Source organism: Rhodococcus quanlei (assembly GCF_055231015.1).
This window is the reverse complement of the sequence record NZ_JBUYWD010000002.1, coordinates 1-57671: the sequence shown is the minus strand read 5'-3', so window position 1 is coordinate 57671 and position 57671 is coordinate 1. Positions and strand designations below refer to the sequence as shown.

The 57671-nt window shown below is 64.4% G+C and carries 53 protein-coding genes (1 of these 53 running past the window's edge); 26 read left to right on the top strand and 27 right to left on the bottom strand.

Features of this window, described 5'->3' with window-relative positions:
• The 7 genes from ACZI8Q_RS01040 to ACZI8Q_RS01010 all read left to right on the top strand — a co-directional run.
• Positions 1-637, top strand: the 3' portion of a protein-coding gene (locus tag ACZI8Q_RS01040; RefSeq protein WP_463371648.1) for a helix-turn-helix transcriptional regulator. 146 nt of this gene lie to the left of the window's left edge; 637 of the gene's 783 nt are visible here — the last part of the coding sequence; its start codon lies beyond the left edge, outside the window; its stop codon occupies positions 635-637.
• Between the two features lie 63 nt (positions 638-700).
• Entirely contained in the window at positions 701-2158 is a 1458-nt protein-coding gene (gene sufB, locus ACZI8Q_RS01035; protein ID WP_463371647.1) for a Fe-S cluster assembly protein SufB, read from the top strand.
• Positions 2158-3381, top strand: coding sequence for a Fe-S cluster assembly protein SufD (gene sufD / locus ACZI8Q_RS01030; protein ID WP_463371646.1), 1224 nt, complete (start codon positions 2158-2160; stop codon positions 3379-3381). The genes sufB and sufD overlap by 1 nt, the downstream gene beginning before the upstream one ends.
• A gap of 41 nt (positions 3382-3422) precedes the next feature.
• On the top strand, positions 3423-4232 hold the full coding sequence (gene sufC / locus ACZI8Q_RS01025) for a Fe-S cluster assembly ATPase SufC (RefSeq protein ID WP_463371645.1): 810 nt from the start codon (positions 3423-3425) through the stop codon (positions 4230-4232).
• 6 nt (positions 4233-4238) lie between these two features.
• Complete coding sequence (locus ACZI8Q_RS01020) at positions 4239-5495, top strand: cysteine desulfurase (protein ID WP_463371644.1); 1257 nt, start codon at positions 4239-4241, stop codon at positions 5493-5495.
• A complete protein-coding gene (sufU, locus tag ACZI8Q_RS01015) occupies positions 5495-5980 on the top strand; it encodes a Fe-S cluster assembly sulfur transfer protein SufU (protein WP_463371643.1) in 486 nt (161 codons plus the stop codon). The genes ACZI8Q_RS01020 and sufU overlap by 1 nt, the downstream gene beginning before the upstream one ends.
• The gene (locus ACZI8Q_RS01010) at positions 5977-6366 is read left to right on the top strand and encodes a metal-sulfur cluster assembly factor (RefSeq protein WP_463371642.1); all 390 of its coding nucleotides are present in this window, start codon (positions 5977-5979) and stop codon (positions 6364-6366) included. Before sufU ends, ACZI8Q_RS01010 begins: the two co-directional genes overlap by 4 nt.
• A 15-nt stretch (positions 6367-6381) precedes the next feature.
• On the opposite strand, the gene ku is transcribed toward ACZI8Q_RS01010, so the two are convergent.
• Together ku and ACZI8Q_RS01000 are read right to left on the bottom strand one after the other, a co-directional pair.
• On the bottom strand, positions 6382-7254 hold the full coding sequence (gene ku / locus ACZI8Q_RS01005; RefSeq protein ID WP_463371641.1) for a non-homologous end joining protein Ku: 873 nt from the start codon (positions 7252-7254) through the stop codon (positions 6382-6384).
• A gap of 39 nt (positions 7255-7293) precedes the next feature.
• Positions 7294-8427, bottom strand: coding sequence for a lycopene cyclase family protein (locus tag ACZI8Q_RS01000; RefSeq protein WP_463371640.1), 1134 nt, complete (start codon positions 8425-8427; stop codon positions 7294-7296).
• 333 nt (positions 8428-8760) lie between these two features.
• On the opposite strand from ACZI8Q_RS01000, the gene ACZI8Q_RS00995 reads away from it, so the two are divergent.
• Entirely contained in the window at positions 8761-10392 is a 1632-nt protein-coding gene (locus ACZI8Q_RS00995) for an ABC-F family ATP-binding cassette domain-containing protein (RefSeq protein WP_463371639.1), read from the top strand.
• Position 10393: 1 nt separating this feature from the next.
• On the opposite strand, the gene ACZI8Q_RS00990 is transcribed toward ACZI8Q_RS00995, so the two are convergent.
• A complete protein-coding gene (locus ACZI8Q_RS00990) occupies positions 10394-10960 on the bottom strand; it encodes a TetR/AcrR family transcriptional regulator (protein WP_463371638.1) in 567 nt (188 codons plus the stop codon).
• An 88-nt stretch (positions 10961-11048) separates the two neighbouring features.
• Positions 11049-13853: an aconitate hydratase AcnA gene (acnA, locus tag ACZI8Q_RS00985; RefSeq protein WP_463371637.1), complete on the bottom strand. Its 2805-nt coding sequence runs from the start codon at positions 13851-13853 to the stop codon at positions 11049-11051.
• A 308-nt stretch (positions 13854-14161) separates the two neighbouring features.
• Between acnA and ACZI8Q_RS00980 the strand changes: the two genes are divergently transcribed.
• From ACZI8Q_RS00980 to ACZI8Q_RS00945, 8 genes are all read left to right on the top strand, one after another.
• Positions 14162-14824, top strand: a complete 663-nt coding sequence (locus ACZI8Q_RS00980) for an Rv1476 family membrane protein (RefSeq protein ID WP_463371636.1) — start codon at positions 14162-14164, stop codon at positions 14822-14824.
• A 414-nt stretch (positions 14825-15238) separates the two neighbouring features.
• Positions 15239-16747 carry an NlpC/P60 family protein gene (locus tag ACZI8Q_RS00975; RefSeq protein ID WP_463371635.1) on the top strand — a complete coding sequence of 503 codons (1509 nt, stop codon included), beginning with the start codon at positions 15239-15241 and terminating at the stop codon, positions 16745-16747.
• A 181-nt stretch (positions 16748-16928) separates the two neighbouring features.
• The gene (locus tag ACZI8Q_RS00970) at positions 16929-18116 is read left to right on the top strand and encodes an AAA family ATPase (protein WP_463371634.1); all 1188 of its coding nucleotides are present in this window, start codon (positions 16929-16931) and stop codon (positions 18114-18116) included.
• On the top strand, positions 18113-19126 hold the full coding sequence (locus tag ACZI8Q_RS00965) for a DUF58 domain-containing protein (protein WP_463371633.1): 1014 nt from the start codon (positions 18113-18115) through the stop codon (positions 19124-19126). The genes ACZI8Q_RS00970 and ACZI8Q_RS00965 overlap by 4 nt, the downstream gene beginning before the upstream one ends.
• Positions 19123-20103, top strand: coding sequence for a VWA domain-containing protein (locus ACZI8Q_RS00960; RefSeq protein WP_463371632.1), 981 nt, complete (start codon positions 19123-19125; stop codon positions 20101-20103). Before ACZI8Q_RS00965 ends, ACZI8Q_RS00960 begins: the two co-directional genes overlap by 4 nt.
• A gap of 77 nt (positions 20104-20180) precedes the next feature.
• Positions 20181-20927, top strand: a complete 747-nt coding sequence (gene fabG1 / locus ACZI8Q_RS00955; protein WP_463371631.1) for a 3-oxoacyl-ACP reductase FabG1 — start codon at positions 20181-20183, stop codon at positions 20925-20927.
• Between the two features lie 67 nt (positions 20928-20994).
• The gene (inhA, locus tag ACZI8Q_RS00950) at positions 20995-21792 is read left to right on the top strand and encodes an NADH-dependent enoyl-ACP reductase InhA (protein ID WP_463371630.1); all 798 of its coding nucleotides are present in this window, start codon (positions 20995-20997) and stop codon (positions 21790-21792) included.
• 67 nt (positions 21793-21859) lie between these two features.
• Positions 21860-22969 carry a ferrochelatase gene (locus tag ACZI8Q_RS00945; protein WP_463371629.1) on the top strand — a complete coding sequence of 370 codons (1110 nt, stop codon included), beginning with the start codon at positions 21860-21862 and terminating at the stop codon, positions 22967-22969.
• Here the strand turns inward: ACZI8Q_RS00945 and ACZI8Q_RS00940 are convergent.
• Positions 22935-23735 (bottom strand): hypothetical protein, encoded by an 801-nt coding sequence (locus ACZI8Q_RS00940; protein ID WP_463371628.1) that lies wholly within the window; start codon positions 23733-23735, stop codon positions 22935-22937. The two genes, ACZI8Q_RS00945 and ACZI8Q_RS00940, sit on opposite strands and share 35 nt — an antisense overlap.
• A gap of 66 nt (positions 23736-23801) precedes the next feature.
• Between ACZI8Q_RS00940 and ACZI8Q_RS00935 the strand changes: the two genes are divergently transcribed.
• From ACZI8Q_RS00935 to ACZI8Q_RS00925, 3 genes are read left to right on the top strand one after another with little or no spacing between them, the layout of a single operon-like run.
• The gene (locus ACZI8Q_RS00935) at positions 23802-24641 is read left to right on the top strand and encodes a DUF3097 domain-containing protein (protein WP_463371627.1); all 840 of its coding nucleotides are present in this window, start codon (positions 23802-23804) and stop codon (positions 24639-24641) included.
• 8 nt (positions 24642-24649) lie between these two features.
• The gene (locus ACZI8Q_RS00930; RefSeq protein WP_463371626.1) at positions 24650-25081 is read left to right on the top strand and encodes an NfeD family protein; all 432 of its coding nucleotides are present in this window, start codon (positions 24650-24652) and stop codon (positions 25079-25081) included.
• Positions 25082-26320 (top strand): SPFH domain-containing protein, encoded by a 1239-nt coding sequence (locus ACZI8Q_RS00925; protein WP_463371625.1) that lies wholly within the window; start codon positions 25082-25084, stop codon positions 26318-26320. It abuts the gene before it with no gap.
• A gap of 42 nt (positions 26321-26362) precedes the next feature.
• On the opposite strand, the gene ACZI8Q_RS00920 is transcribed toward ACZI8Q_RS00925, so the two are convergent.
• The 3 genes from ACZI8Q_RS00920 to ACZI8Q_RS00910 form a co-directional block, all read right to left on the bottom strand.
• On the bottom strand, positions 26363-26902 hold the full coding sequence (locus ACZI8Q_RS00920; protein WP_463371624.1) for a hypothetical protein: 540 nt from the start codon (positions 26900-26902) through the stop codon (positions 26363-26365).
• Positions 26899-27510, bottom strand: coding sequence for a hypothetical protein (locus ACZI8Q_RS00915; RefSeq protein WP_463371623.1), 612 nt, complete (start codon positions 27508-27510; stop codon positions 26899-26901). Before ACZI8Q_RS00915 ends, ACZI8Q_RS00920 begins: the two co-directional genes overlap by 4 nt.
• 66 nt (positions 27511-27576) lie before the next feature.
• Positions 27577-28269: a TVP38/TMEM64 family protein gene (locus ACZI8Q_RS00910; protein ID WP_463371622.1), complete on the bottom strand. Its 693-nt coding sequence runs from the start codon at positions 28267-28269 to the stop codon at positions 27577-27579.
• Positions 28270-28524: 255 nt separating this feature from the next.
• On the opposite strand from ACZI8Q_RS00910, the gene ACZI8Q_RS00905 reads away from it, so the two are divergent.
• From ACZI8Q_RS00905 to meaB, 3 genes are read left to right on the top strand one after another with little or no spacing between them, the layout of a single operon-like run.
• Entirely contained in the window at positions 28525-30444 is a 1920-nt protein-coding gene (locus ACZI8Q_RS00905; RefSeq protein ID WP_463371777.1) for a methylmalonyl-CoA mutase family protein, read from the top strand.
• Positions 30441-32705: a methylmalonyl-CoA mutase gene (scpA, locus tag ACZI8Q_RS00900; RefSeq protein ID WP_463371621.1), complete on the top strand. Its 2265-nt coding sequence runs from the start codon at positions 30441-30443 to the stop codon at positions 32703-32705. The genes ACZI8Q_RS00905 and scpA overlap by 4 nt, the downstream gene beginning before the upstream one ends.
• Before the next feature lie 2 nt (positions 32706-32707).
• Entirely contained in the window at positions 32708-33709 is a 1002-nt protein-coding gene (gene meaB / locus ACZI8Q_RS00895) for a methylmalonyl Co-A mutase-associated GTPase MeaB (protein ID WP_463371620.1), read from the top strand.
• Here meaB and ACZI8Q_RS00890 read toward each other — a convergent pair.
• From ACZI8Q_RS00890 to ACZI8Q_RS00880, 3 genes are all read right to left on the bottom strand, one after another.
• Positions 33698-34738 (bottom strand): nucleoside hydrolase, encoded by a 1041-nt coding sequence (locus ACZI8Q_RS00890; protein WP_463371619.1) that lies wholly within the window; start codon positions 34736-34738, stop codon positions 33698-33700. The two genes, meaB and ACZI8Q_RS00890, sit on opposite strands and share 12 nt — an antisense overlap.
• Positions 34739-34774: 36 nt before the next feature.
• On the bottom strand, positions 34775-35227 hold the full coding sequence (locus ACZI8Q_RS00885; RefSeq protein ID WP_463371618.1) for an SRPBCC family protein: 453 nt from the start codon (positions 35225-35227) through the stop codon (positions 34775-34777).
• Positions 35228-35379: 152 nt separating this feature from the next.
• Positions 35380-35949 (bottom strand): TetR/AcrR family transcriptional regulator, encoded by a 570-nt coding sequence (locus ACZI8Q_RS00880; protein WP_463371617.1) that lies wholly within the window; start codon positions 35947-35949, stop codon positions 35380-35382.
• Between the two features lie 134 nt (positions 35950-36083).
• Between ACZI8Q_RS00880 and ACZI8Q_RS00875 the strand changes: the two genes are divergently transcribed.
• Positions 36084-37274 (top strand): GDSL-type esterase/lipase family protein, encoded by a 1191-nt coding sequence (locus ACZI8Q_RS00875; protein ID WP_463371616.1) that lies wholly within the window; start codon positions 36084-36086, stop codon positions 37272-37274.
• 157 nt (positions 37275-37431) lie between these two features.
• On the opposite strand, the gene ACZI8Q_RS00870 is transcribed toward ACZI8Q_RS00875, so the two are convergent.
• Complete coding sequence (locus ACZI8Q_RS00870) at positions 37432-38091, bottom strand: TetR/AcrR family transcriptional regulator (protein ID WP_463371615.1); 660 nt, start codon at positions 38089-38091, stop codon at positions 37432-37434.
• Between the two features lie 73 nt (positions 38092-38164).
• Between ACZI8Q_RS00870 and ACZI8Q_RS00865 the strand changes: the two genes are divergently transcribed.
• A complete protein-coding gene (locus ACZI8Q_RS00865) occupies positions 38165-39046 on the top strand; it encodes an alpha/beta fold hydrolase (RefSeq protein ID WP_463371614.1) in 882 nt (293 codons plus the stop codon).
• 29 nt (positions 39047-39075) lie between these two features.
• Here the strand turns inward: ACZI8Q_RS00865 and ACZI8Q_RS00860 are convergent, their stop codons facing one another.
• The 8 genes from ACZI8Q_RS00860 to ACZI8Q_RS00825 form a co-directional block, all read right to left on the bottom strand.
• Positions 39076-39963: a 3-methyladenine DNA glycosylase gene (locus tag ACZI8Q_RS00860; protein WP_463371613.1), complete on the bottom strand. Its 888-nt coding sequence runs from the start codon at positions 39961-39963 to the stop codon at positions 39076-39078.
• Positions 39963-41054: a hemolysin family protein gene (locus tag ACZI8Q_RS00855; RefSeq protein ID WP_463371612.1), complete on the bottom strand. Its 1092-nt coding sequence runs from the start codon at positions 41052-41054 to the stop codon at positions 39963-39965. The genes ACZI8Q_RS00860 and ACZI8Q_RS00855 overlap by 1 nt, the downstream gene beginning before the upstream one ends.
• Positions 41047-42411: a hemolysin family protein gene (locus tag ACZI8Q_RS00850; protein ID WP_463371611.1), complete on the bottom strand. Its 1365-nt coding sequence runs from the start codon at positions 42409-42411 to the stop codon at positions 41047-41049. The genes ACZI8Q_RS00855 and ACZI8Q_RS00850 overlap by 8 nt, the downstream gene beginning before the upstream one ends.
• Positions 42408-42638 carry a hypothetical protein gene (locus ACZI8Q_RS00845; protein WP_463371610.1) on the bottom strand — a complete coding sequence of 77 codons (231 nt, stop codon included), beginning with the start codon at positions 42636-42638 and terminating at the stop codon, positions 42408-42410. The genes ACZI8Q_RS00850 and ACZI8Q_RS00845 overlap by 4 nt, the downstream gene beginning before the upstream one ends.
• 177 nt (positions 42639-42815) lie before the next feature.
• Positions 42816-44252: a GMP reductase gene (guaB1, locus tag ACZI8Q_RS00840; protein ID WP_463371609.1), complete on the bottom strand. Its 1437-nt coding sequence runs from the start codon at positions 44250-44252 to the stop codon at positions 42816-42818.
• Between the two features lie 3 nt (positions 44253-44255).
• Positions 44256-45134: a DMT family transporter gene (locus ACZI8Q_RS00835; protein WP_463371608.1), complete on the bottom strand. Its 879-nt coding sequence runs from the start codon at positions 45132-45134 to the stop codon at positions 44256-44258.
• Between the two features lie 59 nt (positions 45135-45193).
• Entirely contained in the window at positions 45194-46534 is a 1341-nt protein-coding gene (locus tag ACZI8Q_RS00830; protein WP_463371607.1) for a DEAD/DEAH box helicase, read from the bottom strand.
• Positions 46535-46590: 56 nt separating this feature from the next.
• Positions 46591-46929 (bottom strand): winged helix-turn-helix transcriptional regulator, encoded by a 339-nt coding sequence (locus tag ACZI8Q_RS00825; RefSeq protein ID WP_463371606.1) that lies wholly within the window; start codon positions 46927-46929, stop codon positions 46591-46593.
• A gap of 136 nt (positions 46930-47065) precedes the next feature.
• On the opposite strand from ACZI8Q_RS00825, the gene ACZI8Q_RS00820 reads away from it, so the two are divergent.
• The gene (locus ACZI8Q_RS00820) at positions 47066-47947 is read left to right on the top strand and encodes an NAD(P)-dependent oxidoreductase (protein ID WP_463371605.1); all 882 of its coding nucleotides are present in this window, start codon (positions 47066-47068) and stop codon (positions 47945-47947) included.
• Positions 47948-48018: 71 nt separating this feature from the next.
• Here ACZI8Q_RS00820 and gndA read toward each other — a convergent pair whose 3' ends face one another.
• The 7 genes from gndA to ACZI8Q_RS00785 all read right to left on the bottom strand — a co-directional run bounded on the left by gndA (position 48019) and on the right by ACZI8Q_RS00785 (position 56526).
• The gene (gndA, locus tag ACZI8Q_RS00815; RefSeq protein ID WP_463371604.1) at positions 48019-49470 is read right to left on the bottom strand and encodes an NADP-dependent phosphogluconate dehydrogenase; all 1452 of its coding nucleotides are present in this window, start codon (positions 49468-49470) and stop codon (positions 48019-48021) included.
• Positions 49471-49591: 121 nt separating this feature from the next.
• Positions 49592-51340: a DEAD/DEAH box helicase gene (locus ACZI8Q_RS00810; protein ID WP_463371603.1), complete on the bottom strand. Its 1749-nt coding sequence runs from the start codon at positions 51338-51340 to the stop codon at positions 49592-49594.
• Between the two features lie 267 nt (positions 51341-51607).
• Positions 51608-52564, bottom strand: a complete 957-nt coding sequence (locus tag ACZI8Q_RS00805) for a M56 family metallopeptidase (RefSeq protein WP_463371602.1) — start codon at positions 52562-52564, stop codon at positions 51608-51610.
• Positions 52565-52590: 26 nt separating this feature from the next.
• Complete coding sequence (locus tag ACZI8Q_RS00800) at positions 52591-53004, bottom strand: BlaI/MecI/CopY family transcriptional regulator (protein WP_463371601.1); 414 nt, start codon at positions 53002-53004, stop codon at positions 52591-52593.
• Positions 53005-53087: 83 nt separating this feature from the next.
• Entirely contained in the window at positions 53088-53933 is an 846-nt protein-coding gene (locus ACZI8Q_RS00795; RefSeq protein ID WP_463371600.1) for an ABC transporter ATP-binding protein, read from the bottom strand.
• Entirely contained in the window at positions 53930-54925 is a 996-nt protein-coding gene (locus ACZI8Q_RS00790) for a FecCD family ABC transporter permease (RefSeq protein ID WP_463371776.1), read from the bottom strand. The genes ACZI8Q_RS00795 and ACZI8Q_RS00790 overlap by 4 nt, the downstream gene beginning before the upstream one ends.
• 92 nt (positions 54926-55017) lie before the next feature.
• Positions 55018-56526, bottom strand: coding sequence for an iron chelate uptake ABC transporter family permease subunit (locus tag ACZI8Q_RS00785; RefSeq protein WP_463371775.1), 1509 nt, complete (start codon positions 56524-56526; stop codon positions 55018-55020).
• Between the two features lie 194 nt (positions 56527-56720).
• Here ACZI8Q_RS00785 and ACZI8Q_RS00780 point away from each other — a divergent pair, with 194 nt between their 5' ends.
• Positions 56721-57512, top strand: a complete 792-nt coding sequence (locus ACZI8Q_RS00780; RefSeq protein WP_463371599.1) for a hypothetical protein — start codon at positions 56721-56723, stop codon at positions 57510-57512.
• Positions 57513-57671: the final 159 nt, after the last annotated feature.

Sequence of the window (57671 nt, the reverse complement as noted above, 5' to 3'; positions counted from 1 at the left end):
GGTGGTGAAGCTTCTCCTCGAAGAAGGGCCCGTCACCGCCTCGGATATCGGGCGTCGTCTCGGACTCAGCGCGGCGGGTGTCCGACGTCACTTGGACGCGCTTCTCGAATCCGGAGAAGCGCGTGAGGCCGCAACGGTCGCGGTACGGCATCGCGGTCGGGGCCGACCCGCCAAACACTTCCAGATCACTGCGCGTGGCCGCGGCCGCCTGGGGCACGCGTACGACGACCTTGCCGGCGCCGCGATGCGCCAACTGCGGGAGATCGGAGGTAACGCCGCCATCACCGAATTCGCTCGCCGCCGGGTCGACGCGATCGTCGGACGGGTACCTCCCACGGACGGCGATGACGGCGGGAATGTGGAAGAGACTGCGGGGGCCATCGCAGATGCCTTCACCGACGCCGGGTTCGCGGCGTCCGTCAGGCCGGTCGGCAACGGTGTTCAGATCTGCCAGCATCACTGTCCGGTGTCGCACGTGGCAGAGGAGTTTCCCGAATTGTGCGACGCCGAGCGCGACGCGTTCTCCGCGCTGCTCGGCACCCACGTCCAGAGGCTCGCCACCATCGCAAACGGTGACTGCGCCTGCACGACGCACATCCCACTCGGGCCGGGCCCGCCCGACCCTCCCTCGCAATAGCCCCGATGTCCCCCGGCGAACAGCCCTCGCCGGTTTCGTATCAAGACTCCGGAAGGAGCTCGCATGACCGTCGCATCAGATCAGGTCACTGCCCCGCAATCAGGCGCAGAGCCGCTGACTCAGGAAGAGACCATCGCGTCGCTCGGCCACTACGGCTACGGGTGGTCCGATTCGGACGAGGCCGGTGAAGCCGCCAAGCGTGGTCTGTCCGAGGCCGTCGTGCGCGACATCTCCGAAAAGAAGAGCGAGCCCGACTGGATGCTCGAAAGCCGGTTGCGCGCGCTCAAGACCTTCGACAAGAAGCCCATGCCGAACTGGGGCTCGAACCTCGAGGGAATCGACTTCGACAACATCAAGTACTTCGTGCGTTCGAGCGAGAAGCAAGCAGCGAACTGGGAAGATCTGCCCGAGGACATCAAGAACACCTACGACAAGCTCGGCATCCCGGAAGCCGAGAAGCAGCGGCTGGTCGCCGGTGTGGCCGCCCAGTACGAGTCGGAGGTCGTCTACCATTCGATCCGCGAGGACCTCGAGTCACAGGGGGTCATCTTCCTCGACACGGACTCGGGTCTGCGGGAACATCCCGAACTGTTCAAGGAGTACTTCGGAACGGTCATTCCGGCCGGAGACAACAAGTTCTCCGCGCTGAACACCGCGGTGTGGTCGGGTGGATCGTTCATCTACGTGCCGCCGGGAGTGCACGTCGACATTCCGCTGCAGGCCTACTTCCGCATCAACACCGAGAACATGGGCCAGTTCGAGCGGACGCTGATCATCGTGGACGAGGATGCCTCGGTGCACTACGTCGAGGGGTGCACGGCGCCCATCTACGACTCGGACTCGCTGCACTCGGCGGTCGTCGAGATCATCGTGAAGAAGGGTGGCCACTGCCGCTACACGACCATTCAGAACTGGTCGAACAACGTCTACAACCTGGTGACCAAGCGCACCAAGGTCGAGGAAGGCGGTTCGATGGAGTGGGTCGACGGCAATATCGGCTCGAAGGTCACCATGAAGTATCCGGCGGTGTGGATGATGGGCGAGCACGCCCGTGGCGAAGTTCTCTCCGTCGCCTTTGCCGGTGAGGGGCAGCACCAGGACACCGGCGCGAAGATGTTGCACCTGGCGCCGCACACGTCGTCGACCATCATCAGCAAGTCGGTGGCTCGCAGCGGTGGTCGCTCTTCCTACCGCGGCCTGGTTCAGGTCAACAAAGGTGCCAACGGGTCGAAGTCCACGGTCAAGTGTGACGCTCTGCTCGTCGACCAGATCAGTCGGTCGGACACCTACCCGTACGTGGACATCCGCGAGGACGACGTCACGATGGGGCACGAGGCGACCGTTTCGAAGGTCAGCGACGACCAATTGTTCTACCTCATGAGCCGCGGACTCACCGAAGACGAGGCCATGGCAACGGTGGTCCGTGGCTTCGTGGAGCCGATCGCCAAGGAACTCCCCATGGAGTACGCCCTGGAACTGAACCGCCTCATCGAACTGCAAATGGAAGGGGCGGTGGGTTAGTGACCACGCCAGAATCTGGTGTCCAGGATCGCGGCGTCATCGGCGCTGTAGCGGGGGAGAACCCCAGGGGGGCGGCAACGGGATCACCCATCGTGAACAAGGGTGAGGTGTTCACCTCGTTCGACGTGAACGCCTTCGAGATCCCAGGTGGACGTGACGAGGTGTGGCGCTTCACGCCCCTGCGGCGCCTGCGGGGCCTGCACGACGGAACGGCCGTCGCGTCAGGAGCGGCGACCGTCGAGGTCACCGAAACCGACGCCGTGACGGTGGAGACGGTGGCGCGGTCCGACGAGCGCCTCGGCCAAGCCGGGGTTCCCGCCGACCGTATCGCGGCACAGGCATACTCCTCGTTCGACTCGGCGACTGTGGTGACGGTGGGTCGTGAGGTCGAGGTGCCCGAGACCGTGAACATCGCCGTGACGGGTCCGGGGGAGAGCAAGGTCGCGTTCGGCCATCTTCAGATCCGTCTCGAACAGTTCGCGAACGCCACCGTGGTCCTCGATCACCGAGGAAGCGGAACATACGCAGAGAACGTCGAGTTCGTGCTCGGCGACAGCGCCAAGCTCACGGTTGTCGCTGTACAGGATTGGGCCGATGACGCCGTCCACGTCACCGCCCATCATGCTCGGCTCGGTCGCGATGCCGTGTTGCGTCATACCAACGTCAGCTTGGGCGGCGATCTGGTCCGCCTGACCGGGACGGTCAAGTACAGCGGCCCCGGTGGGGACGCCGAGATGCTCGGACTCTATTTCGCGGACGCCGGCCAGCATTTCGAGCAGCGGCTTCTGGTCGACCACGCGCAGCCCCACTGCAAGTCCAACGTCGTGTACAAGGGCGCTCTGCAGGGTGACCCGGAGTCGGGCAAGCCGGATGCGCACACCGTGTGGATCGGTGATGTTCTGATCCGTGCGGAGGCCGAAGGAACCGACACCTTCGAACTCAATCGCAACCTGGTTCTGACGGATGGTGCGCGCGCGGACTCGGTACCGAACCTCGAGATCGAGACAGGCGAGATTCTCGGTGCAGGTCACGCCAGCGCAACTGGTCGTTTCGACGACGAACAACTCTTCTACCTGCGTGCTCGTGGAATTCCCGAGGAGCAGGCGCGACGACTCGTCGTGCGCGGTTTCTTCCACGAGATCATCAACAAGATCGCGGTTCCCGAACTGCGAGAGCGTCTCGAAGCAGCAGTCGAAACCGAACTCGCCGCCGTGGGCGTCTGACGCATCAGCTACCGCTAACCCTCATATTTCGAAGGAACACCATGACTACCCCTGACAGCACCACTCCCGAGAACTGGGTTCTCGAAGTCCGTGACCTGCACGTCGATGTGGCGAACACCGACGCAACCGCAGATCCGATCCACATCCTCAAGGGTGTGAACCTCACGGTTCGTTCCGGCGAAACCCACGCGATCATGGGCCCGAACGGGTCCGGCAAGTCGACGTTGTCGTATGCCATCGCCGGACACCCCAAGTACCAGGTCGTCTCGGGTTCGATCACGCTCAACGGTGAGGACGTGCTCGAGATGAGCGTCGACGAGCGGGCACGCGCAGGCCTGTTCCTGGCCATGCAGTACCCCGTCGAGGTTCCGGGCGTGTCCATGTCCAACTTCCTGCGAACCGCTGCCACCGCGGTTCGCGGTGAGGCTCCGAAGCTCCGTCACTGGGTGAAGGAGGTCAAGGAGTCGATGAGCGAACTCGACATCGATCCCGCGTTCGGTGAGCGCAGCGTCAACGAAGGCTTCTCCGGTGGCGAGAAGAAGCGCCACGAGATCCTTCAGCTCGGACTCCTCAAGCCGAGGATCGCCATCCTCGACGAAACCGACTCCGGTCTCGACGTGGACGCACTCCGGGTCGTATCCGAAGGTGTCAATCGGTACAAGGAACGCGAGCACGGCGGCATCCTCCTCATCACGCACTACACGCGGATTCTGCGCTACATCACGCCGGACTTCGTCCACGTGTTCGTCGACGGCCAGGTCGTCGAGTCGGGTGGACCCGAACTGGCAGACGAGCTCGAGGCCAACGGGTACGAGCGTTTCACCCGGGCAGCGGCAGGTCAGGGGGCGTAAAAACAGATGACCACCACGGTGCGCGCACTGGACGTGACCAGGATCCGGGAGGACTTCCCGATCCTGGGGCGGACTGTGCGCGACGGAAAGCGACTCGTCTACCTCGATTCCGGGGCAACGTCACAGCGGCCCAATCAGGTACTCGACGCGGAGCGCGAGTTCCTGACCACGTGTAACGCGGCGGTTCACCGTGGTGCTCATCAGCTCGCCGAGGAGGCCACGGACGCATACGAGGGCGCCCGCGAACTCATCGCGGACTTCGTGGGCGCGGATTCGGACGAGTTGGTGTTCAGCAAGAACGCCACCGAATCTCTCAACCTGGTCACGTACGTGCTCGGCGACGAGCGGTTCGAGCAGTCGGTCGGCCCTGGTGACGAGATCGTGATCACCGAACTCGAGCATCACGCGAATCTGATTCCGTGGCAGGAACTGGCGCGTAAGACGGGGGCGACACTGCGTTGGTACGGCGTTACCGACGATGGCCGAATCGACCTCGATTCGCTGGAACTGACCGACGCGGTGAAGGTCGTCTCCTTCACCCACCAGTCGAACGTGACCGGTGCAGTGGCACCGGTCGAGGAGGTGGTCCGACGGGCCAAGGCGGTGGGTGCACTCGTGGTGCTCGATGCCTGCCAGTCGGTCCCGCATGCCGCGGTGGACTTTCATGCGCTCGGCGTGGATTTCGCAGCCTTCTCCGGACACAAGATGCTGGGGCCGTCGGGGGTGGGTGTTCTCTACGGTCGTCGCGAGTTGCTGACCGCAATGCCGCCGTTCATCACGGGCGGTTCGATGATCGAAACGGTCACCATGGAGGCAACCACGTACGCTGCGCCACCTCAGCGGTTCGAGGCGGGCGTTCCCATGACGTCGCAGGTGGTCGGTCTCGGTGCAGCAGTGCAGTATCTGAGCGATATCGGTATGGACGCGGTCGCCGCGCACGAGCACACCCTCACCGCTGCAGCACTGGAAACGCTCAGTGCGATTCCCGGCGTGCGAATCATCGGACCTGCCACGCCGTACAATCGTGGGGGAGCGGTGGCCTTCGTCGTCGATGGGATTCATGCCCACGACCTCGGCCAGATCCTGGACGACGAGGGTGTCGCAATCCGCGTGGGCCATCACTGCGCGTGGCCCCTGCATCGCCGGTTCGGCGTGGCGGCGACCGCACGCGCTTCTTTTGCGCTGTACAACACGCTCGACGAGGTTGCCGCTCTCGGCGCTGCCGTACGTCGAGCCCGTGAGTTCTTCGGGGTGGACGACTGATGCGAATGGAACAGATGTACCAGGAAGTGATCCTGGACCACTACAAGCATCCGCACGCGCGCGGGTTGCGTGAGCCGTTCGGCGCGGAAGTTCATCACGTCAACCCGACCTGCGGCGACGAAGTGACGCTCCGCGTGCAGATCGCCGATGACGGCACTGTGGCCGATGTTTCCTACGACGGTCAAGGTTGTTCGATCAGTCAGGCAGCTACATCGGTGCTCACCGATCAAGTGACCGGTAAGCCTGTCGGTGAGGCGCTCGAGATCGTCTCTGCATTCGGCGAGATGGTCGGAAGCCGCGGCACCGTCGAAGGTGACGAGGATGTGCTCGGCGATGGGATCGCCTTCGCCGGAGTTTCGAAGTATCCGGCACGCGTGAAATGTGCGTTGCTGGGATGGATGGCATTCAAGGATGCGGTTGTTCGTATCCGTGCATACGAACCCGCTGACGACGAACCCGCTCGAATCGGAGGACCAACATCATGAGTGAGACTCAGACGCCGGATGCCGGCCCGGAGGCCGAAGGAACCGAGACCACCTCGTCGGGAACGGTGCCTCCCGTCGAACGTCTCGAGGATCTCGAGGAGGCCATGCGCGACGTGGTCGACCCGGAACTTGGCATCAACGTCGTGGACCTGGGTCTCGTCTACGGGATCACCGAGGATGACGGCGTCGTCACGATCGATATGACGTTGACTTCCGCGGCCTGCCCACTCACCGATGTGATCGAGGACCAGGCACGTGGAGCACTCGTTCGTAGCGGTGTGTGTGACGAGATGAAGATCAATTGGGTCTGGCTGCCACCGTGGGGTCCCGACAAGATCACCGACGACGGACGCGAGCAGCTCCGCGCTCTCGGATTCACCGTCTAGAAATCCTCCCGTAGCTCAGCCGGTCTTGCGGGCTGAGCTACGACCGACCGCCTTCTTGGTGGGTTTGGGCGGCCTCTTGGCGTCCGACTTACCCGAGGAGGCGGCCATTCCTGCGGCTTCCACGCTGCGTTGCAAGGCCGCGACGAGATCCACCACTTCGGCATCTTCGTCTGATTTTTCGGCTGACGAGACCTTGACCACCTTCTTGCCACCCGAGCTGATCATTTCGTCCAGGAGTTCGCGCAGTTGCACCTGGTATTCGTCGGTGTAGGCGGCCGGCTCGAAGTCGTCGGCCATGCTCTCGACCAGGGTTTCGGCCATCGTCAGTTCCTTGGGCTTGGGTTTATCGACATTGTCGAGGGTGGGGAACTCGGCGGCCCGGACCTCGTCCGGCCACAACAGTGTCTGTATGACGAGCACGCCATTCCGAGATCGCATTGCGGCAAGGCGCGTGCGCTGGCGAAGGGTGAAGTGCACGAGTGCCGTGCGGTCGCTTTCGGCGAGTGTGGTGGCCAGAAGCACGTACGCCTTGGGTGAGCTCGCATCCGGCTCGAGGAAATAGCTCTTCTCGAACAGGATCGGATCGATCTGGTCGGTCGGAACGAACTGCAGAACCGGAATCTCGTGCTTTTCTGCTGCGGGGAGCTTGTCGAAGTCGTCGTTGTCCAAAATGACGCGAACCCCGTCATCGGATTCGTAGGCCTTGTCGATGTCTGCGTACTGGATGACATTTCCGCACTCGGAGCACACGCGGTTGTACTTGATTCGCCCGCCATCCTTGGCGTGGACCTGATGAAAGCGAATGTCGTGGTCTTCTGTCGCCGAGTAGACCTTGACCGGCACATTGACTAGGCCGAACGCTATCGAGCCTTTCCATATGGAACGCATGCTGTCCATCATGGGCGCTATCGCAGGCGGGCGCGAGGCTCACCGCCGAAATACGGTGCGAAGAATGTCGAGGCGCACGCCTGGTGGCGCCGTGAGGAACAGCTGACACATGGCGGTGAGTGTCCCTTTCACATCTGTTCGTGACGACAGATAGGCGCGCTGCGACGTGATCGGGACGGCAAAGAATGCGTCGAAGAAGTCGCATGCGTGGGCCGAATCCAAGCCCAGGAGAACCTGCAGTCCGACGTGCCGCAATCTGGCAACCAGCCGTGCAGAAAGGGGCCACAGCACGGATTCCGGTGTCGAGTGGCCGGCAAGTGCCTGCGCGAGCGGATCGGCATGAGTGAGCGCGGCGGCCACGCTGTAGCCCGTTCCCGGGTGAATCAGACCTCCGCGTGCCCCGAATGTGAGCGGCGCGTCCCTGCGTCGGGGCACGACGGGTGGCTCGACCGTAAAGGAGACTCGCTCGATGGCGGCATCACTCGGTACTGCGACTCCGCGTCGGTTCAGGCGCATTTCCAGTCGTCGGCCGAGTTCGCCGACAGCCAGCGGTGGGTGGCCGACGAGGCACGTCTCTTCGAGCAGCACACGATTGTGGTCCAGTGGGATCGCGTAGAGAAACGACGGCGCGTCGTGTTCCGCCGCACCGTTGTCACGCTTCCAATCCATGAACCATGCGCCGCGTCCTTCGAGGGCAGGGGCTGCGGTAATCGAATCGACGATCACTCCGAAGGCGGTCTGTCGTGCGAGTAGGGGATCGTTTCCGACACCTCTGACATCGACCACGCGTCGAGCGTGAACGACGGTCCCGTCTGTCATGGTTACCGTCGATCGTCCTACATATGCTGCTCTACCTGCGATTATCTCTACATCACCGATGTCGAGTATTGATTGCAGTAATGCAGTATCGAATACGCAGTAGGTGCGATCGAGGTGATGTGTACTACGGGTGCGTACGGCCGGCGCACTGACCCGACTGGCAATCGCGCCGACCGGAAGCCAGGTCGGCAGTTCGTCCTCCCACGCTCCGTACGTCGCCGACCAGGCTCTGTCAGGGGAGGGGTCGACGGCGACGACAGAAAGTCCCCACGTCGAGCATCGGTAGGAGAGCGCCCGTCCTGCGGGGCCCAGGCCGACTACCGCTACATCGGGGAGCGGTGGGTTCGTCGGCATGAACTGAACGGTAGTCGGGGGCAGGCGTCGGCGGTTTCAGGGCACTCTCCCAACTTCCCCGCAGCAGATTCTAGACTCGGTCTGCGACGGAATGTCGTTATAACCCGAATATCGGGGTCGCGACATGAGCCGCTCACACCCCGCACACCTTCTCGAAAATCCGCACGTTCCAGCGCACTCGAGGTCTCAGCAACGAGGGAGGGGCGGAGAGTTAGCGGAGTCACCGTGTCCATGGGTGGGGAAGTGGCGTCCTGAGCGGTAAAATCGATGGTTCTTGTGTCCGCGAAGCGGGCATAGTGCAGTCGACCGGTCAGCCGACCATGAGGAGTTTCGTTGATTACCGCCACCGACCTGGAAGTTCGTGCCGGTGTGCGGACGCTTCTCACTGCGCCGGGCCCAGCTCTGCGGATTCAGCCGGGGGATCGCATCGGACTGGTCGGGCGCAACGGTGCGGGGAAGACCACCACACTGCGCATTCTCGCCGGCGAGGGCGAACCGTACGCGGGTGCCGTCGTGCGGTCCGGCGACCTCGGGTATCTGCCGCAGGACCCCAAAGAGGGTGATCTGAACGTGCTGGCAAAGGACCGGGTCCTGTCTGCACGCGGTCTCGATGCGCTGTTGCGAGACATGGAGAAACAGCAGATCCTGATGGCCGAAGTGGTCGACGACGCGCAGCGCGACAAGGCGGTCCAGAAGTACGGGAACCTCGAGGACCGTTTTTCCGCCTTGGGTGGATATGTGGCCGAAAGCGAGGCCGCGCGCATTTGCAACAGCCTCGGACTCGCCGATCGCATTCTCGGTCAGCCGTTGCACACCCTGTCGGGGGGTCAGCGCCGACGTGTGGAGTTGGCTCGGATCCTGTTCGCAGCTTCGGACGGTAGTGGCGGTCGTTCGGACACCACGCTGCTGCTCGACGAGCCCACCAACCACCTCGATGCGGACTCGATCACCTGGCTTCGCGGATTCCTGCAGAACCACGAGGGCGGTCTCGTGGTCATCAGTCACGACGTCGACCTGTTGAACGACGTCGTGAACCGTGTCTGGTTCCTCGACGCGGTACGTGGCGAGGCCGACGTCTACAACATGGGCTGGAAGAAGTACCTCGATGCGCGGGCCACCGACGAGCAGCGTCGTCGCCGCGAGCGGGCGAACGCCGAGAAGAAGGCGGGTGCGCTGCGGGCTCAGGCTGCGAAGCTCGGCGCGAAGGCCACGAAGGCCGTTGCCGCCCAGAACATGGCCAAGCGCGCCGACAAGCTGATTGCCGACCTCGACGAAGAGCGGGTGTCGGACAAGGTGGCGCATATCCGGTTCCCGCAACCTGCCGCGTGCGGCAAGACACCTCTGATGGCGAAGAACCTGACCAAGGTCTACGGTTCGCTCGAGATCTTCACCGGCGTCGATCTCGCCATCGACCGCGGGTCCAGGGTGGTCGTTCTCGGCCTCAACGGCGCCGGAAAGACGACTTTGCTTCGCATCCTCGGCGGCACCGAAGAGGCCGATGCCGGCGAACTCGAGCCGGGGCATGGTCTGAAGATCGGGTACTTCGCTCAGGAGCACGACACTCTGGACGACGACGCAACCGTGTGGGAGAACATCCGGCACGCTGCGCCCGACACAGGGGAGCAGGAACTGCGTTCCCTGCTGGGCGCGTTCATGTTCACCGGTCCCCAACTCGAACAGCCCGCAGGGACGTTGTCCGGCGGCGAGAAGACCCGACTCGCTCTGGCCGGCCTGGTGTCGTCGGCCGCGAATGTCCTTCTGCTCGACGAGCCCACCAACAACCTGGATCCGACCTCACGTGAGCAGGTGCTGGATGCACTGCGCAGCTATACCGGTGCTGTCGTTCTGGTGACGCACGATCCGGGCGCGGCGCAGGCTCTCGACCCGGAACGGGTGATCTTGCTGCCGGACGGTACGGAGGACCACTGGTCACAGGAGTACCTGGAGCTCATCCAGCTGGCGTGAGTCAGCCGTTTCGGCGGACGGATTCCTCCACCAGATCGAGAACGCTGGACAGATTGTCGCCTGCGTGGCCCGAGGCTATGCGGGCCACCAGCCCGTCCATGACCAGGTCGAGGTAGCCGATCAGTACGTCGGTGGGGACGTCGTCGCGCAAACGGCCCGCTGACTTCTGTCGTGTCAGACGTGCCGCGGTTGCCTCGGTCAGTTCGGCCGACCGCAGTGACCAACTCTTGCGAAACTCCGGGTCGGTGCGCAGACGTCGGGCAATCTCGAGTCGGGTACCCAACCAATCGAAGTCTTCCGGCTTCTCGAGCATGTCGCGCATGACCTGCACGAGGCCTTCCTCGGCGACGACGTCGGCCATACGGGAGGCATCCTCGTGTGCGAGGGCCAGGAACAGCCCGTCCTTGTCTTTGAAATGGTGGAATATCGCACCGCGCGACATTCCGGTCACTTCTTCCAGACGGCGCACGGTTGCGCCGTCGTAACCGTATTCCGCGAAGCACCGGCGCGCGCCGGCCAAGATCTGGCTGCGCCGTGCTGCGAGCTGGTCTTCGCTGACCTTGGGCACTCTTCTCGTCCTCGTCTCGCGTTCCGAAAGCACGCGGCGGACTCAGCCCTCGAGCTGAGTCCGCCGCGTGGTCGGTATGGCTGGTGAACTAGCCCTTGATCATGTTGCGGAGCACGAACTGCAAGATGCCGCCGTTGCGGTAGTAGTCCGCCTCACCTGGGGTGTCGATTCGGACGACGGCGTCGAACTCGACCTTGGTGCCGTCGGTCTTGGTCGCGGTGACCGACATGGTCTCCGGTGTCACACCCTCGTTCAGCTTCTCGATGCCGACGATGTCGAACGTTTCGGTGCCATCGAGCTTCAGCGACTTCGCGCTCTCGCCCTCCGGGAACTGAAGCGGGACAACGCCCATGCCGATGAGGTTGGAGCGGTGAATACGCTCGAACGACTCGGTGATGACGGCCTCGACGCCGAGGAGTGACGTGCCCTTTGCGGCCCAGTCACGCGAGGAACCGGATCCGTACTCCTTACCGCCCAGCACGACCAGCGGGATGCCGGCCTTCTGGTAGTTCTGCGACGCGTCGTAGATGAAGGACTGCGGTCCGCCTTCCTGGGTGAAGTCGCGGGTGTAGCCGCCCGAGACATCGTCGAGGAGCTGGTTGCGCAGACGAATGTTCGCGAACGTACCGCGAATCATGACCTCGTGGTTACCGCGCCGCGAGCCCAAGGAGTTGAAGTCCTTGCGCTCGACGCCGTTGGCCTCGAGGTACTGGGCAGCGGGGGTTCCTGCCTTGATCGGACCTGCCGGGCTGATGTGGTCGGTGGTGACCGAGTCGCCGAGCAGTGCGAGCACACGAGCGCCCTTGATGTCCTTGACCGGTTCCGCCTCTTTGGTCATGCCGTCGAAGTACGGTGGCTTCCGGACGTAGGTGGACTTCTCGTCCCACTCGAACGTGTCGCCCTCGGGGGTGGACAGGTTCTGCCAACGGCTGTCACCGGCGAAGATGGTCTCGTAGGACTTGCGGAACATGTCCTGGTTGATCGAAGACTGGATCGTCTCCTCGATCTCTCGCGATGACGGCCAGATGTCCTTCAGGAACACGTCGTTGCCTTCGGCGTCCTTGCCGAGGGAGTCGTGTTCGAAGTCGAAGTCCATCGTGCCGGCGATACCGTAGGCGATGACCAGCGGTGGGGACGCCAGGTAGTTCATCTTCACGTCGGGGGAGATGCGTCCCTCGAAGTTGCGGTTACCGGAAAGAACGGCGGTCGCGGTCAGGTCGTTGTCGTTGATCGCTGCCGAGATCTCTTCCGGAAGCGGTCCGGTGTTACCGATGCACGTGGTGCAGCCGTAGCCACCGAGGTAGTAGCCGAGCTTCTCGAGGTACGGCCACAGTCCGGCCTTCTCGTAGTAGTCGGTGACGACCTGCGAGCCGGGCGCCATGTTGGTCTTGACCCAGGGCTTGGTCGACAGCCCCTTCTCCACCGCATTGCGGGCGAGGAGGGCCGCACCGAGCATCACGGACGGGTTCGACGTGTTGGTGCAGGAAGTGATACCAGCGACCACGACGGCACCGTGATCGAGAACGAACTCACCCCGGGTGTCCGAGACCACCTTGACCGGCTTGGACGGACGTCCCTCGGAGCCGTTGGCGGCCGAGTGCACGTCGACTGCGCAGTCGTCCGCGAAAGACAGCGTCGCGGGATCGCTCGCGGGGAACGACTCCTCGACAGCCTCGTCGAGCTGGGTGTGCTCGGTGGGGTGGTGCTCCTCCACGTAGTTGTGGATGTCCTTGCGGAATGCGGTCTTGGCGTCGGTGAGCAGGATGCGGTCCTGCGGACGCTTCGGGCCGGCGATGGACGGAACGACCGTGTTGAGATCGAGCTCGATGTACTCCGAGTACTCCGGCTCGTTCTCGGGATCGTGCCACATGCCCTGTTCCTTGGCGTACGCCTCGACGAGCGCGAGCTGCTCGTCGCTGCGGCCGGTCAGGCGCAGGTAGTTGATCGTTTCCTCGTCGATCGGGAAAATCGCGGCGGTGGAACCGAACTCGGGGCTCATGTTGCCGAGGGTCGCGCGGTTCGCGAGCGGAACCTCGGCGACACCCTTGCCGTAGAACTCGACGAACTTGCCGACCACGCCGTGCTGGCGAAGCATGTCGGTGGCGGTAAGGACAACGTCGGTAGCCGTCACGCCGGGCTGGATCTCTCCGGTGAGCTTGAATCCGACGACACGGGGAATGAGCATCGACACGGGCTGGCCGAGCATGGCTGCCTCGGCTTCGATGCCGCCGACGCCCCAGCCGAGCACACCGAGGCCGTTCACCATCGTGGTGTGCGAGTCGGTACCGACGCAGGTGTCCGGGTACGCCTGTCCGTTACGGGTCATGACGGTGGGGGCGAGATATTCGATGTTCACCTGGTGGACGATGCCCATGCCGGGGGGGACGACCTTGAAGTCGTCGAACGCTCCCTGGCCCCAGCGCAGGAACTGGTACCGCTCGCCGTTGCGCTGGTACTCGAGGTCCACATTGCGCTCGAGAGCGTCTTCGCTGCCGAACACGTCGAGGATGACCGAGTGGTCGATCACCATGTCGGCGGGGGAGAGCGGGTTCACCTTGTTGGGGTCGCCGCCGAGCGTCGTGACAGCCTCACGCATGGTGGCGAGGTCCACGATGCAGGGAACGCCGGTGAAGTCCTGCATGATCACGCGCGCCGGCGTGAACTGGATCTCCACGTTGGGCTGCGCGGAGGGTTCCCATCCGGCAATCGCGCGGATGTGATCGGCGGTGATGTTCGCACCGTCTTCGGTGCGGAGAAGATTCTCGGCGAGAACCTTCAGTGCGTAGGGCAATTTCTCGGTGCCGGGCACAGCCGAGAGGCGGAAGATCTCGTAGGAGTTCTCACCGACCTCGAGGGTGCCCTTGGCGCCGAATGAATCAATACTGGTGCTCACGTCAGCTCCACTCGTCTATGAGGGGTGGCCGCCGACTGGGCTGTGTCGGCGGCTGAATGAGGCGATGCGGGTTCGTGCCGCCGCGCGCCTCGATCCCAAGTCTAACAGTACGCTTGTCCTGTGAGAACTCGGGTCACGGCAGGCGTACTCAGTTTTCACCGAGATGACTCTCGTCCGCAACGAAACGGCGACACGAGTCGCGGGCGAGGGGCGGCGGCGCCCTACCGGACAGTTGCCTCACGTAGTCTCTCCGGCAAGTCCTCCTCGGGGAGGTCCACCCGACGTTCCTACAGCCGCCCGGATGAGAGATGTCTGACCCAATTGCCACTGTGATTCATACGAGTGCCGTGATTCATGCGCAGACCGGGCCCGCGATTGTGGCGCTTCCGGCGCATGCCGTCGTGCGGCCGATGGCGGCCGATGTTCCACCGAAGGTGGATCTCCCGGAGATCTTGCAGGATGTCGCCGACGATTCCGTCTCCGCGCCGAACGAGTTGGTCGACGAACTGGTTGATGTCGTAGACCGCGCCCAAGGGCACGGTATCGACCTCAGTATCGTGGTGTTGTCGAAAGACCCCGGGCGCGATTCCCAATTACGTGATCTCGCAACGGAAGTAGGCACCGAAGAAGGCGGCACGGTATTGGTGCTCAGTCCGAGCTGGGTCGGCACCTTCAGTGATTCGTTGAGCCGTGTCGAGCTCGAGAGCGGGCAGGACCGGACGTATACGCCCAGTTCCGTCGACGCGGCCAACAATTTTCTCGACGAGGTGCTCGATCCGGGGCCGCCGTGGATGCTCATGACTCTTGCGCTGATCTTCGTGGTGGTTGCTGCTGCGGCTCTGTCGCTTATCGCGAAACTTCGGCGGGCGGCCACCGGGCCCGATGCGGGTGAGGGCCCAACGCGGTCCGAGTCTTCGGCGGCGAACGAATCACGTGCAGACGATCCGCCGGAGCGAAACGCCCAGGCCTGACGGAGCCGAAAATGCAGTACTGCCACCCGGAGAACGTCGGGTGGCCATTTTCATTTCTCGGCAGTTGTGCACGCACTGCGTAATTCGCTTTTCATGCACCCTCGACGAATTACTCGTGTGTTATTTGTGGCCAAAGTTTCCAAAGCATTCGAAAGTGTCGTACGGTGCATCTGGCGCTTTTGGGGAAGAAGTGTCGCGGTCTGATGGCTGTTGCCCAGTGTGGTGGCAGTTGGGTTTGGTGAATCCACCCGCCGGTGGAGCGGGCTGCGATGCGGGCCCCTGCTCCGAATGCGATTCGCATCGCATTCGGTGTCGGAACCGAGGGAGAGATTTGTGAAGCGACAATCGCCGAGCAGCAGGTATCGCTGGAGTCGCTCTCGCCCGGGAAGTCGCGGTGCCCGGCTGGTGATCGGTATGGGCATCGTCGCAGCTCTCGTCGGGAGTACACCCGGCCTGGCCGGTGCAGTGCCTCCTCCGCCTCCCAATCCGAGCGACGAACAGATCCAGCAGGCAGACACTCGTGTCGACTCCGGTGTCGATCTGGTCAGCGAGCTGATCAACCGTGTCGCACAGGCAGACGCACAGCTGGCGGAACTCGACAATGCTGTGGCGATCAAGCGTGAAGATGTCAACCGCGCACTCGTAGATCTCCAGAACGCGCGGGGAGTCGTCGACGCGGCGGTCCGCGCGGTCGAAATCTCCCAGCGAGCTCTGCGAGATGCCGGCGCGATGATCGAGTTCGCTCAGAAAGACTTCGACGAATTCGCGGTGTCGAGCTACACGCAAGGCACCAACGTTTCGTTGTTTTCGACGTTGCTCGGCGCGGACGGTCCACGAGATCTGCTCGACAGGGCCCAGATACTCAAGTTGCTCGCGGCAAACCAGAAAGCAGTTCTCGACGGGTTGCAGCGAGCACGCACCGAGCAAGCCAACCGGGACTCCGCGAACCGCGCCGCGCAGGAAGAAGCCGAAGCTGCTGCTGCCGCGGCCGCGGCCAGGAAGGCCGATGCGGAGCAGGCGATCGCGGTGGCGCGCAACGCGCTGTCCGAGCAGACCGCGAAGAAGGAACAGATCGAAGCCGACCGTGCTGTCGCGCAGGCGCAACTCGATGCTGCACGAGCCGAGGCTGCAGGGTTACAAGGACAACGTCAGGCGTACGAGACGTGGGATCAGAAGCGGCAAGCGGAGGAAGCCCGACAGGCCGCGCTAGCTGCGGCAGCGAAGGAAGCCGCCGAAGCAGCCAGGGCACGCCTCGCGGAGAACCAGGCGGCTCGTGACCGGGCCGCAGCGCTCGCCGCCGAACAGCGGCCACACACGGCACTCGAAGACACCATAGGTGTGGACGACGCCGCCGAAGGTGACAGCGACTCCTCGGCGCAGAGCTATTCGTACGAGGAGTATTCGAACGAGACCTATCCGGGAGGTCAGGACTCGTCGGGGGGTGAGTCGTCGATGGGGGACTCCACCGACTCTTCCTTGGACGTGTCGGCGCTCTCCGCGAGCGAGGCGATCGAGATCGTCATCGATCGCGGTCTGTCCCAGATCGGCGTGACCTACGCCTGGGGTGGTGGTGACGAGAACGGTCCGACGAAGGGCATCCGAGATGGTGGCGTGGCCGACAGTTACGGCGATTTCAACAAGGTCGGCTTCGATTGTTCGGGGCTGATGGTCTATGCCTTCGCCGGAATCGGTATTTCGCTCCCACACTATTCCGGCTATCAGTACACCGCCGGCGAGCAGGTTCCCAGTTCGCAGATGCAGCGGGGCGACATGCTGTTCTGGGGGCCCAATGCGAGTCAGCACGTTGCCCTGTATCTCGGAGACGGCAAAATGCTCGAAGCGCCTCAATCCGGGTCGTTCGTGAAGATCTCTCCGGTGCGTTGGGATGGCATGACCCCGTACGCTGTCCGTATGGTGTCGTAGATCATGATGGACACGTCGTGGCGGCACCGTCGGGACACTTTCGGAGCGACCTCGCTCGACATGTGAACGTAGTGGTCCACGGCGCGCCCGTCCTGGTTGCGGCGGGCTCGCTTGCGGTTGGCACAGTCGAGCAGGTACGTGATACGGGCGGAACGATCTAGGTGAAAGCGGTGGATTCTTGGTGACCTCACGTGACGACGCGCGAGCAGCAGGTTCGGGGCAGAAGACGCCCGGTTCGACGGGCAAGCCCGCAACCTCCGAAGCGACGAACGGCTCCGCGGCACAGCCCGCTCCGGTAGTGCCGTCGCAGAGTCTCGCGAACGACGTGCAGACGCTCGAGCGCGCGATTTACGAGGTCAAGCGTGTCATCGTCGGTCAGGACCGGTTGGTGGAACGCATTCTGGTCGGTCTGCTGGCCAAGGGGCATGTTCTGCTCGAGGGAGTACCAGGCGTAGCCAAGACCCTCGCCGTGGAAACGTTCGCGAAAGTTGTCGGCGGCACGTTCTCGCGCGTTCAATTCACCCCGGACCTCGTGCCGACCGACCTCATCGGTACGCGAATCTATCGCCAGGGCCGCGAAGAATTCGACACCGAACTCGGCCCGGTGGTCGCGAACTTCGTGCTGGCCGACGAGATCAACCGTGCGCCTGCAAAGGTGCAGTCCGCGTTGCTCGAAGTCATGGCAGAGCGTCACGTCACGATCGGTGGCAAGAGGTTCGACATGCCCGACCCGTTCCTCGTGATGGCGACCCAGAACCCGATCGAGAACGAAGGGGTCTACCCCCTGCCCGAGGCACAGCGTGACCGGTTCCTGTTCAAGATCCTGGTCGACTACCCGTCTGTCGAGGAAGAACGCGAAATCGTCTACCGGATGGGTGTGGCCGCGCCCGAGCCGCACCAGATTCTCGGGCCCGACGAATTGGTCCGCCTCCAAAAGGTGGCCAGCCAGGTGTTCGTTCACCACGCTCTCGTCGACTACGTGGTGAGGATGATCTCGGCGACGCGCACTCCCGTCGAATTCGGGCTGCAGGACGTGGACGGGTGGATCGCGTACGGCGCATCGCCTCGTGCCACCCTCGGCATCATCGCCTCGGCGCGTGCGCTGGCGCTTCTGCGTGGACGCGACTACGTCGTACCCCAGGACGTTCTCGAGGTCGTCCCCGACGTCCTACGTCATCGTCTCGTGCTGTCCTACGACGCGCTTGCCGACGAAGTGTCACCAGACGACGTGATTCAGCGTGTCCTGCAGACAGTCGGTCTCCCGCAGATCGCCGCACAACCGACTCCGAACCCCGCCGGCGCGCCCGCGGCCCCCGGCGGTCAAGCGGTGCCCAACGCAGAATCCGCGGCGCTGAGCCAGCAGCGGTGAGTGCGCGCGCGACCGGAACGGGCAGCAAAGGGTCGCAACCTCCGTCGTTTCGTTCCGGGGACCTTCGTGACCCGCAGTTGTCGGCTGCGCTGCGAACCCTCGAACTGACGGTCAGGCGCAGGTTGGACGGCGTTCTGCACGGTGATCACCTCGGGCTCATCCCAGGTCCTGGGTCGGAGCCGGGCGATGCCCGTGAGTATCAGCCCGGAGACGACGTCCGCCAAATGGACTGGTCTGTCACCGCTCGAACCACGCATCCGCACGTGCGGCAGTCGGTCGCGGACAGGGAGCTGGAAACCTGGCTGGTCGTGGACCTGTCCGGCAGCCTCGACTTCGGCACGACAGGATGCCAGAAGCGTGATCTCGCTGTTGCGGCTGCGGCGGCGATCACTCATCTCACCAGTGCAGGCGGGAATCGTATCGGCGCGATCGTGTCCACCGGTGCGCAGTCGGTTCGGATCCCGGCGCGCGGAGGGCGCATGAATGCGCAGGCCATGCTGAGACAGATCGCCACCACACCCCATGCGCCGGACGGCGTGCGGGGTGATCTGCGGGGCGCGATCGAATCCTTGCGCCGTCCTCAGCGCCGACGTGGGCTGGCGGTCGTGATCAGCGACTTTCTCGGGCCGATCGACTGGGAGCGGTCGCTACGCGCCATCTCCGGCCGCCACGACGTGCTCGGGGTGCAAGTTCTCGATCCGCGTGATCTGGAACTTCCGAATGTCGGTGACGTGGTGCTCCACGATCCCGAGTCCGGCAGAACACGCGAGTTCACCACCACTGCGCAGTTGCGTGCCGACTTCGCAGCGGCAGCGGCGCAGCACAATGCGGATGTCGCTCAGGCGCTGCGTCGTTGTGGGGCGCCGCTGCTGTCGCTCGAGACGGACCGTGACTGGATCGCGGACGTGGTCCGGTTCGTCGCGGCCCGTAAGCACAGTCTCGGCACAGCCATGAGTCAGGGTTCGCACGGGAGTCAGGGTTCGCAGACACGTCAGGGGTCGCGCAGATGAGTCTTTCGCAGTTCGCGAACCCATGGTGGCTGCTGTTCCTCCTGGTTGTCGCAGCGCTTGTCGTCGCCTATCTGTGGGTACAGCGCCAACGCCACAAGCACACGCTGCGCTTCACCAACTTCGCGCTGCTCGAGAAGGTTGCACCGTCGCGGCCGGGCCGGTGGCGGCACATTCCAGCTCTGCTGCTGGTGATGTCGTTGGTCTTCTTCACAGTGGCCCTGGCAGGTCCGACGGACGACAAGCGGGTCCCCCGCAATCGGGCGACGGTGATCCTGGTGATCGACGTGTCGTTGTCGATGCAGGCAAAGGATGTCGACCCGAACCGTCTGGCCGCTGCACAAGATGCGGCGAAGTCGTTCGCCGAAGGCCTCACACCGGGTATCAATCTCGGCCTGGTCGCCTTCGCGGGCACCGCTTCCGTGCTGGTGTCGCCGACCACCAACCGGGACGCGACCAAGGCGGCGATCGACAACCTGCAACTCAGTGAGCGTACGGCGACCGGCGAAGCGATCTTCACGTCGCTTCAGTCCATCGACACGCTTTCGGCGGTCCTCGGCGGTGGCGACGACGTGCCACCCGCGCGCATCGTGTTGCTCTCGGACGGCAAGCAAACCGTTCCGGAATACCCGGACGATCCGCGTGGTGGATTCACCGCTGCTCGGAAAGCCGCGGACAAGGGTGTCCCGATCTCGACCATCTCATTCGGCACCAGGAACGGCTATGTCGTCATCGAGGGGCAACGAATCGGTGTTCCGGTCGACGACCCGTCGCTCCGCAAGATCGCGGAGCTGTCCGGTGGCAGCTTCTTCACGGCGTCGAGCCTCGAGGAACTGCGGGACGTGTACGACACTCTCGAGGAGCAGATCGGTTTCGAAACCATCAGGGGTGACGCCAGCCGTCCGTGGATCGTTCTCGGGGTTCTGTTCGCCACCGCCGGGCTGGCTCTCGGGCTCGTTTTTCGTCAACGCGTACCCTGATCAGCCGTTCCGCCTCGGTAGTTCTCACAGCACTTGTCCGCAGCACAGTCCGGAAATTGACCAGATAGGTTTATCGCATGTCTCAAGCAGAAACGAACGGCGCCGCACGAGTCGTGGCCAATCCACGCTCGGTTCTCGTCACCGGTGGTAACCGCGGGATCGGCCTGGCCGTCGCGCAAAGGTTGGCAGCGGACGGGCACAAGGTTGCCGTGACGCACCGTGGGTCCGGTGCCCCGGACGGATTGTTCGGCGTGCAGTGCGATGTCACCGATACAGAGTCGATCGATCGCGCCTTCAAGGAAATCGAGGAGCACCAGGGTGCGGTCGAGGTCGTGGTGGCCAATGCCGGCATCACCGACGACACACTGCTCATGCGCATGACGGAGGAGCAGTTCACTCGTGTTCTCGATGCCAACCTCACCGGCGCATTCCGCGTCGCGAAGCGCGCCAACCGCTCGATGCTGCGCGCTCGCTGGGGCCGGATGATCTTCCTGGGTTCGGTCGTCGGTTTCGGTGGTGGTCCGGGGCAGATCAACTACGCGGCCTCGAAGGCAGGTGTCGTCGGTATGGCGCGCTCGATCACACGAGAACTCGGCTCACGTTCGATCACGGCCAACGTCGTCGCACCGGGGTTCATCGAAACCGACATGACCGCCGAACTCGACGACAAGTACCGCGATATGGCACGCGACTTCATCCCGCTGCAGCGCCTCGGCCAACCGGAAGACGTCGCGGCAGTGATCAGCTTCCTTGCCTCGGACGATTCAGCGTACGTCTCGGGTGCCGTCATTCCCGTCGACGGCGGAATGGGTATGGGTCACTGACCCGTCGGCTCGGCCGCGACGTACACACCAGCAATTGACCGACTTCATCTCATCACAGGAGGACCTCATGGGCGGACTGCTCGAGGGAAAGACCATTCTCGTCACCGGCATCATCACGGACTCGTCGATCGCGTTTCACACGGCACGGGTCGCGCAGGAGCAGGGCGCCAATGTGATCATCACCGGATTCGATCGGCTCCGGCTCATCGACCGGATCGCGCAGCGCCTTCCGCAACCGGTCAAGCCTGCCATTTCGCTCAACGTCCAGGACGAGGACGATCTCGCCGCGCTCGCCGAGCGTGTTCGTGAAGTCGCCCCGCAGGGGATCGACGGCGTCGTGCACTCCATTGCATTCGCGCCGCGTTCGTGCCTGGGCAACCCGTTCCTCGACGCCCCCTGGACCGATGTCGCCCAGGCGCTGGAGGTATCGGCATACTCTTACGCCGCATTGGCGAAGGCACTGCTTCCGGTCCTCAACGACAACGCGTCGATCGTCGGCATGGACTTCGACCCGGCGCGCGCGGTCCCGTTCTACAACTGGATGGGCGTATCGAAGGCCACCCTCGAATCGGTCAACCGTTTCGTGGCGAAGGAGGTCGGCGGCCGCGGCATCCGATCCAACCTGGTCGCTGCGGGCCCGATCAAGACTCTGGCGGCAAAGGCGATCGCCGGGACTGCGACGGGACCGGCCGACGAGATGAACAAGCTCAACGCGGCATGGGACGAGCGCGCCCCCATCGGCTGGAACGTGGACGACCCGGAACCCGTGGCCAAGACCGTCTGCACGGTGCTCTCGGACTGGCTGCCCGCCACCACCGCCTCGATCGTCTACGTGGACGGTGGCGCCCACGCCATGGCGGGCTGAGCGAGGCTCGAGCATCTCGGACCCGAACTCTCACCCCCGCAGCGACAGCACTCAGGAGATGGACGGCATGAACGCCACGCCCGCACCGGGTCGAGTCGACAAGCACGGACTCGGTGTCGACGCACTCCTGGTGTTGTCGTTCGGGGGGCCCGAGAAGCCCGAGGACGTGCGGCCCTTCCTGGAGAATGTCACCCGGGGTAGGGGGGTGCCACCCGAACGACTCGACGCCGTGGTCGAGCACTACATGCATTTCGGGGGAGTTTCGCCGATCAACCGGTTGAACCGCGACATCATCGAACGCATCGAGTCAGAGTTCGCCGGTGCTGCAACGAATGTGCCGGTCTACTTCGGCAACCGGAACTGGCACCCCATGGTCGAGGACACCGTGGCACGAATGCGCTCGGACGGGGTCCGATCGGCCCTGGTGTTTCCCACCTCGGCATGGGGCGGATACTCGGGATGCCGTCAGTATCACGAGGACATCGTCCGTGCTCGGGAAGCGGTGGGCGAAGGCGCACCCGAGTTGACGAAGCTGCGGCAGTACTACGATCATCCACTGCTCATCGCAGCGTTCGCCGACGCAGTTCGCGCCGCCCGTCGGGGCTTGTCGTCCGACGTCCGTGACGGAGCGCGGCTGGTCTTCACCGCACATTCGGTGCCCGTCTCGGCCGACGTGGCGGCCGGCCCGATCGACTCGGGAGGGCGGCTGTACAGCCGACAGGTGTCGGAGGCTGCTGCTCTCGTCGCTGATGCGGTCGGAATCGCCGACTTCGATCTGGTGTGGCAGTCCCGGTCCGGCCCGCCACACATTCCGTGGCTCGAACCGGACATCTGCGATCATCTCGACGTGCTCGCGGAGCAGAACACGGCGGCCGTGATCGTGTGCCCGGTCGGATTCGTGTCGGATCACCTCGAAGTGGTGTGGGACCTCGACACCGAGGCCGCGGACAAGGCGGGCGACCTCGGCATGGAACTCGCGCGGGTCGCCACCCCAGGAACCGACGAGCGATTCGCGCGCATGGTTCGCGAGCTGGTCGACGAGCACCGTGCCGGAGGTCCGCCGCGGCGCCTGGGCCGGGAACCGCTGCTCGGCGCAACCGCCAACGGCTTGCCGTGCGGGAGCGGCTGCTGCGCGCCGCCCCTCAGAACGACTGGACGGCCTTCGTCGTCGAATTGACGGCGGCGGCGCGCGCCCGGAGCACCGAGGACCGTAACGGACGCAACACCTCGGTGAGCGTGCCCGCTCCGGTGCTGAGCGGGTCGACCGGCGACAAGCGCTCTGCGGCGACCAGAATCGCCTGCACACGATCCGCCGAATCGAGAACTCGAAGAGCACGCGACGAGGTGGAGTCAGGGTAGCGGTGCCGGGTGACGTGGGCCAGCGCCTCGGCGATCGTGTCGCGTGGGTCTGCAGTGGCCTTCGCGACAGCCTGCAGCCGAGTGATCGCCTCGGCGGCTTCCCTGGTCGCTTCCCGCATCAGGTACTCGGCCTCACCGAGCGGGAGCTCGTGCGTATCGAGCGGAATGTCGGAGACGGTGAACGCGGTCCACCGCAGCACGTCCGGCCCTTCTCGGGTGGGGACCAGTCCGGTGCCGGTCGTGCCCGGCTTGCCGACGAGGATGCCTTCGCCCGCGGCGACGGCCGCCGTCGCGAACGGTGTTCCTCCGGGCAACCCCCGGACGTCCCCTGGCTCGGGTAGCACGAGACGAAGACCGGAGTCCGCGCCGTGGTCGCGACGAAGAGTGTGCAGCAGCGCCGCGGCACCCGAATTCTGAGGATCCGGCCAGGGTAGCCCCGTACGGCCGGCGGTCACGGCATCACCCGCGCGCACCAGATGCATCGGCGCCCATTCGTGCAGGGCGTCGATGACGTCGTCTGGTGCCGTTCTGCCGTGAAGCCAGGAACCGGCCCACACAGTCAGAGTTGCGCTCGGGGAGGTCACGATCATCGAGCATATGTCGGCGTGGCGGCGTGTGGCGAACATCGAGCTGACATAGCGTGGTCGGCCATGACCCGAGGCGACAGATACGGCGACATCTTCGCGGGGCACCCGCGCAAACGGAAGGCCCCTGCTCCCACGGTGGCCGCGGAACGCGACCTCGTGGTGGAGGATGCTGCCACGGGCTTCTGCGGTGCCGTCGTCGGCTTCGAGAAAACGTACGACGGTGACTTCGTGCGCCTCGAGGATGCTGGACGTCGTACCCGAATCTTCGCCATGCGTGAAGCGGCCTTTCTCATCGACGGCACACCGGTGACGCTGACGAAGCCGGCAGCTCGGCCGGCCGCCGCGCGTTCCACCCGTTCCGCGTCGGGTTCCACCCGAGTGGAGGGAATGCGGGCACGTACTGCGCGAGCCAGTCGCATCTGGGTGGAGGGAGTCCACGATGCTGCGCTCGTCGAGCGAGTGTGGGGGCACGATCTACGGGTCGAAGGGGTCGTCGTCGAGCATCTCGAGGGACTGGACAACCTGGCCGAGCGTCTGGCGGAGTTTCGTCCAGGACCCGGTCGACGCGTCGGCGTGTTGGTCGATCATCTGGTAACCGGGTCGAAGGAATCGGCACTGACGACGGGACTGGGACCGAATGTGCTCGTGACCGGACACCCCTTCATCGACGTGTGGGAAGCAGTTCGCCCGTCGGCAGTCGGAATCGACGAATGGCCGAAGATTCCGCGAGGAATCGACTGGAAAACAGGCGTGTGCGACCATCTGGGCTGGGGAAATCCCCGGGATGGGTGGCGCCGCGTGTACTCGGCGGTGAACACGTTCCGGGACCTCGAGGCACCCCTGATCGGTGCTGTGGAGCAGCTCGTGGACTTCGTCACCGTCGATTCTGGTGATTCTGGTTAGATGGTGTTGTGGCTGCATTGATTTGGTTGGTAGCGGGGGTGTTTCTCGCCGCAGCGGAAGTGTTGACCGGAGATTTCTTTCTTCTGATGCTCGCGGGCGGCGCGCTCTCGGCGGCAGGCGTGAGTGCAGTCACCGATTTCCCGGTATGGGGGGATGCGATCGTCTTCGCGATCGTGTCCATCGGACTTCTGGTGGTGGTACGTCCGATGCTGCTGCGTCGGTTTGCGAACCCGCCGGCGCTCCCGACGGGTATCGACGCACTGGAGGGAAAGCAGGCGTTGGTTCTCGAAGAGGTGGGGATGCACGAAGGCCAGGTGAAGTTGGACGGTGAGGTATGGACCGCACGACCCCTGGACACCACCGAGGTCTACCCGCGGGGATCGACCGTGACCGTTATGGAAATTGACGGCGCAACAGCCGTCGTATGGAGGGGACCTTAGATGGAAGCACTCATAGTGCTTGTCGTGCTCGTGTTGTTCGTTGCCGTAGTGGTGGCGAAGTCGGTGGCTCTGGTGCCGCAGGCGGAAGCGGCAGTGATCGAGCGACTGGGCCGGTACGCCCGGACCGCGTCCGGGCAGCTGACCTTTCTCATTCCGTTCGTGGATCGCATCCGCGCCAAGGTGGACCTGCGTGAGCGTGTCGTGTCGTTCGCGCCGCAGGCCGTGATCACCCAGGACAACCTGACGTTGTCGATCGACACCGTGGTGTACTTCCGGGTCACCAACCCGCAGGCAGCGGTCTACGAGATCAGCAACTACATCGCGGCGGTGGAACAGTTGACCACGACGACGCTGCGCAACGTGGTCGGCGGGATGACCCTGGAGGAAACGCTCACATCGCGTGATTCGATCAACGGTCAGCTTCGGGTCGTCCTCGACGAGGCGACAGGCCGCTGGGGCCTTCGCGTTGCGCGTGTGGAGCTCAAGAGCATCGATCCGCCGCCGTCCATTCAGGATTCGATGGAAAAGCAGATGAAGGCAGATCGCGAGAAGCGCGCAATGATCTTGACCGCCGAGGGGCATCGCGAATCGGCGATCAAGACGGCCGAGGGTGACAAGCAGAGCCGCATCCTCGAGGCAGAGGGCGCCAAGCAGGCGTCGATTCTGGACGCAGAAGGTGAACGGCAATCGCAGATTCTGCGGGCTCAGGGTGATCGAGCGGCGAAATACCTGCAAGCGCAGGGTGAAGCCAAGGCTATCGAGAAGGTCTTTGCCGCAATCAAGTCCGGGAAGCCCACACCCGAACTGCTTGCCTACCAGTACCTCCAGACCCTGCCCGAGATGGCACAGGGCGATGCGAACAAGGTCTGGCTGGTACCGAGCGATTTCGGTGACGCTCTCAAGGGATTCGCCAAGACCCTCGGTGCACCCGGCGACGATGGGGTGTTTCGGTACGAGCCGTCGACGTCGAACGACGATGCACCGAAGCCGGAAGACGATTCCGAAGAAGTGGCGGAGTGGTTCGAGACCAAGTCCGACCCGGCGATCGCACAGGCCGTCCGCGCTGCGGAAGATGTTGCGCGCCAGCCGGTTACCGACCCGTTGAAGCGGCGTTCGTCGACTCGGGCTTCGGCTGCCACCGAACAGCCCGGGCAGGGGCAGCTGCCGCCTCGGCAAGATCAGCCCCAGTTCGGAGTTCAGGCGCCTCCCGAGCATCACGAGAATCCGACGCAGCAGTAGGCGAGTCGGCGGAGCAGCTCGTACGACAGGGCCCTGATCGCGCTACGTGATCAGGGCCCTGCCTGTTCCGCACACGGCAAGGGCCCAGAGGACACTGGTGAACGTGCCGATGATGAACTGCTCCGAGGCGTGAAGTTCGCGAAGTTCCGGGTACCGGGCGAGGCCTTTGACCGCCAGAACCACGGCAATGCCCTCGGGCCAAGCCGCGAGAACAGAGACCGCTACGGCTATGCGTTCGAGCAGTCCGATGATGCGACCACCGCGCAGGCGGGGAACGCTCGCGGGTTCGGTGGTCATGAGTCCGGTGATGGGTGTCGGGTTTCCTGTGTCCGACTGCCGACGGGCGAGCTTGAAGGCGGCCAGTACCAGCGGCCCTCCACCGGTAGCGGCGGCGGTGACACACAGGACGAGAGTGGCGGCGAGTGCGACTCCCGTGACAGGTTCGACTGCGGTTGCCGCCAGGGCGGAGGTTGCGAGTGCGGCAGTGGCCACGACGGGGGAGACCCATGCCGGTGCCCGTGCAGTGAGGGCGAATGGCGACAACGCTGCGATGCCCAGTGCGGCGAGCGAGAGAACAATCATGAGTCCGCCTTGTTCAGGAGTCGTTCGGCCAGCCGTCGGCCCGCGACCTCGAGTTGCCAGCCTGCTGTGGACAGGCGTTGCGATACCGCCTGTTTGCTGATGTCGAGCGCCCGCGCGGTCTCGGTCTGGGTAAGGCCGCGGCGTACGCGACCGACCGCCTCGCGGCCCTCGTTCGATCTGCGTGCCACCAGCACGGAAACGAATGTGAGCGCAGTGTCGGCGTCTGCGGCGGCATCGGGGTCGTCGCTTTCGACGGCAATGCGCCCCGGCGTGCCCTTGGCGCGTTCGACAGCGAGACGGGCTGCTTCGAACGCCGGTCCGCGTCCTGCGCGCGTTTCTTCGGGGAGGGGGTGCTGGACGGATCCCACCCCGATTCCGACACTCCAGTTCTGGCGTTCCACCAGATCCACCGCGATATCCACCACACTGCGTGCGTCTGCGACCACGGCTTGAACCTCGTCGCCGGCTGTGCGCTGAAAGGGTCGGAGGAGTCCTGCACCGCCTTCATGACCGGCATCCGGGTACGTGGAGTTCATGGCGTCCACAAGATCCTGAACTCGGTCGACGTCGCGGCGACTGCCTCGTTGGTCGACAGTGAGAACGAACATGAGTAAAGGCTACAAACTAGATCTTGCAGAGTCAATGCTCTTGACTTGACTATTGGTAATCAAGTTTCAAACCTTGACTGAACTGATGCTCGGTGGGGTGGGAACCTCCACAGCGGCAGTCCTCACCGGACGTTTGGTATCGATCACCAATCCGAGAATCCCCACCGCAATGCACACAGCCGACACCGCCAGCATGGCCGGATTCGTATCTCCCGTCAGTGCATCGCCGAGTACCACCATTCCGATCGTGCCCGGCAAAGTGCCGATCACGGTGGCGACGACGTAGGGAACCAACCGGATGGAGGAGACGCCACAGCAGTAGTTGAGCACCGAAAACGGCACGAACGCGATGAGTCGCAACGAGCCGACCGCAAGCCAGCCGCGTTGCGCGATACGTTCGTCCACTCGCCGCACGGAGGGGCTCGAGATGCGCTGCCAAACCGCGTCGCGACCGACGGCCCGAACGATGTACAAGGCGACGATCGCGCTCACGGCAGAGGCGCCCACCGCCAACGTGACGCCCCACCATGCACCGAACAGGAGTCCGGCACTCAGCGTGAAGACTGTTCGTGGGAAGGGAAGCACCGTCACCAGCGCATGAATCACGAAGAAGACGGTGGGGAACATCGGCCCCACCGAGTCGGCCCACTCCCGAATCTGTAGCACAGAGGGGAGTGGCACGAATACGACCACGAGGAAGAGGGCGGCCACGAGGACTACGCTGCCGATCAGCCTGCGGTCACCGAGGCGTTTGGTCACGGTAGAACAGATTACCTGCTGGGTCTATCCGCGACTTCGACGACGAAACACCCTTCGATGACGAGGTGGGTAGCACGGTTCCAGAAGGGGGATCTACCACGCCGAATGCAACATGAGCAGATCCTCATGATGGCGCCGAATGTGATGCGGCTAGCATCACAGCAAAGATCTCGATTTCGACAGCTCCACGGCTGTGATTCGCCACCGCCGACCCACGACGGAGAGGAAGCCGACACTGTGTCACAAGCGCAGAACGTGTCACCAGCTTCGGTAACAGACGATGATGCTCGTGCCTACGAGAAGTGGCAACAGGGCGTAGCGGGCGTTCTCGCCAAGACACGCCGCGTCGAAGCGGCCGAACTTGGAGACGAACCTCAGAAGCTCCTCGACACCGTCACCTACGACGGTGTGACGCTTTCGCCGCTCTACAGTCCGCGTGACGAGCTTCCGGAGCCTCCGCTACCCGGCACACATCCGTACGTCCGGGGCGGCGACGCCACGAGAGACGTCAACGTCGGTTGGCTGGTCGCAACCGCCTTCGGTCAGGAGCAAGACGACCCAGCGAATGTCAACACCGCGCTACTCGATTCGCTGGCGAACGGTGTGAGCGCAATCTGGCTTCGCACCGCAGACGCGGCTTCACTCGCTCGGATTCTCGAGGGCGTGTACTTGGATCTCGCCCCGTTGACGCTCGATTCCGGCTCTGCCATCGCCGAGGTGACCGACGCCCTGTACTCGCTGCTCGATGCCCGCGCAGCAGCCGGAGACGGTGTCACCGATCGACGCGCCGTCCGGGTGAATCTCGGTGCCGCACCACTGACGAGCGAGTACGCCGGACGTGCCGATGTGGACCTGGAGACGGCGGCAACCCTTGCGGTCGGTGCGGCGGCACGCTCCGAGCAGGTGCGGGCGATCACGGTCGACGGAACGGTCTTCCACAACGCGGGCGCGTCCGACTCGGAGGAACTCGGCACCACGATCGCGGCCGGCGTCGAATATCTTCGGACCTTGACCGGTCGTGATCTGACGATCTCGGAGGCGCTGGGTCAGTTGGGCTTCCGGTTGGCTGCCACCGACGATCAGTTTCAGACCATTGCGAAGTTCCGTGCGGCCAGAATCGTCTGGGCGCGTATCGCCGAGGCTTGTGGCGCCCCCGACGCCGGCAATGCCCCGCAGCACGCCGTGACCTCTGCCGCCATGATGGCGCAGCGCGACCCATGGGTGAACATGTTGCGCACCACGCTCGCCGCTTTCGGTGCTGGCGTCGGTGGCGCAGATGCCGTGACAGTGCTCCCTTTCGACTCGGCCCTACCCGGCGGGGCGCCGGGGGTGTCGAAGTCGTTCGCCTCGAGGGTTGCTCGCAACACTCAGCTGCTTCTCCTCGAAGAATCCCATCTGGGGCGAGTCATCGACCCGGCCGGTGGCTCCTGGTATGTCGAGGACCTCACACAGCAGATCGCGCAGAAGGCGTGGGAGTTCTTCCAGGAAATCGAGGCGGCGGGCGGATACGCAGCAGCCTCCGAATCGGGACTCGTCTCTGCGCGGATCGGAGCGACCCGCACAACCCGTGAGCGCGACATCGCCCACCGTGCGACGACGGTTACGGGCGTCAACGAATTCCCGAACCTGGCCGAGGCACCTCTACCCCCCGGAGCGGCCGACCAGGACCCGTCTGTTGCGCGCTACGCAGCGGCCTTCGAGCGCCTTCGCGACCGTTCCGACGCCCATCTCGCCGCGCACGGCGTACGGCCGAAGGTTCTTCTTGCTCCCCTCGGCCCGGTGGCGGAACACAATGTCCGCACTACGTTCAGTACCAATCTGCTTGCCGCCGGTGGTATCGAGGCGGTCGATCCCGGGCCGTTGAGTATCGGTACCGGAAGCATCTCCGGTGCAGTGGAGAGCGCGGGCGCCACCGTCGCACTGCTGTGCGGTACCGACAAGCGTTACGACGACGAGGCGGTCGCCGCTGTCGATGAGTTGCGGAGGGCGGGCGTCGGCACCGTCCTTCTCGCCGGCCGGGAAAGGCTCTTCGCCGATATCGAGTCGAACCAACGCCCGGACGGATTCGTGACGGCCAAGATCGATGCGGTCACGGTGCTCGCGGACCTTCTCGACACTCTCGGTGCCCCTACCAGCGATACGGGCTCCACCAGCGATACAGGGAGCAACAAGTGACCACACGCGACGTAAAGCACGCGATCGGCAGTTTCGCCGACGTACCGTTGGTCGACCCGCACTCGCCGTCCCCGGAGGCGCCGACGGCGGATCGGTCCGAATCGTTCGTCCGCGAGGCGGCTGCGGCGCATCAGTATTCGCCGGAGCAGGTTGTCTGGTCGACTCCCGAGGGGATCGACGTCAAGCCCGTGTACACGAAAGCGGACCGGGATTCCGTCGCCGCCGAGGGATACCCGCTGGGCAGCTTCCCCGGGGCCGCGCCGTATCTGCGTGGCCCTTACCCGACCATGTACGTCAATCAGCCGTGGACGATTCGTCAGTACGCGGGCTTCTCCACGGCGGCAGAGTCCAACGCCTTCTACCGGCGCAATCTCGCCGCCGGACAGAAGGGTCTGTCGGTGGCGTTCGACCTCGCCACGCACCGCGGCTACGACTCGGACCACCCGCGTGTGCAGGGTGACGTCGGTATGGCCGGTGTGGCGATCGACTCCATCCTCGACATGCGCCAGCTGTTCGACCACATTCCGCTCGACAAGGTCAGCGTGTCGATGACAATGAACGGCGCCGTGCTGCCGATCCTGGCGCTGTACGTGGTGGCCGCCGAGGAGCAGGGTGTCGCGCCCGAACAGCTGGCCGGAACCATTCAGAACGACATTCTGAAGGAGTTCATGGTCCGCAACACCTACATCTATCCACCCAAGCCGTCCATGCGGATCATCTCGGACATCTTTGCCTACACCAGCGCGAAGATGCCCAAGTTCAACTCCATCTCGATTTCGGGATATCACATCCAAGAGGCCGGAGCCACAGCGGATCTGGAGCTCGCGTACACGCTCGCCGATGGTGTCGAATACATTCGTGCCGGTCTCGACGCCGGAATGGAGATCGACAAGTTCGCGCCGCGCCTGTCGTTCTTCTGGGCCATCGGAATGAATTTCTTCATGGAGGTCGCCAAGCTGCGTGCCGGCCGGCTCCTGTGGAGCGAGCTCGTCGCGAAGTTCGAGCCCAAGACCGCGAAATCGCTGTCGCTGCGCACTCACTCGCAAACGTCGGGATGGTCGCTCACCGCGCAGGACGTGTACAACAATGTCTCACGGACGTGTGTCGAGGCAATGGCAGCCACGCAGGGCCACACTCAGTCCCTGCACACCAACGCCCTCGACGAAGCACTCGCGCTACCGACCGACTTCTCCGCCCGTATCGCCCGAAACACGCAGCTGTTGCTGCAGCAGGAGTCGGGAACGGTACGCCCGATCGACCCGTGGGGTGGATCGCACTACGTCGAGTGGCTCACGCACCAGTTGGCCGACAAGGCGCGGGCGCATATTGCCGAGGTCGAGGAAGCCGGCGGCATGGCGCAAGCGATCAGTGAGGGCATTCCCAAGCTGCGTATCGAAGAAGCCGCTGCCCGCACGCAGGCCCGCATCGACTCCGGACGCCAACCGCTGGTGGGCGTGAACAAGTACATTCCCGACGAAGAGGACCAGATCGAGGTCCTCAAGGTCGAGAACTCGCGAGTGCGCAAAGAGCAGCTCGAAAAGCTCGACAAGCTGCGGGCGGAGCGCGATTCGGATGCTGTGGAGGCGGCACTTGCGAATCTCACCCGCGCTGCTGGTGAGACGAACGGGGGCATGGACGACAACCTCCTCGCTCTTGCCGTCGATGCTGCCCGTGCCAAGGCGACGGTCGGTGAGATCTCGGAGGCCCTGGAAAAGGTCTACGGTCGACATCAGGCCGAGATTCGGACCATCAGCGGCGTGTATCGCGATGAAGCAGGGAAGGCCGACAACATCACCAAGGCAACAGATCTCGTCGAGAAGTTCGCGGAGGACGAGGGTCGCCGTCCGCGTGTGCTCATCGCCAAGATGGGACAGGACGGCCACGACCGCGGCCAGAAGGTGATTGCCACCGCATTCGCCGACATCGGATTCGACGTGGACGTCGGACCGTTGTTCCAGACACCGGAGGAGGTTGCCGCTCAGGCTGCCGACAACGACGTGCACGTCGTCGGCGTGTCCTCGCTGGCGGCCGGCCATCTCACGCTGGTGCCCGCACTGCGCAAAGCTTTGGCGCAGGTGGGACGCCCGGACATCATGATCGTGGTCGGCGGCGTCATCCCGCCAGGAGACTTCGACGAGTTGTACGAGGCGGGTGCGGCGGCGATCTTCCCACCGGGAACGGTGATCGCCGATGCCGCCACCGGTCTGCTCGAGAAGTTGTCTGCTCAGCTCGGACACGACTCGAGCGGTATCACGGACTGACGATGGGACGACCAGTCGATATCGTTGCCCTCGCCCGAGCGGTACGCGCCAACGAGCGTGCCGGGTTGGCGAGGGCGATCACCCTCCTCGAATCCTCCAGAACCGATCATCGCGACGCGGCTCAGCAGCTTCTGCTCGACCTACTGCCCGAAGCCGGTAATGCCCACCGGGTGGGGATCACCGGCGTTCCGGGCGTCGGAAAATCGACCTTCATCGATGCGCTCGGAATGTATCTGATCGAGAAGGGGCACCGCGTTGCCGTTCTCGCGGTCGACCCGTCGTCGACGCGGACAGGGGGTTCGATCCTCGGCGACAAGACCCGCATGGGCCGCCTCACCGCCGAGAAGAACGCGTACATCAGGCCGTCACCCACGTCGGGCACTCTCGGCGGCGTGGCGAAAGCCACCCGAGAGTCGATCGTTCTGCTCGAGGCCGCCGGTTTCGACGTGATTCTCGTCGAAACCGTCGGTGTCGGACAATCCGAGGTGACCGTGGCGAACATGGTGGACAGTTTCTGCTTCCTCACGCTGGCGCGGACCGGCGATCAGTTGCAGGGCATCAAGAAGGGTGTCCTCGAACTGGCCGACCTCGTGGCCGTGAACAAGGCCGACGGCAAACACGAGCGTGAAGCGAAAGGCGCTGCCCGCGAGCTTGCGGGTGCACTCCACCTGATCCATCCGCACGACGCCGTCTGGGTTCCCCCGGTCCTCACCATGAGCGGACTCGAAGGAGTAGGTCTCGAAGAGTTCTGGGACACCGTCCGAAAGCACCGGGAGGTTCTCGAGGCGGCGGGAATGTTCGAGGAGAATCGCCGCCGCCAACAGGTGGAGTGGACGTGGACCATGGTCAACGACCAGGTGCTGCGCAGGCTTTCGTCGAATCCACAGGTTGGGGAGATCAAGGCGAAAGTAGAACAGCAGGTGCGGGACGGGTCACTCACCGCGGCCCTGGCTGCTGCCGAGATTCTGGATGCCTTCGACGGTTCGACCGCGTCAGCCGACTGATTTCGCGAATCGACCTACGCGGTCGATGAGATCGTCGAAGAACTTCGCGGGGTCGGTGGCCACGGCAATGTCCACATTGGGCTCACGATTCCAGTGCCGTGCCCAATCGGCCACTGTGGTGCCGCGCGTGAGGCGACCGTGCAGTTCTACGTCGACTGTGGCCGGGCGGGTGCGCACGATCGTCGGATCCAAGGCCACTGCGGCAGCGAAGGGGTCGTGCATGTGCGCGAGGAATCCCTGGTCGTGGGTTCGGTGGAAGTCCATGTAGAACCGAATCGCATCGGAGAGGTGCCGGATCACCGTGTTGTCTGCGGTCGAGCGAGTCTCCGAAGTGTCGGCGGGAGATACGATCTCGGTGGGGCTACTCCCGGCGGCGTCTGCCAGTCGCCTTAGATGCTCGGGGCGCATCTCGATCGTTTCGGTGACATCCAGCCCGCACAGAATCGGCCGGCGACCCTCCGGCAGGTCGGAGAAGGCGTCGAATACTTCCTTCGCGGCTTCCGGATCGACCGAGATGTTCCATTCGGTCGTGGGGGTGGTGTTGCCGGGATGGTTGAACGCACCGCCCATCACCACGAGGCGATGCAGAAACTGGGGGAGTCGGGGCTCCTCCCGAAGCGCGAGAGCAAGGTTGGTCAGTGGCCCGGTCACCAGGCCGACCACCTCACCGGGATGCTCGCGCACCAGGTTCACCCAGAGCGCGGTGGCGTCGCGATCGGACAGTCGACGCTGCGAGGTGGGGAGGACAGCGTGACCGATTCCCTGCGGGCCATGGGTGTCCTCCGTGGTGCGCAGCGGACACTCGAGCGGTACCCGAGCACCTACCGCAACTTCGATATCGGGCGCCGAACACAGATCCAGCCAGTTCAAATTGTTGGCCGCAACCTGTTCGACAGGTACGTTTCCGGCGGTACAAGCGATGCCCAGAATCTCCGCCTCGGGGCTGGCGAGCAGGTAGAGCAGCGCCAACGAGTCGTCGATGCCGGTATCGACGTCGAGAATCACACGCGTGCGGGTTTCGAGCGTCACAGGTCCATACTGCCTGAACGGTGCTGAGCGGGTCAGTTAGGTCACGCGCTGGTCGAACTGCTCCAGAACCAGAGGCCAGGCCGCCTCGTGCGCGCTGCGGGTGTCCTCGCTGGGGAATCCGGTGTGCGTCAGTCGAATGTGGGTGCCGGTGCCCTCGGGGGTCAACTCGACGGTGACGACGGTCTCTGCCCCGTCGGTCCCCGAGTTCATCCAGGTCATCTCGACGAGTCGAGAACGATGCAGGCGCAGGAAACGGCCGTAGTGCGGTGCGCGGGTGTCCCGATAAACGGTCTCGAAGAAGAACGGAGCGTTGACCTTGGGTGTCATCAGGACCGACCCAGGATGCGCGAACCACGAGTCGAACCGCTCGGTCCAAGCGCGGTATGCCGCCGGGGGCGCTGCGGACACGGACCGCTCGGCGGCCGCGCTCAGCGGGCGGGTCGACAGATCGGGCGGGCAGACAATGGAAGGGTCTTCGTGATGATTCATGTCTACTCCTTGCCGGAAGGAATCACGCTTCCATTCTGGGGGGGTCGCCGTAGTGCCCGAGAAGTATTCGCCTGATCGCTCGCGAGTACTACGGAGGAACCCATCAGCCTGTCTGGAATCCCGAGCCCGCCGACCAAACAGGTGATCTGGTGTCAGAGGGTGGGCCAGTTGGACAGCGTGGAGTCCAGGACGTCGAGGATTCGTGTCCAGCTGGCCTCGGAATCGGGGGCGCTGTGACTGAAACCTCCCCCTGCCTCCAAGCTGGCGTAGCCGTGGAAGATGCTGCCCAACAGTCGAACTGCATGAGTCTGGTCTGGTTCGGTGATGTCGTACCCCCGCAGGATCGCTCGCATCATGTGGGCATGCCTGATGCCTGCACTGGCGGCCGCCGTCTCCGGATCGAGATTCATCCGAGACGCGGTGTACCGGCCGGGGTGCACCCTCGCGTAGTTGCGGTAGACGTTCGCGAAGGCGATCAAGGCGTCGCGGCCGGAGCGGCCGGCCACGGCGTGGGCGCCCTGGTCTGCCATCTCTTCCAGGGCGAGTAGCGCAATCCTGGTTCTGAGGTCGTGGGTGCTCTTGACGTGGGAATACAGGCTTGCTGCCTTGACGTCGAATTGCCGGGCGACTGCGGAAACCGTCACCTGCTCGAATCCGGCCTCGTCGGCCAGCTCCGCCCCCGTCAGAGTGAGTCGTTCCGGTGTCAGTCCCACACGTGCCATGTCTCGATTCCCAACTCGTCGGTCACCGCTCGATTAGCCTATGCGGTGTAGGCAATTTACTATAGGGTATAGCCGCGGTGTCCGTGCCGACCACCGCGGCCGCGATGCCCACACACTGGATACAGGTGAAACCCATGCACAGCCCAACCCAATGGTTTACGTCTGCCATCAACGAGCGCCTGCTGCGAGGCGCCCTCGAACTCGAACGCACCGAGCGCGGCATACTGCCGCACCGCCTGCCCGTTCGCGCGCGCGAGCAATGCGCCGACGGTCAATTGGCGATGGCGGAGGCGCAACCGTCCGGTGTGCGGTTGGCCTTCCGGACCCGGGCGACGACCATCGAACTCGACACGCTGCCCACCAGGCGGATCTACACAGGGGCTCCGCCGCGACCCGACGGAGCGTACGACCTGCGTGTCGACGGTGAGTTGGTCGGTCGCGCGAGTGCTCCGGGCGGCAATACGCTGACCATCGACCTGGCGACGGGAACGGTGCGTCGGCAAGACGGGCCTGTAGGTACCGTCCGTTTCGGGGACCTGCCCGATCGCACCAAGAAGGTCGAGATCTGGTTGCCGCACAACGAGATCACCGAATTGGTCGAATTGCGTACCAACGCCGTGATCGAACCCGTGCCAGAGGAGGGGCGACGGGTGTGGCTGCATCACGGCAGTTCGATCAGTCACGGCTCCGACGCCGCCAGCCCGTCCACCATTTGGCCGGCGCTCGCCGCGTCCGGCGGAGGCGTGGAGTTGATCAATTTGGGGCTGGGCGGCAGTGCCTTGCTCGATCCGTTCACCGCCCGCGCACTGCGCGACACCCCCGCCGACCTGATCAGCGTCAAGATAGGCATCAATCTGGTCAATACCGACGTGATGCGTTTGCGGGCGTTCGTCCCGGCGGTGAACGGTTTCCTCGACACCATCCGCGACGGTCACCCCACCACACCACTGTTGGTTGTCTCGCCCATTCATTGCCCCATTCACGAGGACACACCGGGTCCGGGCGCATTCGACGTCGAAGCGCTGGGTAGGGGAGAGCTGCGATTCGTTGCCACCGGCGATCCCGAGGAACGTGCATCCGGAAAGCTGACGTTGCGCACCATCCGGGAGGAGTTGGCGCGGATCGTGGCGCGGAGGGGGAAGGACGATCCCCATCTGCACTATCTCGACGGGTGCGAGCTCTACGGCGAAGCCGACCACGCGGAGCTGCCGTTACCGGATCAACTTCACCCCGACGCTGCGACCCATCGCATCATCGGTGAACGTTTCGCCAAGCGCGCATTCACCGCCAACGGCGCCTTTGCGCCCGCCTCGGTCGGCTCCTAGCCTTGGAGGAGCGCGCTGCAACGGTCCGCGAGCCGTGTCCGCAGATGTGATGCGAGGTCCGCAAGTTCGGTCTGTCGTCGGACGTACTCCGCGCGACCCGAAGGGGTTTCGACGACGTCCTCGGGGCATGTCGGTGGAGTCGGTCCAGGCCTTTCGGTCACCTGCTGCTGGTCGGGCTGTTCGGACGCCGGCGGTACGGGGCCAGCACCCGATCGAGGAGGTGATCGAGGAGTTCGATCGCCGACTGCGTGGTGCCGTAACCTTGAAGCATGCTGTGGGCGAGCCCCCCGGTTGCCATGGTGATGAGTTCGGCGTCGCGGTCGGGGTCATCTGACGGGGGCGTGTCCAGGCTCTGGGCTCGCCGAAGTTGGTCGGAGACGATGGTGGTCAAAGCCCTTGGTGCGGCAAAAGTTTCCTCTCCGGTGATCCCGTCTCCGGCGATCGCTGCCCAAGCGAAGGCGCCGAGCACGATGACTTCTTCTCGCCGTTGGTTGTCGAGTGGGAGAAGTTCGGCCAGCACGGCACGGATCGCTTCACGAGGCGTGGAGTCGTCCCCGAGCGCGGTCCACCTTTGTGTGAAGCGGGCGCCGGCGTCTTCCATCACCGAGCGGTGGGTCGCCAGCAAGAACTCCCTCTTCGTGCCGAAGTAGTACTGCACCAACCGAATCGAGATCCCCGCCTCGGCCGCCACCGATTGAAAAGTCACAGCTTGCAGGCCACCCCTGACGATGACGCGTCGGACGGCGTCGGTGATCTGGCGTTGCCGCAGTTCGTGGTCGACCAATCGTGGCACGGTCTCGCCGCCTCTCTCTGACATTCGAGCCCTTTATGGTACGCGTATATCGTTTAGATGGTACGGTCATATCAACAAAGTCTCGAGGAGGATGACAGTGCCGAAGATCGGGCGATTCACCAGTGACGAAGCGAAGGCGGATTTCCAGCACGCATACGACACCGTGGCCGCGAAGTGGCCGGTTCCGTCGACGAATGTCGATGTCGAAACATCTTTCGGGACCACGCGTGTGCGTAGATCCGGTACGGGGGAGGGCGTGCCGATCGTGCTGCTGCCGGGCATCGGGGGCAGTGGACAGGTGTGGTATCGATTCATCGAGGATCTGACGCGGGATCACGTCGTGTACACCCCGGACGTGATCGGCTGGGCCGGGCGTTGTGTACAGACAGCACCACTGCGGGGCGCGGAAGATATTGCTACGTGGATGAGTGAGGTGCTGGACAGCCTGGGTGAGAGTCGTGTCCATCTGGCTGGAAACTCGCTGGGTGCGTGGCTGGCAGGAGCGGTGGCGGTCCACCGCTCCGATCGCTTGGCGAGTCTGACAATGATCGAACCGAGCGCCTCGACCTTCGCAAAGCCAAGCGCCGGTCTATTGCTGAAGTTCATTGCAGCGGGATTGCGGCCTACTACTGAACGGATGCGGAAGCACAGCCGGTGGCTGATGCCGGGCTTCGAGATGACTGACGACGAACTGACCCTGGCAATAACGGCGGGGAAGTTCCGCATGGGGATGCCGTGGGACCAGAAATTCAGCGACGAACAACTGTCCGCGATCGCCGTGCCAAGCCTGGTGCTCTTCGGTGCCGACACCGTGGTCTCCGACCCGGAACCGGGCGCTGCTCGCGCCCGTAAGCATATTCCGTCGGCCGAGACGGAGATCTACCCCGGGGTCGGGCACGATCTGTTGTGGGCGAACCCCGAGCAGGTAATTCCGCGGTTCCTCGGGTTCACCGACAGTCATGATTCGATTCGGTCGTGAACCCGGCATGGCGGTGGCGGACACTGCTATCAGAGCCTACTTCGAAGCAGCTCCCCGCAGCGGTCCATCAGCCGGGTTCGCAGGACTGACGCGAGGTCCGCAAGTTCGGTCTGTCGTCGGACGTACTCCGCGCGACCTGAAGGGGTTTCGATGGCGATCGGCTGGTAGCCGTGGTCGGCGAGATCGTATGGGCTCGCGCGCATGTCGAGCTCACGGGTGCGCAAAGCATGTTCGAAGCAGTCCATGATCAACTCGGAATCGACGAGCGGCGCCAACTTGTACGCCCACTTGTACAAGTCCATGCCGGCGTGCAGGCAGCCTGGTTGCTCCCTGTCGATCTGGCCGGCACGGTCGAGGGGGAGTGCGTTACGGGGAACGGCATCGTCGGTGAAGAAGCGGAACGCGTCGTAGTGGGTGCAACGCAGGTTCATGGACTCGACGACTGCGTCGGTGCCGTTACGTCCGAGGCGCAGCGGCACCTGTTCGTGTCTGATCCCGTCGTCCGCCCGGTACACCATCGCCCATTCGTGGAGGCCGAAGCAGCCGAGATTCGATGAGCGGGACGCGGTTGCCCGGAGGAGATCGTGGACGAAGCGCACGGTGGGCAACCGCTTCTCGAGCATTTCCTCGCCGACGGTGACGACTCCGCCCACAGTGGTGTAGCCCCCGTATCGCAGGTAGCCGTGTGCGTTGTCACCGGCAAGGGCCACACCGAATCCTGGATGCCAGCGGCGCAGCTGGGTGGGGCGATAGCTGTAGTAGGTGAACAAGAAATCGTGCACCGGGTGCGGCTTGCCCGCCGCCCGCCGGGCAACGATCGGCTCGATAGCCGCTGCCACCCTGTCCCGATGACGCCGACGGCGATCGGTCCAATCGTCTTCGTCCAGAATCAGGGTGGCAGTGGGGTCTCGAAGCATCAGGCCGTGCTCTTTCCGGGGTTCACACCCTTGACTCGGTGCGTTCCGTCCCGAACGGTGCCGACGTACTCCTCGACGAGATCTTCGAGGGCGATGATTCCCACGACAGCTCTCGTCGAAGGGGCGAACACGGCACCGAGGTGGGCGCTGGCGCGCCGCAACCCTGCCAGCGCGTCGGCCATCGATGCCGCCGAGGACAGCCGTGGAAGCGGGCGAATATCGGAAGTCGGGATCACCGTTTTCGGTCCGGCGGACTCGTCGAGAATGTCGTCCAGCACATCCTTGAGGTGCAGGTATCCGATCGGAAGTCCGTCACCACCGCACACGGGGTATCTCGAGTACCCCGTCTCGATCACAGCCTGCTCGACGTCGCCGAGGAGGGTTCCGCCCTCGACCGTCGGCACGGTTCGAACCTGCGCGAGCGGGATCATCACCTCACCGACCGTGCGATCGGCGGTTTCCAGGGCCTGAGTGAGGCGGCGATGTTCCTCGGCATCGATCAGACCCTCGGACCGTGACTCGCCGATCATCTCGGACAACTCCACAGTCGAGACCGTCACGTCCAGTTCGTCCTTGGGTTCGACGCGGAACATCCTCAGGGTGAGGTTGGCCGCCACGTTGTAGAACGCAATGAGCGGCCGTGCGACCTTGATGAACGCCAAATGCACCGGCACCAACCACATCGCCGCTTTCTCCGGTCCCGCCAACGCGATGTTCTTGGGAACCATCTCGCCGAGCAGGATGTGCAGAACCACGACGATAGACATCGCCACAGCGAACGAGACCGGGTGCAAGAACGCGTCCGGCAACCCAACCGCGTGCAACGGAACCTCGAGCAGATGTGCGATGGCCGGTTCTGCCACCTTGCCCAGGAGAATCGAACAAATCGTGATGCCCAACTGCGCGGCAGCGAGCATCAACGACAGGTTTTCCCCTGCCTTGATCACCGCTACCGCCCGCTTCTTGCCCTGGGCGACGAGCGCCTCGAGGCGGTCTCGCCGTGCAGAGATCAGAGCGAACTCTGCCCCGACGAAGAACGCGTTCCCGGCGAGCAACACGAACGTCAGCAGGAAACCGAAAAGGCTATTCATGACTTACTCCCGACTGAGCCTCGTCCGTCGCCGGTGGAAGCGGCGTCAAGATCACGCGGTCGATGCGTCGCCCATCCATGTGTGTCACCGTCGCGACCCAACGGCCGCCGTCGCGCCCGCCGTCCGTCGACGGAAGTTCGACACTGTCGCCTTCCGTGGGAATGCGGCCGAGGTGGGTGAGCACGAGGCCACCGAGAGTGTCGTAATCGCCCTCCGGTGCTGCGTACCCGGTGGTGTCCGAGACTTCGTCGACACGGAGCAGACCCGAGCACGACCAGCCGTCACCTGCGCGTTGGACGTCGACCTCGTGTTCGTCGTGTTCGTCGCGGACCTCGCCGAGGATCTCCTCGATGAGGTCTTCCATCGTGACGACACCCGCGGTGCCACCGTATTCGTCGACGACGAGGGCCACCTGCATTCCGTCGGCCCGCACTCGTTCCATGACGGAGTCGCCGTCGAGGCTGGACGGCACGACCGGCACCTTCTGTGCGAGGGTGCTCAACCGGGTCGTGCGACGTCGCTGCGCGGACACCGTGAACGCGTGCTTGATGTGCACGACCCCCACCGTGTCGTCGAGGTCCCCGTCGACCACCGGAAAACGTGAGAAACCGGTGCGTGAGGCGAGGTCGATCAGGTCGGCGACCGTATCGGTGGTGGCCAACGATTCGATCTTCACGCGCGGGGTCATGAGCTCCTCGGCCGAGCGCTCACCGAACCGCAGCGACCGGTTGACCAGCAGTGCAGTGTCTTCGTCGATGGAACCACGCTGTGCGGAGTTTTCGACCAGGGAGCCGAGTTCTTGCGGTGACCGGGCCGAGCTGAGTTCGTCCGCAGGTTCGATGCCGAGTTTGCGAACCATCAGATTGGCAGTGTTGTTCAACCCGTTGATAGCCCATCGGAAAACGGCCGAGAACGCCGAATGCAAACCCGACGTGGCGCGGGCAACAGCGAGCGGCCGTGCGATGGCCAGGTTCTTCGGTACGAGTTCGCCGTAGATCATCGAAATCGATGTGGCGATCACGAGTGCCGAAATCAACGAGGTGGTCGACGCCGCCGACTCACCCATTCCTGCTGCTGTGAGAAGCGGGGTGATGAATCGTGCCAGAACGGGTTCGGCCAGATAGCCGGTGATCAACGTGGTGATCGTGATGCCGAGTTGGGCGCCGGACAGCTGGAACGACAGGGTGCGGTGAGCGTGCTGCACCTGCCTGGAGCGTCTGTCACCGTCACGGGCCGCGGCGTCCACGGTGCTGCGTTCGAGAGCCGTGAGTGAGAACTCTGCCGCCACGAACAACGCGGTGCCGGCGGTGAGGGCGATGAAGCCGATGAGGCTGAGAATGGTGATGATGACGTTCATCGTTCATCGCCACCTGGGTCGACCGGGGTGGACACGGTCGGGGAGTAGGTCGAGACGTGAAACTTCGGGCCGCCGGGTTTGTCTCCCGGCTCGGTAGAGGAGCCTTCGGCCCCGGCCGAATCGGACTCCGAACCGGTGGCACCGGTAGCGGCGTCGGCCGAACCGGATCCGTCGGAAACGGCGACAACGGGCGCCGTACTCGCTGTGTAAGTGGGTGCCGCGGGCACCTGATTCCTTCCTGTAATGCCCGCACGCGGGAGGATCCGGATTGCGGATCACTTCGTGCGACGGGACGAGACTGGTCACCACCGCAAGGGTCGAACGGTGGGTTCAGCGGTCCATGCTACCGGCGATCGCCCGATTCGACGTTGCCGGGCAACCGCCGTGTTGCCGGTGCGCCTGGGTCACCATCCGGCTGGGAGTGGTCGGCCCTCGGCGAATCCGGCAGCCGACTGAATCCCGACGACCGCCTTCTCGTGGAGCTCTTCGATCGTGCGGGCGCCGGTGTAGGTGCAGGTGCTGCGGACACCGGAGCAGATGTGGTCGATCAGATCCTCGACACCGGGCCGTTCGGGGTCGAGCCGCATCCGCGAGCTCGAAATTCCCTCTTCGAAGAGGGACTTGCGGGCGCGATCGAACGCGCTGTCGGTTGCCGTCCTGGCCGCAACCGCACGCTTCGACGCCATGCCGAAACTCTCCTTGTACGCGTTTCCATTCTGGTCGATATGCAGGTCGCCGGGGGATTCGTGGGTTCCGGCAAACCATGACCCGATCATGACGTTCGATGCACCGGCAGCGAGGGCGAGTGCCACATCACGCGGATGGCGAACACCGCCGTCCGCCCACACGTGTGCACCCAGTTCGCGCGCCGCGGCAGCGCATTCGCGCACGGCCGAGAACTGCGGGCGACCGACACCTGTCATCATCCGAGTGGTGCACATCGCGCCTGGACCGACCCCCACCTTCACGATGTCGGCGCCGGCCTCCACCAGATCGCGGGTACCGCCCGCGGACACGATGTTTCCCGCCGCCACAGGAACACCGAGATCGAGGGACTTCAGGGTGCGGAGCACATCGATCATCTTCTGCTGGTGCCCGTGCGCGGTATCGAGTACCAGCAGGTCGGCGCCGGCGTCGACGAGTGCCGTGGCCTTGGCTGCGACGTCGCCGTTCACGCCGACGGCTGCGGCGATTCGCAGGGCACCGTTCGAGTCCACCGACGGGTCGTAGATACCCGCGCGCACTGCCCCCGTACGGGTGAGTACGCCGGCGAGGCTGCCGTCGCCGTGGACCAGAACGGCGAGAGATTCGTGACGCGAATCGAGGAGCGCAAACACCTCACGGGAAGAGGAATCGACCGGCGCCGTGGCGAAGTCGCGGACAGCTACGGCATCGAGCCGGGTGAATCGGTCGACGTCGATGCAGGACGCTTCCGTCACCAGGCCGACAGGTCGGCCGTTCTCTACCACCACGACAGCGCGATGGGCGCGTTTGGATATGAGGGCAAGCGCATCGGACACAGCAGCATCCGGGCCGAGAACGACAGGTGTGTCGGCCACGAGGTGTCGACTCTTCACGAACGACACAGTCGCGGCGACGGCCAGGGTCGGCAGATCCTGGGGGAGCACCACGAGGCCACCCCTGCGTGCAACGGTCTCGGCCATCCGCTTACCGGCGACGGCGGTCATGTTGGCGACGACGATCGGTATGGTCGTCCCCGATCCGTCGACCGTCGTGAGGTCGACGTCGAAACGGGATGTCACCTCGGTGCGGCTTGGAACCAGGAACACGTCGTCGTAGGTGAGGTCGTTCTGCGGTGCATGGCCTTCGAGGAAGTTCACGACTTACGACGCTACCGGCGCGGCGGCCGCGGTGCGCGTTTCTCGGACCGCCTGCGACCTCGAGAGCCCGATGGTGGTGAGCAACATGACCAGGATTGCGCAGCAGACGAAGACGAAGCCGAGACCTTCGGCCCGCACCCGCTCGTCGAGAACGGTGACGCCCAGAAAGACCGCGGCGATCGGCTCGCCGATGGTGAGCGCCGGGAGGGAGGCGGAGAGGGGCCCTACCTGAAACGCGCGTTGTTGCAGGTAAACGCCGACAACACCCGCGAAGAGGAGACCCCAGGTCTGCCAACTGGTCGCAACGGACCCCACATCGTGTGAGAAGAGTTCCACGACGTACTTCGTGAAAGCCACCGCGACGCCGTAACAGATCCCGGACGCCGCACCCAGCGCGAGCGCCCGCCAGCCGGTGGCGATCCGTGCGAGGCCGACCGCTACACAGATGATGACGACCACTACGACCGCAGCTATCGGAACGGCCCACTCGTCCAGTGGTGCGTCGATGTTGCCTTCGGACGGGTCGCCGACGACCAGAAACACCGCGAGAGAAAGTGTGAGGCCGACAGCGAGCACCCACGTACGGCGCGACAACCGATCAGCCCCGAGTTTCGCAGAGATCGGCAAGGCGAACAACAACGCCGACACGAGAAGGGGCTGCACGAGCAGGACCGAGCCGAGCGACAATGCGGCAATCTGCATCAGATACCCGCCACCGTCGCCGACGACGCCTGCCCACCACCGTGGGCTGCGCAGCAGGGCCGATATCAAGGCGCCGCCCTCGGGGACCTTCGCGGCAGCCGATTGCTGTGCCACCGAGGCGCATGCGAACAGCAAAGCCGCGACAAGTGCGCACACCGCGGCCGCAAAGGTTTGGCTCATAATTTCTCAGTGTGCGCCGCAGCGCTCGGTGTTCGCCCCGGCTTTCGGTGAGCCTGTGGTCAGCGTGTGTTGCGCCCACCCCGGCGAGACCCTCTGCGCGCCTGACGCGAACCGGTCGCGACTCGGTTGTGTCCGCCCCCGCGTTTCGGCGCGGATGTGGAAGGAGGCGGTGGCGCCGTGTCCGAAGGGGCGACGGGAATGCCGCTCGGGCAGCGAGCGCCGGTGATCCGGCGCAGCCCCGCGTCGTCTGGTGCGACGTCGTACGCGGCGATACCGATACCTGCGCGATCGAGCATTCGGTCGACCTGATCGCGCTCGAACTCCGTCACGAGGGTGACGACGATTCCGGATTGCCCGGCGCGGGCGGTCCGGCCGGCACGATGCACATAGTCCTTGGACTCCAAGGGAGGATCCACATGCACGACGAGTGAGACATCGTCCACGTGAATGCCTCGTGCCGCCACATCGGTTGCCACCAACACTCCGGTCGCGTTTCGGGCGAATGCGTCCAGCGCCCGGTTGCGGCGGCTCTGCGTCTTGTCGCCGTGCAGGGATTCGACGGCCACCCCGACCGCGTGCAATTGCTCGGCGAGGCGATCCACACCGTCACGGGTTCGGACGAACAGCAGTGTGCGGCCGGTCCGAGAAGCGATCTGCGACACGACCGTGAACTTGTCGGCTGCTCGGACATGAAACAGGAAGTGATCCATCGTCGGTGCGGTGCCCTGCGCGGCCGATGTCTCGTGTGTGACGGTGTCACGGAGATACCGGTCCACGAGCGTGTCGACCTCGCCGTCGAGGGTGGCAGAAAACAACAACCGCTGCCCAGTTGGGGGCGTCGCGTCCAACACCGTCTCGACTTGGGGGAGGAACCCGAGCTCTGCCATGTGGTCGGCCTCGTCGATCGTGGTGACGAGAACGTCGTCCAACGAGATCGTGCGTTTTCCGAGGTGATCTGCCAACCGGCCAGGCGTCGCGACGAGAAGATCGACGCCACGGCCGATCTGATCGACCTGGCGTTTGAGGGGGACACCGCCGACCACCGTGGCCACCCGCAGCCCGGCCGACAGTGCTGGCTCGTCCAGGGCACGTTCGATCTGCAGGGCGAGTTCTCTGGTGGGAGCCAGAATCAGGCCCCGCGGAAATCCACGTCGGCTGGCCGATCCCCGCAGGCGAACCAACATCGGTAACCCGAACGCCAGCGTCTTCCCAGAGCCGGTGGGACCGCGACCGAGAACATCACGCCCCGCCAGGACATCGGGGATAGTGGCACGCTGAATCGGAAACGGCGTGTCGATACCGGTGCGGCGCAGTGCATGCACCATCACCGTCGGGAGTCCGAGGGAGAGGAACGACACCTCGTCGATGGGGTCTGGCGACGTGCCGTCCTGCTCTGTCATACCGGAAAGGTTACCGTCCGTCGCGGCACCGGCCGAGGACGGAATCCGCCGCGAAATCAGACGACCGACGAGAGCGATCGGTGCCGGTCACCCCACTTTTCGAGCGCACCAAGCGCTTCGGCGAGTTCGGTTCCCTCTGGCGTGAGGGAGTACTCGACGCGTGGGGGAACCTCCGGGTACACATTGCGTAGCACCACGCCCGAGACCTCGAGGTGGCGCAGGTTCTCGGTGAGAACCTTTTCGCTGACACCTTCCAGAATGCGGCGGATCTCGCCGAAACGCCGCGGTCCCTCGCCGAGAACCCACATCAGGTGCATTCGCCACTTGCCGCCGACAACGTCGATCGCCACGCTCATCCCGCACACATTGTGATTTATCCCACTCTTGGTCGTCACCGGATTCTCCTGACCTCGATACGGACCTCGACGTAAGCAACCGTACCTTCACGTGCGTTCTTGCTGCTCCGACCTGCGGTGATCAATATCAGTACCGGCGCCGACACCAACGTAACGACTATCGAAGGACCAGAACATGTCTCGACAGCAGGGGAGTACCGACTCGGTCTCGGTCATCGGTCTGGGCCCCATGGGGCAGGCGATGGTGCGCGCATTCTTGTCGGCGGGCACCGAGGTCACAGTGTGGAACCGAAGCAGCACCAAGGTCGACGCCATGGTGGCGCTCGGCGCCACACCGGCGACTTCCGTTGCCGAAGCGCTCGATGCGAACGAGCTGACCGTGGTGAGCCTCACACACTACGACGCCATGTACGAGGTGCTCGGACAGGCGACCGACCGACTCGAGGGCAAGACAATTGCCAATCTGTCGTCCGATTCGCCGGAGAGGTCGCGAGCGGGCGGGGCATGGGTTCGATCGCACGGAGCGCAGTTCTTGTCCGGTGGGTTCATGTCGGCGGGTGACAACATCGAGCATCCCGCCTCGTACATCTTCTACAGTGGGCCGCGGGAAGTTTTCGACGCGCACGCCGCACTGCTGCGGCCGCTGAGCCCGCAGGAGTACCTCGGAACAGATGACGGTCTGGCACAGGTTTTCTATCAGGCGCTGCTCGTCACCTTTCATCCGTGGATCCTGTCGTACCATCAGGCGCTTGCAGTCGTCGAGCGTTCCGGCCATGACATCGATCAGTTCCTGCCGTATGCGGTGCGCTCGGCCGGGGCCTACCCATTCTTCATGGAGGAGTACGCGAAGGCCGCGAAGGAGGGCGGGGGCGACCTGGCGGCACTGAGGATGATGGACGCAGGTGCCCAGCACATCATCGAAGCCAGTGAGGACGTCGGCGCCGATTCCACCCTTTCGCGTACCGCGCAGTCACTGTGGCGTAAGGCGATCAGCAAGACAGCAACAGCAGGTACATCGGTGTCCATGTTCGAACTCATGGGCGGCGAGCAGAACTGAAACGGCGGGGACGCCGCGACCGGAAGACCGTGGCGTCCCCGCCGTTCTTCGGATATCGAGCGGTGTCGGGCTCAGATTTCGACTTCGCTGCGGTCACCGCTCCACAGCGTGTGGAACTTGCCTTCCGCATCGGTCCGCTCGTAGGTGTGTGCGCCGAAGAAGTCGCGCTGTCCCTGAGTCAGAGCGGCGGGCAGCCGCTCGGCACGAAGTGCGTCGTAGTAGGACAATGACGACGCGAACGCCGGCACCGGGATGCCGAGCAGGGTCGCCGTGGACACCACGCGGCGCCAACTGTCGATCGCGGTCTCGATCGCATTCCTGAAATACGGGGCGAGAATCAGGCTGGCAAGCTGCGGATTCTCGTCGTAGGCATCCTTGATGCGGTTCAGGAACTGGGCACGGATGATGCAGCCGCCGCGCCAGATGGTGGCGAGATCCGCCGGATGCACGTTCCATCCGTACTCGGTGCTGCCGGCCGCGATCTGATCGAACCCCTGCGCATACGCGACCACCTTGGACGCGTACAACGCCTGCCGGATGTCTTCGGTGAACTGTGCGGCGTCGGCAGGCTTGTCGGCGAGAGCGCCGGAGGCCAACCCGACCGCAGCCTTGCGCTGCTCACGCGACCCCGACAGTGCCCGTGCGAAAACGGCCTCGGCGATGCCCGTGACAGGAACGCCGAGATCGAGTGCGGACTTGACCGTCCACCGGCCCGTGCCCTTCTGCTCGGCGGCATCGACGATCACGTCGACGAGGGGTTTTCCGGTCTTCGCGTCCTTCTGACGCAGCACGTCGGCGGTGATCTCCACCAGGTAGCTCTCGAGATCGCCGGAGTTCCAGTCGGTGAAGACGTCCGCGATCTTGTCCGCATCGTAGCCCAGCGCATCACGGAACAAGTTGTAAGCCTCGCCGATCAACTGCATGTCGGCGTACTCGATGCCGTTGTGCACCATCTTCACGAAATGTCCGGACCCGTCTGGGCCGATGTGCGTGCAGCACGGCGTACCGTCAACCTGCGCGGCAATCGACTCGAGCAGGGGGCCGAGAGCCTCGTACGATTCCTTGGGTCCGCCGGGCATGATGGCGGGGCCGTTGAGCGCCCCTTCCTCGCCACCGGAGATTCCGGCGCCGACGAAGTGCAGCCCCCGCTCACGTAGCGATGCCTCGCGGCGGATGGTGTCGGTGTACAACGCGTTTCCACCGTCGATGATGATGTCGCCGGTCTCCATGACACCGGCAAGCTCCTCGATCACCGCGTCCGTGGCGTCCCCGGCCTTCACCATGATCAGCACACGCCGCGGCTTCTCCAGCGCGGCCACGAACTCCTCGATGGTTTCGGTCCGAACGAAATCGCCGTCGCCACCGTGGTCCGCGATCAGGGCGTCCGTCTTACCGACGCTGCGATTGTGCAGGGCAACGGTATGACCGTGACGGGCGAAATTGCGGGCGATGTTCGACCCCATGACAGCCAGGCCCGTTACGCCGATCTGGGCGCGAGCTGCGTCCGTGTTGTTGTTCGTCATGCCTACAGCTTTCCCCTTCGTCACCGGGTTTCGAAATCGGCCCGAGGAGCCGGTTGTCGAAAATGTGTCGGGCCCAGCCAAACACATCAGGGAACGAAGGGGAAAGGTGTGGAGGACCTACTCAGCTGCGACGTGAGCGGGCAGGACCGTCGAACCCGTCGTAATTGCGGCGTTCGGTGCGACTGCGGAAGCCGCCCCCGCTGCCGCCGGGGCGTTCGTCCTTGCGGTTGCCGTTGCGACGTTCACGGTCACGGTCGCCGAACTCTCGGCGGGGCGGACGGCTGTCCGCGTTCCGCGGGCTGCCGGAACGACGATCGTCGCGGCGGAATCCACCCCTGCCCGAACCGGAACCGTCCGAACCGAAATCGCGGCGAGGCGGACGACCCTCGCCCGAGCGTTCACCACTGTCACGGCGGAAGGGTCGGTCGGCCTGATCACGGGCAGGCCGGAAGCCACCGTCGTTTCGATTTCCGCGGAAGCCGCCGTCATTGCGGTTGCCGCGGTACCCGACTGAGTCACGACTTCCCCGGTATTCACGGCGGGGACCACGGTTGCCGAACGAGCGGTCTCGGTTGTCACGGCCGAACGAACGGTCGCCGCGTCCTGCGCGCTCACGGATCGGTTCGCCGCTGGGTGTCTGAGCTCCCGTGATGGTGGCAAGTTTCTCGTCGCCCGGACGGACGGGGACCGCCTTCGCGTCGACGCCGGCCATACCGGTCAAGCGACGGAAGGTGCGCTTCTGATTGGGCAGCACGATGGCGACGACCGTGCCCTTCTCACCGGCGCGTGCCGTGCGTCCAGCGCGGTGCAGGTAGTCCTTGTGGTCGGCGGGCGGGTCGACGTGCACGACGAGATCGACTCCGTTGACGTGAATGCCACGCGCCGCGACGTCGGTCGCCACCAGAACCGGTGTGCGACCGGTCTTGAAACGTTCGAGGACACGGGTGCGCTGGTTCTGCGCCTTGCCCCCGTGCAGAGCTTCGGCGCGAACACCGACGGCGCGGAGACGATCGGTGATGCCCTCGCATCCGAGCTTGGTACGGGCGAACATGATTGTGCGGCCCTCGCGTGCACCGATTTCGGCGAGGACGTCGTCTTTCTGACCCCGATCCACGAGCAGCACGTAGTGGTCCATCGTGTTCACGCTCGCGCGGCCGTCCGCCGTCGCGTGCTGCACGTGATCGGGCAGGAACTGGCGGACGAGGGATTGAACCTCACGGTCGAGCGTCGCCGAGAACAACATCCGCTGGCCGTCTGCAGGGGTCTCGCCGAGGATGGAACGTACTTCTGGCAGGAAACCCATGTCGGCCATCTGATCCGCTTCGTCCAGCGCGGTGATCTCGATGGCGTCGAGAAGGCACGTGCCCTGACGCAGGTGGTCTCCGAGCCTTCCGGGAGTGGCAACGAGAACGTCGACGCCGCGACGCAACTGCTCGACCTGCTTGGTGAACGGGGTACCGCCGACAGCGGGGCGCACGTTCAATCCGAGTGTGCCGGCGTAGGCGCTGAGCGAGTCGACGACCTGGAAGGCCAATTCACGAGTGGGAACCAGCACGAGGGCGCGGGGGCGCTTCGCGGCAGGGCGGTCGTCGTGCTGCGCCAGACGGGTCAGCATCGGAAGCCCGAAGGCGAGCGTTTTGCCCGAGCCGGTTTGCGCGCGGCCGAGCACGTTCTTGCCGTTCAGGGCATCGGGCACGGAAAGCGCCTGAATCGGCGAGGGAGCAGTGATCGAGTTGCGGGCGAGTGCCTGAACCAGCGGTACGGGCAGTCCGATGTCGGCAAAAGTGACAGTCGGCTCCGCTGGTGCGGTGGCGTCGCCCACCACCTCGGCGCTCTCGTAGGCAGCGTTGATTCGAACAGCGTTGTTCACGCGGAAGGTACCTCTCCGGGCGTAGGGCGCGTCGCGGAGCTGGGTGCAGCGAGTGCAGCCGACACAAAGGGACGAGCCAGGGCACATGTCACCTGGTCAATCCGTTCACGCAGATACGTGCGCCGCCATGGACAGCGGCCGCCGCCGGTGCGAGGAATTGGGCTGTGTGCCGTTTCGATTTCGATGGGTCGCTCTGGCGACCGTCGTTCAGTGTACGGGACTGGAAGGACGGTCCGCGAACGAAACGAATGTGACGTGAACTACCGCTCAGTGACTGCTGCCGAACAGGCGGCTCAGTTCCACGAGCCACGGCACGGCCACTGCCACGGTGGGGATTATCAGGATGGCTGCCGACGCGACGTATGCGGCCACGGCGATGCGACGGTCCGGACCGTCGGCGGCAAGACGCTGTACGCGGATCAGTGTGCTCGGTCCGCCTACCGCCATCGCACCGCGGGGCGCCGTGGATCCGGAGCAGGTGACGAGGGCGCGTGCCAGCGCGGTCGGGCTGGACGCGCGGACCGCGGAGTCGTCGGCCAGCATCTCGACCAGCAGCTGTACCGAACCGAGCGCGGATCTGCTGCGCACGACGGTGGGGAAGGCGGCGTTCACCGCGGTGAACGCCTCGAGCACGAGATCGTGACGGGCACGCAGGTGTGATCGCTCGTGACTGAGGATTGCCTTGATCTCGGGGTCGCCGAGGTTGGCGAAGGTGCCCTGACTCAGTACGACGCGTTGGCGCAGCCCGGGCAGGCAGTAGGCTATCGGCTCCGTGACGTCGATGACACGCACATCGGGGGAGCGGGCGTGCGGGGATTGGGAGTCACAGTAATCAAGCAGGTCGACGAGCATACGATGACGCGCACGACGTCGCCTGGTGCGAACGCCCACCTGAACTATCGAGAAGATCAGCTTCGCACCCACCAGCAAGGTGAGAGCGAACACCACTACGTAGAGGGTCCAGAGGGGAAGACCGAGAGCGTCGATCTCGGCTGTCGGTGCTGTCGTGGGACGGCCGTCCGGCCCGGGTACCAGCAGCTGGCTGGCGATGGCAAGCCCCGAGCTGAACGCCGACAGCACGGCTGCCAGTGCGACTGCCTGCCAGAGGACGAGCGCAGCACGAGGAGCGCGAAACGGCCACTTGGCGCGGCTGAGGAGCGCCGGTACGGGGCCGGCGAGCAGCAACGCAAGTACTCCGAATACCAGTGCGGTGGTGGCGTTCATGTCCTAGACATCATGCATGACGTAGGTCAGATCGCGCGAACGCTTCCAGTCGATCCCTTGCCGTCCAGGTGTTCCTTGGCTTCGAGCGCAGCGAGTGCATCGCGCAAGGCATCGACCTCGTCGGCGCCCACCTGTTCGACGAAGTGCACCAGCGCAGCGGCGCGACTTCCGGACTTGTCCGCCTGCTGCAGGGCGTCGACCATGAGGCTGGCCACAAGCTCTTCGCGTTGATGAACAGGGAGGTAGCGGTGTGCGCGGTCGTCACGCTGCTGGATGACGAGATGCTTCTTCGCCAGTCGCTGCAGAACCGTCATCACTGTGGTGTAGGCGAGTTCACGCCGTGCGGCCAAGGCTTCGTGTACTTGTCGTACCGTCTGCGATTCCGGAGACGACCACAAGTGCTCCATCACCGCACGTTCGAGTTCACCAAGTCCAGCCATGGCTCGATTCTACGGAACAAACGACACATATTCGTACTACCCGCAGTAGTAACCCACCGGCTGGGATGTGGTAATAGTCATAGTCACTGTGCGGTCGACGCCTTCTCCGGTCCACCCGCACGGCCGTAAACGTGCCTCGTGCCGATGGGCACGATCAGCGGCCTGTCCGAGACCGGGTCCGGAATGACCGACGCCTCCAGGCCGAACACCTCGAGCAGGAGTTCTTCTGTGACGATCTCCTGTGGGTGACCGGACGCCACGATCGCCCCTTCCCTCATCACGATCAGCTGATCGCTGTACCGGATGGCGAGGTTGAGGTCGTGCAGCACCATCACCACGGTGCGGCCGAGTTCGGAGTGCATCCGGTCGACGAGGTCGAGGACCTCGATGGAGTGGGCGAGATCCAAATAGGTGGTCGGTTCGTCCAACAGCAGGATGTCGGTCCCTTGCGCCAACGCCATCGAAATCCAGGCGCGTTGCCGTTGCCCGCCCGAGAGTTGGTCCACAGGGCGGTCCGCCAGATCGGCAACTCCGGTCAGGGTCAGAGCCTCGGCGACCTCACCCTCGTCGTCGGCCGACCACTGCCGAATCCACGACTGGTGCGGGTGGCGCCCACGTGCGACCAAATCGCCCACGGTGAGGCCCTCCGGCGCCACGGGCGACTGGGGGAGCATCCCGAGAGTGCGAGCGACATCCTTCGTGCGCATCCGGCCGATGCTCTTCCCGTCGAGTGTCACGGTGCCGGACTTGGGTTTGAGGAGCCGACCGAGAGCACGCAGCAATGTCGACTTTCCACATCCGTTGGGACCGATGACCGTGGTGACGACACCGGTATGCACGGACAGATCGAGACCGTCGACGACGGTGCGGTCGCCGTACCCCAGCGTCACTTCTTCGGCGACGAGGCGGGGCGGGATGTGCGCGGTCATGCGGACACCTTCCGATTGTTGCGAACGAGCAGGTAGAGCAGAAATGGGCCACCAAGGGCAGCGGTGACGATTCCGACCGGAAGCTCGACGGGCAGTAGCGTGCGGGCGATGACGTCGCTGCCCACCACCAGCACGGCTCCGGTCAGCGCGGAGGCGATCAGGGGAGGTCCGGGTGAACGAACCAGGCGCATGGCCAACTGCGGTGCGGCCAGCGCCACGAACGCCACCGGCCCCGCGGCAGCGGTGGCAACCGCTGCGAGCGCGACAGAGGACAGCAGCAGCCGAGTCTGAGCCCGACTCAGGTTGACACCCAAGGAGGCCGCATTGTCGTCGCCCAGACGCAACGCCCCGAGGGTGAACGTCGAGCCGATGACCACGGCACCGATGACGAGCACGGCAATGGCGACCGGCCACATCTGATCCCAGTTGGCACCGTTGAGGGATCCGTTCAACCACACCTGCGCGCGGGACACGTCGTCGATATCTGCCGAGGTGAGCATCCACCCGACTGCGGCGACGAGCATGGCGTTGATACCGATACCGACAAGGATGAGCCGGAATCCCTCGATACCGCCCTTCCACGCCAGCAGATAGATGACGGTCGCCGTCAGGAAGGCGCCACAGATCGCAGCGAGTGGAATGCCGAGCAGTGCGAGAAGTCCGACGAAACTGCCGCCTCCGCCCAGCACGATCAGGGCCACCGCCCCGGCGCTCGCACCAGCAGTGATTCCGAGCAGGTCAGGACTGGCAAGCGAATTGCGGGCGATGGACTGCGTAAGCGCACCCGACAACCCGAGTGCGACGCCGATGAGCAGGCCGGTCAGGGAGCGCGGCAGCCGCAGGTCCATGACGATGAAACTCTGGGCCTTCGTTCCTCCGCCGAACAGGACCGCCGCCACTTCGGGGATCGACATCTCGTATTCGCCTAGGCCGATGTTGAGACACAGCAGTAACAGCAGCGCGATCAGCAACGCCAGATTGACCACGATCATGAACGGCCGCAAGACCAGCGACACGGGACCGACCCGGAAGGGCCGCCGCGAAGGCACCCGACTGGCTGTGGTGGTGTTTTCCTCGACGAGAGTCACAGGCTGGCCAACTTTCGACGACGGACCAGGGCAATGAAGAAGGGGGCCCCGAACACGGCAAGGACGATACCGACCTGAAGCTCACCGGGGCGGACGACCACACGTCCGATCACATCGGCCATCACCAGCATCACCCCGCCGAGGAGCCCCGCGTAGGGCACCAGCCACCGATAGTCGGGGCCCGTGATGGCGCGCGCCACGTGTGGGACGACGAGACCGATGAAGGCGATCGGCCCACACGCGGCGGTGGCCGCACCGGTGAGGAGGGTGATCGCAACGATCCCGATGGTGCGACTGAGAGCAACATTGGTGCCGAGACCGCGAGCGACATCCTCTCCGAGGCTCAGCAGGTTCAGGCTCGGGGTGCTGGCGAGGGCGATGAGCAGGCCGATGACCAGGAAGGGGAGCACTTGCCACAGCACGTCGTAACCTCGACCGCTCACCGAACCGACCACCCAGAAGCGGTAGCCGTCGAGGGTCTGCTGGTCCATGATCAACACCGCGTTCGTCATGGCCTGCAGGAAGAACGCGACCGCCGCACCGGCGAGGGCGAGGCTCAGCGGACTGGCGCTTCCGTTACCGATCGACGACATTCCGAACACCACGACGCTGGCCATGAAGGATCCGGCAAACGCAAACCACAAGTACTCGCTCGGGGCGCTGAGTCCGAGCAGATACATCGCCATCACGACCATGAACGCCGCGCCGGCATTCAGTCCGAGGAGTCCGGCGTCCGCTAGCGGATTGCGGGTGTGTCCCTGAATGAGTGCACCTGCCACCCCCAGCGCGATTCCTACGATCAGACCGAGGATCGTCCTGGGCCCGCGCAAGGTTCTAACGATGATGTCCGCCTCGGTTCCGTCCGCTGCAAACAGTGAATGGAAGATCTCGGCGAAGGTCAGTGGTCGTGCGCCGATGGCGATGCTCGCCAGCATCACGAACACGAGAACGACGACCAGGGCGAGTAGGCCCAGCATGCGTCGGCGACGAGTCGCGGCAAGTGAAGTGTCCTTCGCGACCGGGGCGAATCCTTCGTCGGTAGCGGTACTGCTGCGCACCACTTCGATGCGACCGTCGCGGCGAACAAGTGAAGCCAGTGCCCTACGCGGACCGATCGGACCCGCTGTCGCCACGTCGCGGGCGACGATTCCAACCCACCCCTTCGCCGCACTCTGCCCGGTTCGGCCTTCGCGGAATCCTCGGTTCCAGATCAGCATTCCCAGCGCGACCACAACGGCGGCACCGCCGAAGACCGCACGGTCGGTGGGACCACCACCGTTCTCGTTCGAGAGGGAATCGACGATCGCCCACCCGATCGCCAACGGTAGAGCGACGACACCGACGTCGAGCAGGGCTGCGACCGCCCTTACCCAGGTCGGCGCCGGGCCCCGCGGGATATCGCGCGAGATGAAGTCTCGGTTCGCGGTGCGCGCGTCCACGGCGTCCACTTCGTGGGCGCCGTCGGCGCTCACTGTCGGGGCGCCTTCGGCGCCATGGTTTCGCATGGTTGTCACGAGCGCTGTGGTTCCTCCTGTGTCTACCGGCATCCGTGCCGTGCTGGTTAGGTTACGGAACCCTTCTCAGTGCCCTATGAGACGGTCCGGATTGTCACGTGGTCGACATCACGCCGCGGTGACCCCTCTGGCGTGGTTAGGCTAACCTATGTACCTGATTCGTTTCCCACAACATTGGAGTACTAGTGACTTCGCCCCTTTCGGTCGGTGCGCCCGAGCTCTCGGTGGGCACCTCGGCCCTGGACCTCTCCTGCTCTCGCTTGCGTTCGCTCAACCCGCACTACCCCCGGATGTACGCGGTGGCGCCCATGGAGAGCGAGGGCAAACGTCGATGGTGGCAACTCTCGAAAGACCTCGACGGGGATCGTGTGCCACAGATGTGGGCCCGCGCCCTCGATGATGTCGAAGACCCACACGCCGCAGCCATTCAGGTTGCGACGGCGCTCGTGCATGCCGTCGTCGGTCGAGTCGCAGCGTCGGTGGTGCTCGACGGCCGCGCGTGGGATCCCGGATTCGAGAATCTCTGGATTCACATGGACAACGATTGCTGCATCGACTGGGTCGGCGTCCAGGACGAGTCCATGCGGGCACTTCCGGATGACAATGCGATCGGCTCCAGCGGAACGGTCGTCGTGCCGTGCGAGCGCGCCCTGCTCGTATGGACGGCGCATCGCTGCATCACCTCGCTCGTGCCGATTCATCGCGCCGTGTCGCGATGCGCGCAGATCGACTGGGTGCGATTTTCCAGCTTGGTCGGAGAGTCTGTCCTCGGAGTGGCGGCCCACGTGCCCGTTCTTGCGGGTACAAGTGAGGTCCTGGCGCAACGCAGGGGTCAGGGGATGCTCGACGCCTTCGTGGCCGCGGGCATGCCGGTGCGCTGTCGACCCCGACGGATGCGTGCGCGGGTGAGTGTCCGTGCTCCGATGACATTCGAGAACCCCTTGCGCAATAAGGCTAGGCTTGCCTATACTCGTTGACGGGTGGTGAAACACTCACCGAACTGCCGGACCGCGCCGGAGTCCTGAGGGCTGCAGAGACTCCCGGTCCTTCCCACGGCGGGCCCACACCGGAAAGGTGTGGGCCCGCCGATTCTTCGTTTCGCAGTGGGGGAGGCCAGTACGACCGACCCGCCCGCA

Coding starts and splice junctions, on each gene's coding strand:
- sufB (WP_463371647.1), top strand. CDS start 701: ATGACCGTCGCATCAGATCAGGTCACTGCCCCGCAATCAGGCGCAGAG.
- sufC (WP_463371645.1), top strand. CDS start 3,423: ATGACTACCCCTGACAGCACCACTCCCGAGAACTGGGTTCTCGAAGTC.
- ACZI8Q_RS01020 (WP_463371644.1), top strand. CDS start 4,239: ATGACCACCACGGTGCGCGCACTGGACGTGACCAGGATCCGGGAGGAC.
- sufU (WP_463371643.1), top strand. CDS start 5,495: ATGCGAATGGAACAGATGTACCAGGAAGTGATCCTGGACCACTACAAG.
- ACZI8Q_RS01010 (WP_463371642.1), top strand. CDS start 5,977: ATGAGTGAGACTCAGACGCCGGATGCCGGCCCGGAGGCCGAAGGAACC.
- ku (WP_463371641.1), bottom strand. CDS start 7,254: ATGCGTTCCATATGGAAAGGCTCGATAGCGTTCGGCCTAGTCAATGTG.
- ACZI8Q_RS01000 (WP_463371640.1), bottom strand. CDS start 8,427: ATGCCGACGAACCCACCGCTCCCCGATGTAGCGGTAGTCGGCCTGGGC.
- ACZI8Q_RS00980 (WP_463371636.1), top strand. CDS start 14,162: ATGTCTGACCCAATTGCCACTGTGATTCATACGAGTGCCGTGATTCAT.
- ACZI8Q_RS00975 (WP_463371635.1), top strand. CDS start 15,239: ATGGGCATCGTCGCAGCTCTCGTCGGGAGTACACCCGGCCTGGCCGGT.
- ACZI8Q_RS00960 (WP_463371632.1), top strand. CDS start 19,123: ATGAGTCTTTCGCAGTTCGCGAACCCATGGTGGCTGCTGTTCCTCCTG.
- fabG1 (WP_463371631.1), top strand. CDS start 20,181: ATGTCTCAAGCAGAAACGAACGGCGCCGCACGAGTCGTGGCCAATCCA.
- inhA (WP_463371630.1), top strand. CDS start 20,995: ATGGGCGGACTGCTCGAGGGAAAGACCATTCTCGTCACCGGCATCATC.
- ACZI8Q_RS00945 (WP_463371629.1), top strand. CDS start 21,860: ATGAACGCCACGCCCGCACCGGGTCGAGTCGACAAGCACGGACTCGGT.
- ACZI8Q_RS00935 (WP_463371627.1), top strand. CDS start 23,802: ATGACCCGAGGCGACAGATACGGCGACATCTTCGCGGGGCACCCGCGC.
- ACZI8Q_RS00925 (WP_463371625.1), top strand. CDS start 25,082: ATGGAAGCACTCATAGTGCTTGTCGTGCTCGTGTTGTTCGTTGCCGTA.
- ACZI8Q_RS00920 (WP_463371624.1), bottom strand. CDS start 26,902: ATGATTGTTCTCTCGCTCGCCGCACTGGGCATCGCAGCGTTGTCGCCA.
- ACZI8Q_RS00915 (WP_463371623.1), bottom strand. CDS start 27,510: ATGTTCGTTCTCACTGTCGACCAACGAGGCAGTCGCCGCGACGTCGAC.
- meaB (WP_463371620.1), top strand. CDS start 32,708: ATGGGACGACCAGTCGATATCGTTGCCCTCGCCCGAGCGGTACGCGCC.
- ACZI8Q_RS00885 (WP_463371618.1), bottom strand. CDS start 35,227: ATGAATCATCACGAAGACCCTTCCATTGTCTGCCCGCCCGATCTGTCG.
- ACZI8Q_RS00880 (WP_463371617.1), bottom strand. CDS start 35,949: ATGGCACGTGTGGGACTGACACCGGAACGACTCACTCTGACGGGGGCG.
- ACZI8Q_RS00875 (WP_463371616.1), top strand. CDS start 36,084: ATGCACAGCCCAACCCAATGGTTTACGTCTGCCATCAACGAGCGCCTG.
- ACZI8Q_RS00870 (WP_463371615.1), bottom strand. CDS start 38,091: ATGTCAGAGAGAGGCGGCGAGACCGTGCCACGATTGGTCGACCACGAA.
- ACZI8Q_RS00860 (WP_463371613.1), bottom strand. CDS start 39,963: ATGCTTCGAGACCCCACTGCCACCCTGATTCTGGACGAAGACGATTGG.
- ACZI8Q_RS00855 (WP_463371612.1), bottom strand. CDS start 41,054: ATGAATAGCCTTTTCGGTTTCCTGCTGACGTTCGTGTTGCTCGCCGGG.
- ACZI8Q_RS00850 (WP_463371611.1), bottom strand. CDS start 42,411: ATGAACGTCATCATCACCATTCTCAGCCTCATCGGCTTCATCGCCCTC.
- ACZI8Q_RS00835 (WP_463371608.1), bottom strand. CDS start 45,134: ATGAGCCAAACCTTTGCGGCCGCGGTGTGCGCACTTGTCGCGGCTTTG.
- ACZI8Q_RS00830 (WP_463371607.1), bottom strand. CDS start 46,534: ATGACAGAGCAGGACGGCACGTCGCCAGACCCCATCGACGAGGTGTCG.
- ACZI8Q_RS00820 (WP_463371605.1), top strand. CDS start 47,066: ATGTCTCGACAGCAGGGGAGTACCGACTCGGTCTCGGTCATCGGTCTG.
- gndA (WP_463371604.1), bottom strand. CDS start 49,470: ATGACGAACAACAACACGGACGCAGCTCGCGCCCAGATCGGCGTAACG.
- ACZI8Q_RS00805 (WP_463371602.1), bottom strand. CDS start 52,564: ATGAACGCCACCACCGCACTGGTATTCGGAGTACTTGCGTTGCTGCTC.
- ACZI8Q_RS00800 (WP_463371601.1), bottom strand. CDS start 53,004: ATGGCTGGACTTGGTGAACTCGAACGTGCGGTGATGGAGCACTTGTGG.
- ACZI8Q_RS00795 (WP_463371600.1), bottom strand. CDS start 53,933: ATGACCGCGCACATCCCGCCCCGCCTCGTCGCCGAAGAAGTGACGCTG.
- ACZI8Q_RS00790 (WP_463371776.1), bottom strand. CDS start 54,925: ATGATCGTGGTCAATCTGGCGTTGCTGATCGCGCTGCTGTTACTGCTG.
- ACZI8Q_RS00785 (WP_463371775.1), bottom strand. CDS start 56,526: ATGCGAAACCATGGCGCCGAAGGCGCCCCGACAGTGAGCGCCGACGGC.